Source organism: Ruegeria sp. AD5 (assembly GCF_056542345.1).
In genome coordinates this window covers 1-57,671 of sequence record NZ_JBQFZR010000004.1, presented here as the reverse complement: position 1 = coordinate 57,671, position 57,671 = coordinate 1, and the positions used below count along the sequence as shown (strand labels likewise).

General features: G+C 57.1%; 42 protein-coding genes and 2 pseudogenes (1 of these 44 running past the window's edge). 24 read left to right on the top strand and 20 right to left on the bottom strand.

Annotation, left to right across the window (positions count from 1 at the left end; translation table 11 throughout):
• The 3 genes in view from ACR0JG_RS18110 to hslO are tightly spaced (each overlapping or abutting the next) and all read right to left on the bottom strand, a layout consistent with a single transcriptional unit that may run on beyond the window.
• Positions 1 to 797, bottom strand: the 5' portion of a protein-coding gene (locus ACR0JG_RS18110) for a CCA tRNA nucleotidyltransferase (protein ID WP_480571651.1). 358 nt of this gene lie to the left of the window's left edge; the window shows 797 of its 1,155 coding nt (coding positions 1-797); its start codon is at positions 795 to 797; its stop codon lies beyond the left edge, outside the window.
• Positions 794 to 1,393, bottom strand: a complete 600-nt coding sequence (locus ACR0JG_RS18105; protein ID WP_480571648.1) for a CoA pyrophosphatase — start codon at positions 1,391 to 1,393, stop codon at positions 794 to 796. The genes ACR0JG_RS18110 and ACR0JG_RS18105 overlap by 4 nt, the downstream gene beginning before the upstream one ends.
• On the bottom strand, positions 1,383 to 2,369 hold the full coding sequence (gene hslO, locus ACR0JG_RS18100; RefSeq protein ID WP_170399357.1) for an Hsp33 family molecular chaperone HslO: 987 nt from the start codon (positions 2,367 to 2,369) through the stop codon (positions 1,383 to 1,385). Before hslO ends, ACR0JG_RS18105 begins: the two co-directional genes overlap by 11 nt.
• Positions 2,370 to 2,445: 76 nt before the next feature.
• Here hslO and ACR0JG_RS18095 point away from each other — a divergent pair.
• Positions 2,446 to 2,877: pseudogene (locus ACR0JG_RS18095) on the top strand (NUDIX hydrolase); the annotation flags it as partial.
• 8 nt (positions 2,878 to 2,885) lie between these two features.
• Here ACR0JG_RS18095 and ACR0JG_RS18090 read toward each other — a convergent pair.
• Positions 2,886 to 4,160, bottom strand: a complete 1,275-nt coding sequence (locus ACR0JG_RS18090; RefSeq protein ID WP_480571763.1) for a PP2C family protein-serine/threonine phosphatase — start codon at positions 4,158 to 4,160, stop codon at positions 2,886 to 2,888.
• Positions 4,161 to 4,281: 121 nt separating this feature from the next.
• Here ACR0JG_RS18090 and ACR0JG_RS18085 point away from each other — a divergent pair, with 121 nt between their 5' ends.
• Positions 4,282 to 4,632: an Hpt domain-containing protein gene (locus tag ACR0JG_RS18085; RefSeq protein WP_480571645.1), complete on the top strand. Its 351-nt coding sequence runs from the start codon at positions 4,282 to 4,284 to the stop codon at positions 4,630 to 4,632.
• Here the strand turns inward: ACR0JG_RS18085 and ilvA are convergent.
• Both ilvA and ACR0JG_RS18075 read right to left on the bottom strand, forming a co-directional pair.
• On the bottom strand, positions 4,629 to 5,855 hold the full coding sequence (gene ilvA, locus ACR0JG_RS18080) for a threonine ammonia-lyase IlvA (protein WP_170408790.1): 1,227 nt from the start codon (positions 5,853 to 5,855) through the stop codon (positions 4,629 to 4,631). The two genes, ACR0JG_RS18085 and ilvA, sit on opposite strands and share 4 nt — an antisense overlap.
• Before the next feature lie 57 nt (positions 5,856 to 5,912).
• Positions 5,913 to 6,680 carry a hypothetical protein gene (locus ACR0JG_RS18075; RefSeq protein ID WP_170408791.1) on the bottom strand — a complete coding sequence of 256 codons (768 nt, stop codon included), beginning with the start codon at positions 6,678 to 6,680 and terminating at the stop codon, positions 5,913 to 5,915.
• A gap of 139 nt (positions 6,681 to 6,819) precedes the next feature.
• Between ACR0JG_RS18075 and ACR0JG_RS18070 the strand changes: the two genes are divergently transcribed.
• From ACR0JG_RS18070 to msrA, 3 genes are all read left to right on the top strand, one after another.
• A complete protein-coding gene (locus tag ACR0JG_RS18070; RefSeq protein ID WP_480571641.1) occupies positions 6,820 to 8,046 on the top strand; it encodes an argininosuccinate synthase in 1,227 nt (408 codons plus the stop codon).
• Positions 8,047 to 8,181: 135 nt separating this feature from the next.
• Positions 8,182 to 8,463, top strand: a complete 282-nt coding sequence (locus ACR0JG_RS18065; protein ID WP_170408793.1) for an SCP2 sterol-binding domain-containing protein — start codon at positions 8,182 to 8,184, stop codon at positions 8,461 to 8,463.
• A gap of 91 nt (positions 8,464 to 8,554) precedes the next feature.
• Positions 8,555 to 9,226, top strand: coding sequence for a peptide-methionine (S)-S-oxide reductase MsrA (gene msrA / locus ACR0JG_RS18060; protein ID WP_170399396.1), 672 nt, complete (start codon positions 8,555 to 8,557; stop codon positions 9,224 to 9,226).
• On the opposite strand, the gene ACR0JG_RS18055 is transcribed toward msrA, so the two are convergent.
• Together ACR0JG_RS18055 and ACR0JG_RS18050 are read right to left on the bottom strand one after the other, a co-directional pair.
• A complete protein-coding gene (locus tag ACR0JG_RS18055; RefSeq protein WP_170598499.1) occupies positions 9,223 to 10,095 on the bottom strand; it encodes a ribokinase in 873 nt (290 codons plus the stop codon). The two genes, msrA and ACR0JG_RS18055, sit on opposite strands and share 4 nt — an antisense overlap.
• A gap of 3 nt (positions 10,096 to 10,098) precedes the next feature.
• Positions 10,099 to 12,354, bottom strand: coding sequence for an NADP-dependent malic enzyme (locus tag ACR0JG_RS18050; RefSeq protein ID WP_170466734.1), 2,256 nt, complete (start codon positions 12,352 to 12,354; stop codon positions 10,099 to 10,101).
• Positions 12,355 to 12,515: 161 nt separating this feature from the next.
• Between ACR0JG_RS18050 and mutS the strand changes: the two genes are divergently transcribed.
• Positions 12,516 to 15,128 carry a DNA mismatch repair protein MutS gene (mutS, locus tag ACR0JG_RS18045; RefSeq protein ID WP_480571760.1) on the top strand — a complete coding sequence of 871 codons (2,613 nt, stop codon included), beginning with the start codon at positions 12,516 to 12,518 and terminating at the stop codon, positions 15,126 to 15,128.
• A gap of 31 nt (positions 15,129 to 15,159) precedes the next feature.
• On the opposite strand, the gene ACR0JG_RS18040 is transcribed toward mutS, so the two are convergent.
• Both ACR0JG_RS18040 and hrcA read right to left on the bottom strand, forming a co-directional pair.
• Positions 15,160 to 15,723: a nucleotide exchange factor GrpE gene (locus tag ACR0JG_RS18040; protein WP_170399405.1), complete on the bottom strand. Its 564-nt coding sequence runs from the start codon at positions 15,721 to 15,723 to the stop codon at positions 15,160 to 15,162.
• Between the two features lie 10 nt (positions 15,724 to 15,733).
• On the bottom strand, positions 15,734 to 16,798 hold the full coding sequence (gene hrcA / locus ACR0JG_RS18035; protein ID WP_170399408.1) for a heat-inducible transcriptional repressor HrcA: 1,065 nt from the start codon (positions 16,796 to 16,798) through the stop codon (positions 15,734 to 15,736).
• 112 nt (positions 16,799 to 16,910) lie between these two features.
• Between hrcA and rph the strand changes: the two genes are divergently transcribed.
• From rph to ACR0JG_RS18015, 4 genes are read left to right on the top strand one after another with little or no spacing between them, the layout of a single operon-like run.
• Positions 16,911 to 17,624, top strand: a complete 714-nt coding sequence (gene rph / locus ACR0JG_RS18030; RefSeq protein WP_170399411.1) for a ribonuclease PH — start codon at positions 16,911 to 16,913, stop codon at positions 17,622 to 17,624.
• Positions 17,621 to 18,235 carry an RdgB/HAM1 family non-canonical purine NTP pyrophosphatase gene (rdgB, locus tag ACR0JG_RS18025; RefSeq protein WP_170636838.1) on the top strand — a complete coding sequence of 205 codons (615 nt, stop codon included), beginning with the start codon at positions 17,621 to 17,623 and terminating at the stop codon, positions 18,233 to 18,235. The genes rph and rdgB overlap by 4 nt, the downstream gene beginning before the upstream one ends.
• Positions 18,225 to 19,379, top strand: coding sequence for a radical SAM family heme chaperone HemW (hemW, locus tag ACR0JG_RS18020; RefSeq protein ID WP_480571637.1), 1,155 nt, complete (start codon positions 18,225 to 18,227; stop codon positions 19,377 to 19,379). The genes rdgB and hemW overlap by 11 nt, the downstream gene beginning before the upstream one ends.
• Before the next feature lie 3 nt (positions 19,380 to 19,382).
• The gene (locus ACR0JG_RS18015) at positions 19,383 to 19,736 is read left to right on the top strand and encodes a YbaN family protein (protein WP_170408799.1); all 354 of its coding nucleotides are present in this window, start codon (positions 19,383 to 19,385) and stop codon (positions 19,734 to 19,736) included.
• Here the strand turns inward: ACR0JG_RS18015 and ACR0JG_RS18010 are convergent.
• The 7 genes from ACR0JG_RS18010 to hemJ form a co-directional block, all read right to left on the bottom strand.
• Positions 19,726 to 20,619 carry a ParB/RepB/Spo0J family partition protein gene (locus ACR0JG_RS18010; protein ID WP_170649054.1) on the bottom strand — a complete coding sequence of 298 codons (894 nt, stop codon included), beginning with the start codon at positions 20,617 to 20,619 and terminating at the stop codon, positions 19,726 to 19,728. The genes ACR0JG_RS18015 and ACR0JG_RS18010 overlap by 11 nt on opposite strands.
• A gap of 20 nt (positions 20,620 to 20,639) precedes the next feature.
• A complete protein-coding gene (locus tag ACR0JG_RS18005) occupies positions 20,640 to 21,443 on the bottom strand; it encodes an AAA family ATPase (RefSeq protein WP_170408801.1) in 804 nt (267 codons plus the stop codon).
• Positions 21,436 to 22,059, bottom strand: coding sequence for a 16S rRNA (guanine(527)-N(7))-methyltransferase RsmG (rsmG, locus tag ACR0JG_RS18000; RefSeq protein WP_170649056.1), 624 nt, complete (start codon positions 22,057 to 22,059; stop codon positions 21,436 to 21,438). Before rsmG ends, ACR0JG_RS18005 begins: the two co-directional genes overlap by 8 nt.
• The gene (gene mnmG, locus ACR0JG_RS17995) at positions 22,056 to 23,924 is read right to left on the bottom strand and encodes a tRNA uridine-5-carboxymethylaminomethyl(34) synthesis enzyme MnmG (RefSeq protein WP_480571632.1); all 1,869 of its coding nucleotides are present in this window, start codon (positions 23,922 to 23,924) and stop codon (positions 22,056 to 22,058) included. The genes rsmG and mnmG overlap by 4 nt, the downstream gene beginning before the upstream one ends.
• 12 nt (positions 23,925 to 23,936) lie before the next feature.
• The gene (gene mnmE, locus ACR0JG_RS17990) at positions 23,937 to 25,223 is read right to left on the bottom strand and encodes a tRNA uridine-5-carboxymethylaminomethyl(34) synthesis GTPase MnmE (RefSeq protein ID WP_480571629.1); all 1,287 of its coding nucleotides are present in this window, start codon (positions 25,221 to 25,223) and stop codon (positions 23,937 to 23,939) included.
• A 31-nt stretch (positions 25,224 to 25,254) separates the two neighbouring features.
• Positions 25,255 to 26,526: a transcription termination factor Rho gene (gene rho / locus ACR0JG_RS17985; RefSeq protein ID WP_170399438.1), complete on the bottom strand. Its 1,272-nt coding sequence runs from the start codon at positions 26,524 to 26,526 to the stop codon at positions 25,255 to 25,257.
• A gap of 126 nt (positions 26,527 to 26,652) precedes the next feature.
• Positions 26,653 to 27,102 carry a protoporphyrinogen oxidase HemJ gene (gene hemJ, locus ACR0JG_RS17980; RefSeq protein ID WP_480571626.1) on the bottom strand — a complete coding sequence of 150 codons (450 nt, stop codon included), beginning with the start codon at positions 27,100 to 27,102 and terminating at the stop codon, positions 26,653 to 26,655.
• A gap of 403 nt (positions 27,103 to 27,505) precedes the next feature.
• Here hemJ and ACR0JG_RS17975 point away from each other — a divergent pair, with 403 nt between their 5' ends.
• From ACR0JG_RS17975 to dnaQ, 4 genes are read left to right on the top strand one after another with little or no spacing between them, the layout of a single operon-like run.
• A complete protein-coding gene (locus ACR0JG_RS17975; protein WP_170408806.1) occupies positions 27,506 to 28,105 on the top strand; it encodes a nucleoside triphosphate pyrophosphatase in 600 nt (199 codons plus the stop codon).
• Complete coding sequence (locus ACR0JG_RS17970; protein ID WP_480571623.1) at positions 28,102 to 28,935, top strand: shikimate dehydrogenase; 834 nt, start codon at positions 28,102 to 28,104, stop codon at positions 28,933 to 28,935. The genes ACR0JG_RS17975 and ACR0JG_RS17970 overlap by 4 nt, the downstream gene beginning before the upstream one ends.
• Entirely contained in the window at positions 28,932 to 29,525 is a 594-nt protein-coding gene (coaE, locus tag ACR0JG_RS17965) for a dephospho-CoA kinase (RefSeq protein ID WP_480571620.1), read from the top strand. Before ACR0JG_RS17970 ends, coaE begins: the two co-directional genes overlap by 4 nt.
• A complete protein-coding gene (dnaQ, locus tag ACR0JG_RS17960; protein ID WP_170399452.1) occupies positions 29,518 to 30,240 on the top strand; it encodes a DNA polymerase III subunit epsilon in 723 nt (240 codons plus the stop codon). Before coaE ends, dnaQ begins: the two co-directional genes overlap by 8 nt.
• A 25-nt stretch (positions 30,241 to 30,265) precedes the next feature.
• Here dnaQ and secB read toward each other — a convergent pair whose 3' ends face one another.
• Together secB and ACR0JG_RS17950 are read right to left on the bottom strand one after the other, a co-directional pair.
• On the bottom strand, positions 30,266 to 30,769 hold the full coding sequence (gene secB / locus ACR0JG_RS17955) for a protein-export chaperone SecB (RefSeq protein WP_170399455.1): 504 nt from the start codon (positions 30,767 to 30,769) through the stop codon (positions 30,266 to 30,268).
• A 54-nt stretch (positions 30,770 to 30,823) separates the two neighbouring features.
• Entirely contained in the window at positions 30,824 to 31,324 is a 501-nt protein-coding gene (locus ACR0JG_RS17950; protein ID WP_170399458.1) for an FxsA family protein, read from the bottom strand.
• Between the two features lie 108 nt (positions 31,325 to 31,432).
• Between ACR0JG_RS17950 and ACR0JG_RS17945 the strand changes: the two genes are divergently transcribed.
• From ACR0JG_RS17945 to ACR0JG_RS17920, 6 genes are all read left to right on the top strand, one after another.
• The gene (locus tag ACR0JG_RS17945) at positions 31,433 to 32,092 is read left to right on the top strand and encodes a Tim44/TimA family putative adaptor protein (RefSeq protein ID WP_480571617.1); all 660 of its coding nucleotides are present in this window, start codon (positions 31,433 to 31,435) and stop codon (positions 32,090 to 32,092) included.
• On the top strand, positions 32,089 to 33,129 hold the full coding sequence (gene mltA / locus ACR0JG_RS17940) for a murein transglycosylase A (protein ID WP_480571614.1): 1,041 nt from the start codon (positions 32,089 to 32,091) through the stop codon (positions 33,127 to 33,129). The genes ACR0JG_RS17945 and mltA overlap by 4 nt, the downstream gene beginning before the upstream one ends.
• On the top strand, positions 33,129 to 33,716 hold the full coding sequence (locus tag ACR0JG_RS17935; RefSeq protein ID WP_170567303.1) for a Smr/MutS family protein: 588 nt from the start codon (positions 33,129 to 33,131) through the stop codon (positions 33,714 to 33,716). Before mltA ends, ACR0JG_RS17935 begins: the two co-directional genes overlap by 1 nt.
• A gap of 299 nt (positions 33,717 to 34,015) precedes the next feature.
• Positions 34,016 to 41,983, top strand: coding sequence for a SpvB/TcaC N-terminal domain-containing protein (locus tag ACR0JG_RS17930; protein ID WP_480571611.1), 7,968 nt, complete (start codon positions 34,016 to 34,018; stop codon positions 41,981 to 41,983).
• Positions 41,984 to 42,011: 28 nt separating this feature from the next.
• Positions 42,012 to 48,959, top strand: coding sequence for a neuraminidase-like domain-containing protein (locus ACR0JG_RS17925; protein ID WP_480571609.1), 6,948 nt, complete (start codon positions 42,012 to 42,014; stop codon positions 48,957 to 48,959).
• 19 nt (positions 48,960 to 48,978) lie between these two features.
• Positions 48,979 to 52,338, top strand: a complete 3,360-nt coding sequence (locus ACR0JG_RS17920; RefSeq protein ID WP_480571606.1) for a Tc toxin subunit A-related protein — start codon at positions 48,979 to 48,981, stop codon at positions 52,336 to 52,338.
• Between the two features lie 23 nt (positions 52,339 to 52,361).
• On the opposite strand, the gene ACR0JG_RS17915 is transcribed toward ACR0JG_RS17920, so the two are convergent.
• Entirely contained in the window at positions 52,362 to 53,891 is a 1,530-nt protein-coding gene (locus ACR0JG_RS17915; RefSeq protein ID WP_480571603.1) for a sulfatase-like hydrolase/transferase, read from the bottom strand.
• Between the two features lie 375 nt (positions 53,892 to 54,266).
• Here ACR0JG_RS17915 and ACR0JG_RS17910 point away from each other — a divergent pair, with 375 nt between their 5' ends.
• The 4 genes and pseudogenes from ACR0JG_RS17910 to ACR0JG_RS17895 all read left to right on the top strand — a co-directional run.
• Positions 54,267 to 55,070: an inositol monophosphatase family protein gene (locus ACR0JG_RS17910; RefSeq protein WP_480571600.1), complete on the top strand. Its 804-nt coding sequence runs from the start codon at positions 54,267 to 54,269 to the stop codon at positions 55,068 to 55,070.
• Between the two features lie 4 nt (positions 55,071 to 55,074).
• On the top strand, positions 55,075 to 56,775 hold the full coding sequence (locus tag ACR0JG_RS17905; RefSeq protein WP_480571597.1) for a Na/Pi cotransporter family protein: 1,701 nt from the start codon (positions 55,075 to 55,077) through the stop codon (positions 56,773 to 56,775).
• On the top strand, positions 56,772 to 57,521 hold the full coding sequence (locus tag ACR0JG_RS17900) for an N-formylglutamate amidohydrolase (RefSeq protein ID WP_480571594.1): 750 nt from the start codon (positions 56,772 to 56,774) through the stop codon (positions 57,519 to 57,521). The genes ACR0JG_RS17905 and ACR0JG_RS17900 overlap by 4 nt, the downstream gene beginning before the upstream one ends.
• A pseudogene (locus ACR0JG_RS17895) lies at positions 57,518 to 57,671 on the top strand (glutamine synthetase); the annotation flags it as partial. The gene ACR0JG_RS17900 and the pseudogene ACR0JG_RS17895, both read left to right, overlap by 4 nt.

Sequence of the window (57,671 nt, the reverse complement as noted above, 5' to 3'; positions counted from 1 at the left end):
GCTGCCAAACGACGAATCGCTTCGGGCGCTGCATGGGCGTCTTGTTCCAGCTGAATCAGGATCGGCAGTGCCCGGTCATCAGCCCCGGGTAAGAGCTGCGCCAAAACGCCAGTGACGCGCATGGCGGCAACCGACGGCGCGGGGTCAGGCGCAGCGAGCAGTTTAAGCATCTCTGCCCCGACCCGTTCGCGCGAAAGTGTCTCTAACCCGTCCAAATTTGCAGCTATTGCATCCAGTGCAGCGGGGTTAAAGCCACCATCCACATCCCCGTACCAAGCATGAAACCTGAAATATCTGAGCGACCTTAGGTAGTCTTCTTGGATGCGATCACTGGCCTCCCCGATGAACCGTACGCGACGCGCCTGTAGATCCGGCAAACCGTTCAGCGGATCAAGGATTGTGCCGTCAGGTTTGGCATAAAGCGCGTTCATGGTGAAATCACGGCGCGCAGCGTCTTCTTCGACCTTGCTGGAAAAGGCGACGACAGCACGCCGACCATCCGTTTCGACGTCACGGCGAAACGTCGTGACCTCGTGCGGGATACCTTTGCTGACAATCGTCACGGTGCCATGGTCTATCCCTGTTGGTATCGGCTTCAGCCCAGCTTTCTGCGCCAGTTCCACGACGTGTTCAGGCCTAGCGTCTGTGGCGATATCAATGTCAGAAACCGGCGCCTTCAGCAGAGCATTGCGCACACAACCACCAACGAATAGCGCCTGCGCCCCGCCGTTGGTCAGGGCGGTGCATACATCCTGCGTGGCTTGGTCGGTTAACCAATCTTCTGTGATCCGCTTCATTCACTCATCCGCGCTGCCAATCCCCGCAGCATCCGTGCCGTCGCACCCCAGATATAATAGGGGCCATAGGGCACAGCATAATAATACCGTCTTTGTCCACGCCAACGGCGCGACTCGACGACATAATTCTCTGGGTTCAGGACATGCGCAAGCGGAACGAAGAAGATCTCATCCACCTCGCCCGGTTCGGCGACTGGTTCAAAACTGGCTTCAAGGATCGCAACAACCGGCGTGACCGAAAAGGACGTCACGGTTTCATGAGTCGGCAGATGACCCAGAATACTGGGTAGTTCTGGCGGAAGACCAATTTCTTCCTGTGCTTCGCGCAAAGCTGTCGCAGTAACGTCGATGTCGCCCTCATCCTGTTTTCCACCCGGAAAGGCGATCTGGCCCGGATGGTGTTTCAACGCCGAAGAGCGTTTGGTCAAGATCAATCTGGGTGCGTCTCCCGTCACGGAAACAGGCACTAACACGCCTGCAGGGCGCAGTTTGCGCCCCGCCGGCAGCACCGTTTCCGGGTTCAGATCAAAGTCACTGGACCTGGACCCGTCACGGCTCAGCGCCTCGGTCAGGTCTGTGATCAGATCACGCGCCATCCGGGCCTTCGGCCTCGAAACCGACGGTCGCAGGGTCCAGCACATAGTGCGCACCGCAGAATTGGCAGTCTGCTGTGACGGTGCCTTCGTCCGTGGTCATTGTCGCAATATCCTGCGCCGAATAGATCGACAGGCTTTGGCGCACGCGATCTTCGGAACAAGTGCAACCGAATTTTACCTGCTGTGCATCATAGACGCGAGGCTGTTCCTCGTGAAACAGACGCACCAGAAGGTCGGTTGGCGCAACGGATGGCCCGATCATCTCCAGATCATCCACGGTGTCGAGCAGGATGTTGACGCGATCCCAGTTCTCGCCCTCTTCACCATCCACCAGATCCGAGGCAGACAGGATCTCTCCGCTGCCCTCCCCGGAAGCGGCAAAGGGCGAGGCTTTGGGCATGTGCTGCAGCATGATCCCGCCAGCGCGCCAGTGTTCACCGACACCGGGCTCAGTCGATTTGCCGAAGCTCAACGAAAACCGGGTCGGCAGCTGTTCGGACTGCGCGAAATAGGCTTCCGCACACGCGCTCAGTGATCCCCCGGCCAGTGGGGTGATGCCCTGATAAGGCTGTGTACCTTCACCTTGGTCGATCATGATGGCAAAGTACCCGTCACCCACCTGATCGAAAGGGGCTGCATCGGTCAGCCGGTCGCGGTCAAAGCTCGCATATGCGCGGATCTGCGCGGGTTCGCCCTCGACCTGTGGCGCATAATAATCGGTTGCGATCATCCGCACCGCGCCCTTGGATTGCACCTGCAGAGACAGCTTCCAGCGCAGCGATACCGTTTGCCCTATCAATGCAGTCAGCAGGGCCATCTCGGCCACCAGCGCCTCGACCACCTCCGGGTAGTCGTGCTGTTTCAAGATGCCGCCCAACACGCCGTCCAGCCGGGCCACGCGGCCTCGCATGTCGGGTATATCGAGTTGAAAGGGCAGGACGGTATCGTCCCACGCGATTTTGGTTCCAATAGACATGGGGTTTCCTTAAGCGCCACAGGTTGGCATACCGCCACCATATAGGTTGAACAGTTTGGGTTGAAAGGGGCCTTACATGATCAGACGGTTCGGTGAAAGCCCCGAGGCAGAGCGAAAATACACCCGGCGGGTCGGCGTTTATGCCCTATTGCCACAAGGCAACCGATTGCTGCTGACCTGTCAGCTAGAACCCGGACCCGATCTGCAGCTGCCGGGCGGTGGCATCGATCCGGGGGAATCACCCATTACAGCGCTTCACCGTGAGGTTTACGAAGAAACCGGCTGGCTGATCGCCGCGCCCCGGAGAGTGGGTGCGTTTCGTCGATATACCTACATGCCGGAATATGATCTGTGGGCCGAGAAGGTCTGCCTGATTTACCGCGCCCAGCCGGTCAGACGCCTAGGCCCTCCGACCGAAGACATTCATGAGGCCATTTGGATGGAGACCGCAGATGCCGTTCATCTGTTGGGCAACGAGGGCGACGCCCATTTCGCCCAGCGCCACCTGCATGGGCTTCAAGGTCCGTTATATTCAAAAAACACTGCAGAGACATCATCCGCAATTCCGCTGTCCGGTGACATCACCTGTGTAAGACGCCAGAACATGTCATCCAGGAATTCCGGTCCACCGTGATCGACGGCGCATTCAACAGCCATCGCCTTCAACCCGTCATCATCCAGCAGACTGCCGTCGGCGAGCTGGCATTCGGTGAACCCGTCCGAATGCAAGAGCAGCTTGTCGCCCGGTTGCATATAGGTTTCCGTCTGCTGAAACTGCGCCTCAGGCAGCAATCCAATGGGCAACCCGCCTTCGCCCAGAAACTCGGTTTTACCATCACGGCGCAGCAACAGCGGATGCGGGTGTCCGGCCTGCACCATTTTCAGATGTCCGTTGCGCAGATCGATGATGGCATAGACCATGGTGAAATATTCTTCGATCCCGGCATCGGCGATCAGACGCGAGTTGAGCAACGACGCGACCTCTTCGGGTGGCAGAAGGGCGTAGAATTTATTGAACCGACGCTCCATCGCGATGTTCTGATCGAAATGCGTACTGGACAGATACCCGCCCAGCCGTGCCGTCATCATCGCAGAGGTGATCCCGTGGCCGGAGACATCGATGCTGTAGAACCCCAGCCGATTGACACCGGGCGAGAACATCCCCACCAGATCACCGCCGATATGACCGCAAGGTTTCAGAAGCAGGCTGACCTGTGAGTTGCCAAAGGTTCCCTTCAATTCGGGCACCAGCGAGTCCTGAATCTTTCGGGCCTGCATCAGATCTTTATCGATCGCATCATGGGCAAGCTTCAGTTCGTTCAGCGCTGTTTCGATCAACTGGTTTTTTCGGGACAATTCGCGTTGCATGTCAAGAATACGCGCCCCGGCCGATATGCGAGCACGCAGCTCATCAGCCTCAAGCGGCTTGATCAGAAAATCGTCTGCCCCAGCATCCAGACCGCGCGCGACCTCCTGCTTTTCGCTTTTTGAGGTCAGAAGAATGAAATAGCTGTATTGCTCACTGTCCAGCTCTCGGAAGGCGCGACAGAACTCAAGCCCGCCCATACCTGGCATGACCCAGTCGCTTAGAACAAGATCAGGCGGGTCCGAGGTGCAAAGCTCTATCGCGGCTTCACCACTGTCGGCTTCAACAACCTCGAATCCCCACTTTTTTAGCGAGGCCACCAGAATGCGCCGCTGCAGACGGCTGTCGTCCACAACAAGAACCTTGCGGATCGCGCCAAAATCCAGCTCGACCCGGGCCTCTACTTGACTGGCATCCGGCACCATGAAGTCCCTGTACTTGCTCAACTCTCCAGTTGTCGCAACGCTATGCCTCTCAGCTTAACATCCTATGAAAAACCAAATGGCCGCGATTTAACCCCATCTTTACCCGCGACGGTCTAACAATATGCAACCGCGAGAGGGTGGCATGATTCAGTGGTCCAGAGTCAGACAGTTACGTGATGAAGTCGGCGCAGACGAGTTCACCGAGGTTGTCGAAATCTTTTTGGACGAGGTTCAGGAAGTTATCACTAAGCTACGCGATGACACTACCCGCTCCGAGATCGAACAGAACCTACATTTCCTGAAGGGCAGCGCGCTGAGTCTTGGCTTTGATAGTTTCTCGAAACTGTGCCAGGACGGTGAGCGACGCGCAGCCGCAGGTGAAAGCGCCGCCGTTGATTTGCTGGCGATTATCGCGGCCTACGACGAGTCGAAAATACTGTTTCAGGCCGGTCTGGCCGAAAACCTGCGCTAGATCACAAACTGTGCCAGCGTCTCGTCTTCGGTGATATCCGTATAAGTAAACCCGGCTTCATCCAGATGCGCAAACAGGCGCATGAAATTCTCGGGCTTGCGGGTTTCGATCCCGATTAGCACCGAACCAAAATTGCGCGCCGATTTCTTCATGTATTCGAACCGTGCGATATCGTCTTCGGGCCCCAGAATACCCAGAAATTCTTTCAAAGCGCCAGGACGCTGCGGCAGGCGTAAGATGAAGTATTTCTTGACCCCGGAATAACGCTGCGCGCGCTCTTTGACCTCAGGCAAGCGTTCGAAATCGAAGTTGCCACCCGATGTCACACAGACCACCGTCTTGCCACGCACAAAGCTTTGCACGTCACCCACGGCCTCAACCGCCAATGCACCGGCAGGTTCCAGAACGATGCCCTCGACATTCAGCATTTCGATCATGGTGGTGCAGATGCGGTCTTCGGACAAAGTCAGCACGTCCGACAGATGTCGCGATTTCAGCAATTCAAACGGTTTCTCACCAATCCGGCCTACTGCTGCGCCATCGACAAAGGTATCCACATGATCCAGAGCCACCGGGTGCCCCGCTGCAAGCGCCGCGCGCAAACACGCCCCGCCGGCCGGTTCCACGAACAGGCAATGCGCCCGGTCCCCGAACCAGGTCGCCACCCCCGAAGACATACCGCCGCCGCCAACCGGCAGAATTACATGATCAGGCACTCGGCCCAATTGCTCTTCGATCTCAACCGCCAATGAGGCCTGCCCCTCGATCACATCCGCATCATCGAACGGAGACAGGAAATATCCGCCCTGTTCTGCGCACCAGCTTTGCGCCGCAGCCAGCGTGTCATCGAAATAGTCACCGATCAGGTGAACCTCGATATTGTCGCCGCCGAAAATGCGCGTCTTCTGGATCTTCTGCTGCGGCGTGGTCACCGGCATGAAGATCACACCCCGCACACCCAGATGCTTACACATATAGGCCACGCCCTGCGCATGGTTGCCAGCGCTGGCGCAAACGAAAAGGCCCTGCCCCTGCTGCTTGCGCATCGCATTGAACGCACCACGGATTTTATACGACCGCACCGGGCTGAGGTCTTCGCGCTTGAGCCAGATATCCGCGCCGTAACGGTCGGACAGATGGGCGTTCCGCTGCAACGGAGTTGCCGGAAACACTGAGCGCATTGCCTTTTCGGCAGCGCGGGCGCGGGTCGTGAAATCAGTCATGTTGGATTCCCTGCCCCATCATCGTCGAAAGGGCAAGGAATACATATGTGTACGGGCTTAGGCCAGCTCGCGTTTTTCGATGAACACACCATAGATCGTCGTCAGGATACTGACATTGATCAGTGGGACGATCAGCATGCTCGCAAACAAGACAATCAAGACACCGATGATCGGAACGAAAAGCAGCAAAGACGCCAGTAGCTGAAGCAATATTTGGAAGAGGATGGATAAGACGACCAGAAGTGCGATGGCTCCGCTTGCGCCCGAGGTTGCTTGCCACGCTTCAGACAGCTTTATTGGTTTTCCGATCGCTGCGCCGGGTAAAATCGGGGAGGCCCGATAGAATCCGATCGTGAGAATGATGATCAAACCCAGCCAAACCAGAATTCCCAGCGCCACAGAGGATTGCGCCATCATGCCCATGATCAGCGCTCCCGGTATCATGATGATAAGAGCGATTAGGCCGAGCATCAGAAGGCGTCCGAAATAGGCGAGCACACGGTCGAACCTGAAAGGCGGAACCAAACCGCTTGGATATTCCTCAAGTAGAACAAAACGGTGCCACGACACGACAATCCACAGCATGACCCCAAAGACAACGGCCATAAGGCAGAGCAGAAAACCGGTGAAGGACGCGGCCGTTACGCCTTCAGGGAAGCCATTGGTTTCACTGTTGAATTCTTCGAAAGGGATGCCAAACAGGAAGAACAGGCCGATGGCTAAAAAGCCGCCAATGAGCGCCGGTACGACTGAAATCTGTAGCGCCTGCGTCAGGTTCCTAAGAACCATCCTCACCGAATGCACGAAAATCTCTAATCCCAGCATAAATACCGCCCTCTCAACCAATCCTTGTTCTCTATCCGCCCGTTTCACCCCAATTCCCGGGCTGCGTCAATCCACACAGCTTGCCCCCACGCCCAAAACCCGTTAGGGGCCAGTCGTTCTACGCATAAAGGGAAGTCAGATGTCCGCGCCCAAGAAAGTTGTTCTGGCCTATTCCGGTGGCCTTGATACCTCGATCATTCTGAAATGGCTGCAGACCGAGTATGGTTGTGAGGTCGTGACCTTCACCGCCGATCTGGGTCAGGGCGAGGAGCTGGAGCCCGCCCGCAAGAAAGCCGAGCTGCTGGGGATCAAACCCGAGAACATCTATATCGAAGACATCCGCGAGGAATTCGTCCGCGATTTCGTCTTCCCGATGTTCCGCGCCAATGCACAGTACGAAGGGCTGTATCTGCTGGGCACCTCGATCGCACGGCCTCTGATCTCGAAACGTCTGGTCGAGATCGCCGAAGCGACCGGTGCTGACGCTGTCGCCCATGGCGCAACAGGCAAGGGCAACGATCAGGTGCGGTTCGAACTGGCCGCTTACGCGCTGAACCCCGACATCAAGGTCATTGCTCCGTGGCGTGAGTGGGATCTGACCAGCCGGACCCGTCTGCTGGAATTTGCCGAAGCAAACCAGATCCCGATTGCCAAGGACAAGCGCGGCGAAGCGCCCTTCTCGGTTGACGCCAACCTGCTGCACACCTCGTCCGAGGGTAAGGTTCTGGAAGACCCCGCCGATATGGCACCCGACTATGTCTATCAGCGCACTGTCCACCCCGAGGAGGCGCCGAACGAGCCGGAATTTATCGAGATCGGTTTTAAAAAAGGCGACGCGGTCAGCATCAATGGCGAGGCGATGAGCCCCGCGACCATCCTGACCAAGCTGAACGAATATGGCGGCAAGCACGGCATTGGCCGTCTCGATCTGGTCGAAGGCCGCTTCGTTGGAATGAAATCGCGCGGTATTTACGAAACCCCCGGCGGCACCATCCTGCTGGAAGCGCATCGTGGGATCGAGTCCATCACCATGGACCGGGGCGCGATGCACCTGAAAGACCAATTGATGCCGCAATATGCCGAGCTGATCTATAACGGCTTCTGGTACTCGCCCGAGCGTGAGATGCTGCAGGCGGCCATCGACAAGTCGCAAGAGCATGTCACCGGCACCGTTCGCGTGAAACTGTACAAAGGTCTTGCCTCAACCGTGGGCCGCTGGTCGGATCATTCGCTGTACTCCGAGGCGCACGTGACCTTTGAGGAAGACGCTGGTGCATATGACCAGAAAGATGCGGCAGGCTTCATCCAGTTGAACGCACTGCGCCTGAAGCTTCTGGCCGCGCGTGACAAACGGCTGAGCAAGTAAGCGTTTAGAATTTTAGATCTGGCCCCGGTGTCTGATCAGGCACCGGGGTTTTTCTTTGCCGGGTTTCCGTCGGGTCGGGCTTGCCCGGATCAGGAAATTGTCTTTACGCATACGTCAAACAGGGAAGGACGGATAATGCTGCAAGACATCGCCGACGGAATTCAAAAGGGTTTGAACGGCAAAAGCTTTGACGGATCGCTTAAGTTCGATTGTGGTGATGAGGGTGTGATCGTTTTGGCGGAGAATACTGCCTCAACCCAGGATCGGGACACAGACTGCACCATCCGCATCTCACGCGAGAACCTCTCTAAGTTGCTGACCGGTAAGCTGAACCCAATGACCGGGGTTGCGCTGGGCAAGCTGAAAATCTCGGGCAACATGGGTGTTGCGATGAAGCTGGGGCAGCTGCTGGGCTGATAAACTCGTCTCACCAGCGCGTGACAAATCATGTCAGCGCATTGCAAGCACAAAAATCTGCGGGCAGCTTGGTTTCGGAAGGAGACCTGCCATGACCCGGATCACTTACCTTGATTGCCTGAAACCTTCACTTCTGTTCGTGCTAATCTTGTTGGCAGCAATGCTGCGCGCCTTACCTGCTCCGGCCGCTGGCACTGAAACGCTAACAGTCGCCGGTGGCTGTTTCTGGTGCGTGGAATCCGATTTCGAGTCCGTGCCCGGCGTGATCGGCGCGGTCTCGGGCTATACCGGTGGCAAGACGGATAGTCCCACCTATGATCAGGTCTCGAAAGGCGGAACAGGGCATTACGAGGCGGTCCAGATCACCTTCGATCCCGCCCGCGTTTCCCGTGCAACCTTGCTGAACATGTTCTTCCGCTCAGTCGATCCCACGGATGCGGGTGGCCAGTTCTGCGATCGCGGCGACAGCTATCGCACAGCAATTTTCGTCTCTAACAAAGGGGAAAAGGCGCAGGCACAGCAAGCCAAGACCAGCGCACAAAACGCGCTGGGGCAGACCGTGGTCACGCCGATCCTGCAAGCCGGAACGTTTTATCCAGCCGAGGCGTATCACCAGGATTATTACAAGGGTAGCAAGCTGGTACTGACCCGCTTTGGCCCCAAGCGCCAAAAGAACGCCTATAAGGCCTACCGCGAAGCCTGCGGTCGCGATGCGCGGGTCAAACAATTGTGGGGCAACGAAGCGCCCTTTGCAGGGTCCTAGTCAAACTGCGCTTCGCGCACCTCTTTCAGATCAGGAATGACATCTGCAGTGCCGTGCCGCGTGACCATCAGGGCCGCGGCACGGTTTGCTTGGGCAATCGCCTGCGCCATCGGCATACCCCGGTCCATTCCAGCCAACACATAGCCAGTGAATGTGTCACCTGCCCCGGTGGTATCCACAGCGTTGACCTTATGGGCCTGAAACGCTTGGGGTTGATGATCTTGCTGATAGTAGCGCGCACCTTTTGAGCCAAAGGTGACGATCACATGTTCGACCGGCAGGTCTGAAGGGGCGAGACCCGTTGCATCCTGCAATTGCTCGGCCTCGACTTCGTTGAGGATCAGAAAATCCAAATACGGTAGAACCGCTTGAACTGCGTCTGCCTGAAATGGGGCGGCGGCGTAGCAGACGGTCAGCCCCATTTCACAACCTAGTTTAGCGGCCTCAATCTGCGCATTGGTTTCGTTCTGCATCACCAGCAGATCACCAGAAACAGCCGAAGACAACGCCTGCCCAAGTTGGTCGTTCGAGATGGCATGGTTGGCGCCTTGATACAGAACGATCAGGTTTTCACCCTGCGCATCTACTGCGATGATGGCGTGACCGGTCGGCACATCCACCTCGGCAATATGCCGCGTGTCCACGCCATACTCGGTCAGCCGGTCCCGTGCCCAAAGGCCATCCGAGCCCACCGCGCCGATATGGGATACCCGCGATCCGGCTCGTGCAGACGCCACAGACATGTTGGCGCCCTTGCCACCCAGAAACCTCTGTAGCCCACTGGCCGCCAGTGTCTCACCCGCTTCGGGCAAATGCGGCAGGGCATAGACCATATCCGCGTTGATTGAGCCAAGGTTCCAGATTGTCATGATTTACCCGATATCGCAGGAGGCCAGGATGGCCATGTTCAGAATGTCATTTGCGGTCGAGACCGTCGAACAGATCTGGATTGGCTTGTCGACGCCGGACAGGATCGGGCCGATCACGGTGGCGCCGCCCATTTCCTGCATCAGTTTGGTCGAAATCGAGGCCGAGTGTCGTGCAGGAACAATCAGGATATTGGCTGGTCCGGTCAGTCGTTGGAACGGATAGGCTTCCTGCTGATCAACATTCAGGGCGACATCAACCGTCATCTCGCCTTCGTACTCGAAATCGACGCCGCGCTCGTCCAGCACTGCCGGGGCACGGTGCATCTTCTCAGCACGTTCAGACACCGGGTAACCGAAGGTCGAGAAACTGACAAAGGCCGCCCGGGGCTCTAGCCCCATGTGGCGCGCCACGGCTGCGGCGCGTTCAGCGATATTGGCCAGATCGTTCTCGTCCGGCCATTCATGCACCAGCGTATCACCAATCAAGACAATCCGTCCTTTGTGCAGCAACGCGGTAACCCCAGCCGCGCCATGGGCGGCATCGGCGTCAAACACATGGTTGATACGGTCCAGCACGTGCGCCGACTTGCGTGTGGCCCCGGTCACCAGACCGTCCGCATGACCATGCGCCAGCATCAGAGACGAAAACACATGTCGATCCCGTGCAGCGAGGCGGTGAATATCTTTGTGATCAAAGCCCTTACGCTGCAGGCGCTGATACAGAAAATCCTTATAGGCCTCGAGATGCGCGGTGTTGGCGGCGTTCACCACATCAATTTCACGCACCGCGTCCCCAAGACCAGCGGATTCGAGCTTTTCCTTTACGTCGTCTGGCCGGCCCACAACCAAAGCCTTACCAAAGCCCGAGCGTTGGTACATTACGGCCGCGCGCAATACGCGCGGATCGTCACCCTCGGCAAAGATCATCCGGCTTTGCGCCTGACGCGCCCGCGCGTTCAAGCCGCGCAAGATGCTTGCGGTCGGGTCCATGCGGGATTTCAGGCTCAGCTCATAAGCGTCCATATCGATGATCGGACGTCGCGCCGCGCCGGTATCCATACCAGCCTTGGCAACCGCAGGCGGGATACGGTGGATCAGGCGCGGATCAAAAGGCGTTGGGATGATGTAGTCGCGCCCAAAAGTCAGCGACTTGCCATAGGCCATGGCAACCTCATCCGGAACATCTTCACGCGCCAATCGCGCCAGAGCGTGGGCGCAGGCGATTTTCATCTCGTCATTGATCGCACGGGCATGAATATCCAGCGCACCACGGAACAGGTAGGGAAAACCCAGAACGTTATTCACCTGATTCGGATAATCGCTACGGCCCGTCGCGACGATCGCATCAACGCGCACCTCGTGCGCCTCTTCCGGGGTGATTTCCGGGTCAGGGTTCGCCATGGCGAAAATCACCGGATTGTCAGCCATGCTGGCGACCATGTCTTGTGTCACCGCCCCTTTGACCGACACGCCCAGAAATACATCCGCATCCTTCATGGCCTCTTCCAAAGTGCGAAGATCAGTCGTGATGGCATGGGCCGACTTCCACTGGTTCATGCCCTCGGTCCGGCCCTGATAAATCACGCCCTTGGTGTCGCAGACGATGCAATTCTCATGCCGTGCACCCATGGCCTTGAGCAGTTCGATACAGGCAATTCCTGCAGCGCCTGCCCCGTTCAGGACGATTTTTACGTCTTCGATCTTCTTGCCCGAGATGTGCAATGCGTTTAGCAGACCCGCCGCACAAATCACTGCTGTGCCATGCTGATCATCGTGGAAGACCGGGATATCCATCTCTTCCTTCAAGCGTTGTTCGATGATGAAACATTCGGGTGCTTTGATATCTTCCAGATTGATACCGCCAAAGGTCGGACCCATCAGGCGCACAGCGCGACAGAACTCGTCCGGGTCTTCGGTATCCAGCTCGATATCGATCGAGTTCACATCAGCGAACCGCTTGAACAGGACCGATTTGCCTTCCATCACCGGTTTTGAGCCCAGCGCACCCAGATTTCCAAGGCCCAGAACGGCGGTACCGTTCGAGATCACGGCAACCAGATTGCCTTTGTTTGTATAGTCATACGCCGTCTCTGGTGCTTCAGCGATGGCTTCACAGGGAACCGCAACGCCAGGGCTATAGGCCAGCGAAAGATCGCGCTGCGTGGTCATGGGTACGGTGGCCTGCACCTCCCACTTGCCGGGGGTCGGGTCTAGGTGAAAGGCCAGCGCCTCTTCTTTGGTGATCTTCGCTTTGGGCATCTTACAGGTCGTTTCCATGACTTTGGGGCTTTTGCCTCATAACGCAGGCGGGGCCGCGCCTCAACGAGAATGAGTTTTCACCTTTTACTGAAGATGCGGGATTTGTAAGGTCGCGCCCGGAACACGCCAGAAGGGGGCCGAATTTGTCCACAGTCACGCCGATGATGGCGCAGTACCTTGAGATCAAAGAGGCTCATGCAGATGCCCTGCTGTTTTATCGCATGGGTGACTTCTACGAGATGTTCTTCGAGGATGCGGTGAACGCGGCCGAGGCGTTGGATATCGCGCTGACCAAGCGCGGCAAACACAATGGCGACGATATCCCGATGTGTGGCGTGCCGGTGCATTCTGCCGAGGGCTACTTGCTGACCCTGATCCGAAAAGGGTTCCGCGTCGCGGTCTGCGAGCAGATGGAAAGCCCGGCGGAAGCCAAGAAAAGAGGCTCTAAATCGGTGGTAAAGCGCGGTGTTGTGCGTCTGGTGACGCCCGGCACACTGACCGAAGATGCCCTGCTAGAGGCGCGGCGGCACAACTTTCTGGCCGCCTATGCCGAGGTTCGGGACGAAGCCGCACTGGCCTGGGCCGATATCTCAACCGGTGCGTTTCACGTGATGCCGCTGACGTCAATCCGGTTGAGCCCTGAACTCGCTCGGCTGGCCCCGTCCGAGCTGATCGTGGCCGATGGGTCCGAGGAAAAGCTGCATGAAACCGTCATGGACCTTGGCATATCGCTCACCCCTGTCGGACGCGCCAGTTTTGACAGCGCTGCAGCCGAGAAACGCATCTGCGGGTTGTTTCATGTGGGCGCACTGGATGCATTCGGGAACTTCGGGCGCGCCGAGGTTTCAGCCATGGGCGCGCTGATCGATTATCTGGAGATCACGCAAAAGGGCAAACTGCCACTACTGCAAACTCCCCTGAAGGAATCCGAAGATCGTGTGGTTCAGATCGATGCTGCCACGCGGCGCAATCTGGAACTGACCCGGTCGCTCTCGGGCGGGCGCGCCGGGTCGTTGCTGTCGGTGGTCGATCGCACCGTTACGCCAGGTGGCGCGCGGCTGCTAGAACAGCGTCTATCAAGCCCATCACGCAATCTGGACGTGATCCACGCCCGGCTGGACGCGGTATCTTTCGCAGTCGAAGACAGCCTGATCGCCTCGGACCTGCGCGAAGCTTTGCGCAAAACACCTGATCTGGATCGTGCCCTATCCCGGCTTTCGCTGGACCGGGGCGGCCCGCGTGATCTGGCTGCTATCCGCAATGGATTGGAACAAGCCGCAACAATTGCCGAAACCTGTGCCTCACAGGATCTGCCTGTTCTGCTGGCCACTGCTGTCCAGAACCTTGTCGGACTTGACGATCTGTTGACCTTGCTGGACGAAGCATTGGTTGCCGATCCACCCTTGCTGGCCCGCGATGGCGGCTTTATCGCCCCCGGGTTTGATAGCGAATTGGACGAAGCGCGCACCTTGCGTGACGAAGGCCGTTCGGTCATCGCAGGTTTCCAACAGAAATACGCCGAGCATACCGGCATCACGTCACTGAAGATCAAACACAACAATGTGCTTGGCTACTTCATCGAGACCACGGCAACCCATGCCGAGAAAATGTTGAACCCGCCATTTAGCGAGACTTATATCCACCGCCAAACCACCGCCAATCAGGTGCGCTTCACCACGGTGGAGCTGTCCGAGATCGAAACAAGGATTCTGAATGCCGGAAATCTCGCGCTAGAGATCGAAAAACGGCTCTATCAAAGGCTTTCTGGGGCTGTTCTGGATCTTGCCGCCCGATTGAATCAGGCCGCGCACGGACTGGCTGAGTTGGATTTGACCACTGCACTCGCCGATCTGGCTCGCGGCGAAAGCTGGTGCCGTCCAAAGGTCGACGGGTCACGCGCATTCGACATCAAAGGAGGCCGTCACCCGGTGGTCGAGCATGCCCTGAGGCAGCAAAGCGGCGATGCTTTCATCGCCAACGACTGCGATCTGAGCGCCGATGCAGGCGCTGCAATTTGGTTGCTCACCGGTCCCAACATGGCCGGTAAATCAACCTTCCTGCGCCAGAATGCGCTGATCGCCCTACTGGCGCAGATGGGCAGTTATGTTCCGGCAGAACGGGCGCAAATCGGATTAGTCAGTCAATTGTTCAGCCGCGTCGGAGCGTCAGACGATCTGGCGCGGGGCCGCTCGACCTTTATGGTCGAAATGGTCGAAACCGCAGCCATCCTGAATCAGGCCGACGACCGCGCGCTCGTAATCCTTGATGAGATCGGCCGAGGCACCGCGACCTACGACGGCCTTTCCATTGCCTGGGCCACACTGGAACACCTGCACGCGGCAAACCAATGCCGCGCATTGTTCGCCACCCACTACCACGAATTAACTGCACTCGCTGGAAGTCTGAACGGTGTAGAAAACGCGACCGTTGCAGTCAAAGAATGGGAGGGTGAAGTCATCTTTCTGCATGAGGTACATAAAGGCGCTGCCGATCGGTCCTACGGCGTCCAGGTTGCACAATTGGCTGGCTTGCCCGCCTCGGTTGTGGACCGCGCCCGTATCGTGTTGGATCAATTAGAAAAAACCGAACGTGAAGGCGGTAAGCAGAAAGCACTGATCGACGATCTGCCCCTGTTTTCAGCTGCGCCGCCGCCTCCCCCTGCGCCAAAAACCTCGCCCGTTGCTGATATGCTGGAAACCATCCTTCCAGATGAACTCAGCCCCCGCGAAGCCTTGGACTTGATCTACAAACTGAAAGAGGCGGCCAGATCCTGACCGCCTCGAACCCGGTTGACCCAGGAACTGTTCAGCTTGCGGGCGTTGACGACACCCCAACCTGCGCCGGTCGCAACAACCTGTCGTGCAGCATGAAGCCTTCTGCCGACACCTGAATGATGTCACCGGCCTTGGTTCCGGGCACCGGGGCCTCGAACATCGCCTCATGCACATTCGGGTCGAACCTGTCCCCGACCTGAGGCGTAATCACCTCAATCCCATGCTTCTGGAACACATCCTTCAGCGCGCGCATGGTCAACTCGACACCTTCCAGCAAACCGGCGGCAACCTCTTTCTGCTCATCCGTTGCGGCCTCAAGCGCGCGTTTCATATTGTCGTAAACCGGAAGCATATCGCGGGCCAGTTTTGATCCGCCATACTGTTCCGCATCCCGACGCGCCTTGTCGCCACGCTTGCGCGCATTTTCGGCATCGGCCAGCGCACGCATGAACTTGTCTTTGTAATCATCGCGCTCAGCACGCAGTTGATCGACCTCAAGCGCCTCATCGCTGATCTCAGCAAAATCTTCGGCAAACTCTTCCGCCTCGGCGGACATGATGTCGTCCAGAAAATCTTCGTTCTTGGGCTCTGCCATCTCTTACCCTCTAGCTCCGGTCGGAAATCAGCTTGCCGACCAGTTGCGCCGTATAATCCACGATTGGTACGATTCGCCCGTAATTCAGACGTGTGGGTCCAATGACCCCAACCGCACCGATTATCTTACGATCAGCGTTCATATATGGAGACACCACCAAAGAGGAACCCGAAAGTGAGAAAAGTTTGTTCTCAGAGCCAATAAAAATGCGCACACCTTCGCCTTCTTCGGTCAATTCAAGGAATTCGGCGATATCGCGTTTGCGTTCAAGGTCGTCAAACAGGGTGCGGATTCGATCAAGTTCTTCTGCCTGACCCGGCTCATTTAACAGATTCGCCCGCCCGCGCACGATCAGCCGGGCCGAGTCGCCGCCGTCCCCGTCCCAAGCGGCAATGCCGCTCTCGACCATCTCACGCGCCAGAACATCGATTTCCTGTTTCCGCGCGTCGATCTGCGACAGCATCTGCCGCCGCACTTCGCCAAGCGTACGTCCTTCGATCAGTGCATTCAGGAAATTTGCGGCCTCGCGCATCGAGCTTGGCGTCTGCCCAGGCGGAGGTGTAAACAGCCGGTTTTCTACCTGCCCGTCCGAAAACACCAAAACCACCAAGGCCCGGTCATGACCAAGCGAGACGAACTCGATATGCTTGATCTCGGCCTCATGCTTTGGCGTCAGAACCAGCGAAGCCCCTTGTGTCACGTGTGATAGCGCCGCGCCGACGCGATCGAGCATACCACCCACATCGCCTGCGTTAGAGCCTAGTGTTTCGTCCAGCTTTTGCCGATCATCCGCACCCAGATCGCCCATTTCTAGCAATCCGTCCACGAACATGCGCAGCCCCTGCTGTGTTGGAATTCGACCAGCGCTGACATGCGGACTGTCGAGCAAACCCAGAAATTCAAGATCCTGCATCACATTGCGTACGGTCGCAGCACTGACTTTCTCGGACAATGTGCGCGTCAGAGTCCGGCTGCCCACGGGTTCACCGCTTTCCAGATAGCTTTCGACAATCAACCGGAACACCTCGCGCGACCGGTCATTCATCTCATCCAGAATTTTGCTTGCTTCGCTCATCGGCGGCCCTCTGCTGGATCGTCATTAAATCGCAGGCAAATGAAAGGTCAATCGGGCTTGCATCGTAACGCCGCAGGACGGTATCCCCAACCCAGCAGATAAAGGATTTCTCATGCGACCCTCAGGACGTGATCTAAACGAAATGCGCGCCGTTTCAATTGAAACGGGGTTCACCAAACATGCCGAAGGCTCTTGCCTGATCAAGATGGGCGACACCCATGTGCTATGCACCGCCACAATCGAGGATCGCGTGCCACCGTTCATCAAAGGCTCGGGCCTGGGCTGGGTCACCGCTGAATATGGCATGCTGCCCCGCGCGACCAATACGCGCATGCGGCGCGAGGCTGCCAGCGGCAAGCAAGGTGGCCGCACGGTTGAGATTCAACGCCTGATCGGCCGCGCCCTCCGCGCCGGTGTGGATCGGGTTGCGTTGGGTGAGCGTCAGATCACCGTCGACTGCGATGTCATTCAAGCCGACGGCGGCACCCGCTGTGCCTCGATCACTGGCGGTTGGGTAGCGCTACGTCTGGCCGTGAACAAGCTGATGAAAACAGGCGATGTGATCTCTGACCCTTTATTAGACCCTGTTGCCGCCGTTTCATGCGGAATTTATGCCGGTCAGCCCGTGCTAGATCTGGACTATCCCGAAGATAGCGAAGCTGGCGTTGACGGCAATTTCATCATGACCGGCTCGGGTAAGCTGATCGAAGTGCAGATGAGCGCCGAAGGATCCGTTTTCAGCCGCGCGCAAATGGATCAACTGATGGATCTGGCCGAGAAAGGCGTGGGTGAACTTGCTGCTGCCCAGAAAGCTGCAACCGCATGACTCGCAGGTTCGAAGGTGATCGACTGCTGGTCGCCACCCACAACAAAGGCAAGCTCGAGGAGATGGCGCATCTGCTTGAGCCCTTTGGCGTAACGGTTGTCGGCGCGGGCGAAATGAACCTGCCAGAACCGGAAGAGACCGAGGACACTTTCGTCGGTAACGCCCGGATCAAGGCCCACGCAGCTGCAAAGGCGACCGGCCTACCTGCCCTGTCGGACGATTCCGGGATCACCATCGATGCATTGGATGGCGCACCCGGTGTTTACACCGCCGATTGGGCCGAAACCGGCAGTGGCCGCGATTTCCTGATGGCGATGACTCGCGCCCATAATGAGCTAGAGGCGAAAAACGCCCCCCACCCGCGTATGGCCCAGTTTCGCTGCACTCTGGTTCTGGCCTGGCCCGACGGGCATGACGAAGTGTTCGAGGGCATCGCGCCCGGTCACCTGACTTGGCCGATCCGTGGCAAGGACGGGTTCGGCTATGACCCGATGTTTGTCCCTGAGGGGCACGACATTACCTTTGCCGAAATGGATCGCTGGGAAAAGAACAAGATCAGCCATCGCGGGCGCGCGGTGGAGATGTTCGTGAAAGGCTGCTTTGGCGGATGATTGGCGAAACGGTGGCTTTGGCCTTTATGTGCATTGGCCCTTTTGCGAGGCCAAGTGCCCCTATTGCGATTTCAACAGCCACGTTTCCAAGAATATTAATCAAAAACAATGGCTTGAGTGTTATCTCAGTGAACTGAGCCGCTCGGCCATCGAAACTCCTGACCGGGTTTTGAACACAATCTTCTTTGGCGGCGGAACTCCATCACTGATGGCGCCTGAGACCGTCGCCACCATCATCGACAAGGCCCGCGCCCTTTGGCGATCGGCCAACGATATGGAAATCACGCTTGAGGCCAATCCAGGCTCGGTCGAGGCCGGGCGGTTCGCGGCCTATCATGATGCGGGCGTGAACCGCATCTCGATGGGTGTTCAGGCGTTGAACGACGATGACCTACGTCGTCTGGGGCGCATTCACACGGTTGCCGAGGCTCGCGCGGCCTTCGATATCGCGCGCTCTTGCTTTGACCGTGTGAGCTTTGATCTGATCTATGCCCGCCAGCATCAAACTCTGGACGCCTGGCGTGCTGAGCTGACCGAGGCGCTATCGATGGCAGTTGATCACCTGTCGCTATACCAACTGACCATTGAGGAAGGCACAGCCTTTGGTGATCGCTATGCCCTGGGCAAGCTGCGCGGTCTGCCCGAGGATGACAACGCCGCGGATATGTATCTGGCGACGCAGGAAATCTGCGAAGCGCATGGGCTGCCTGCCTATGAGATTTCAAACCACGCCCGGCCCGGAGCGGAATCACGGCATAACCTCATCTATTGGCGCTATGGTGATTACATCGGTATTGGACCCGGCGCACATGGTCGGATCACCCTGGATCGCCGGAAATTCGCGACGGAAACTCATCTTTCACCAAACAAATGGCTGACGGCTGCCTCCAATGGGCACGGCGAAAGCAATCGGTTCGAGCTTAGCCAACGTGAACAAGCCTCAGAATACCTTATGATGTGTCTGCGTTTGGTCGAGGGCCTTAATATAGACAGATACACTCTGCTTGCAGGTGAAGAACTTTCGCATGACAAACTTGATTCGCTGATCGATCTGGGCATGCTAACCCTTGATCGCAATCAATTGCGCGCCACTTCAAACGGGCGCGCCGTGCTCAACGCGGTAATCCGAGAGCTGTTGGAGTAACAGATGCAATTTCTCTGGGCCGGATTGGGGTTACTATGCGTTGCGCTTGCCATGATCGGAGTCGCTCTACCGCTGCTGCCGACGGTACCATTTCTTCTGTTGGCCGCGTTCTTTTTTGCCCGCTCATCGTCACGGCTGCATAACTGGTTGCTGAGCCATCGAACCTTTGGCCCTATGATCGTCGATTGGCAAAGCTCTGGCGCGATCAGACCCGGCGCAAAAAAGGCGGCCACCCTTTCGGTTGCCGCCGTATTTGGTTTATCGGTTCTACTGTCGGTTCCTTCTCACGTCCTGATCATTCAGGCCATTGTGCTCAGCGCTGTGATGCTCTTTATCTGGACCCGACCTAACGGCTGAGCTTCGCGCACAGATCATCCAACTGATCCAGGTTCTCATAAGCCAACACAACCTGCCCGGATTCAGATCCGGCCTTATGGTTGATCGTCACCTTCATCGCCAGAATCGCAGACAAATCCTTTTCAAGCGCTCGGGTGTCTGCGTCCTTCCCAGCATTCAGGTTTCTGGATTTCGGAGCCGGCTTATCCGCTCCACCTTGCTGCTTTTTCACTAATGCCTCGGTCGCACGCACCGAAAGGCCCTCACCAACCACCTGTTTCGCCAGCTCCGATGGGTTTTCTGCCGTGATCAATGCCCTTGCATGACCGGCGGATAATTTTCCTTCTATTACAAGGGATTGTACATCCAATGGGAGTGACAAAAGACGCAGCAGATTAGCGATATGGCTTCTGCTTTTACCAAGCGCTTCGGCCAGCTTTTCTTGCGTGTGACCAAAGCGATCCATCAATTGCTTAAAGCCTGCCGCCTCTTCCACCGCGTTCAGATCTGCGCGCTGAATGTTCTCGATAATCGCGACCTCAAGCACTTCGGTGTCATCAAATTCGCGAACAATAACTGGGATATCATGCAGTTGCGCCATCTGCGCAGCACGCCAGCGCCGTTCACCCGCAACGATTTCGTATTGGCCACCATCGATGCTGCGGACAATCAGCGGCTGGATAATACCCTTTTCCTTGACCGAGGCCGCAAGCTCATCCAATTGCTCTTGCGCGAAACGGCGGCGCGGCTGATCTGGGTTCGCCTGCAGTTTTTCGATCGGTACCGTGAGATCCGGACGGCGGGGTTCAGATACAATCCGACCGTCAGCTTCTGGTGCGACATCAGCCATCAACGCAGATAGCCCGCGACCTAATCCTCGGGGTTTTCCTTTCCTGGCATTCATGTTGCCCTCCTCACGGCCACTTAAATGGCTACCTTGTTGTTCTTGTGCATAACCTCTCGGGCGAGATACCGGTACGCCATCGCCCCGAGCGAACCCGAATCATATTGCAGCACAGGAAGCGCGTAAGATGGTGCTTCGCTGACCCGCACATTTCTGGGTATCTTGGTTTTAAATACCATCTCACCCAGATTGTCACGCGCATCCTTTTCGACCTGACGGGACAAGTTGTTGCGGTTGTCATACATCGTTAACACAACACCTTCGATTCTGAGGTCAGGATTGGCGGTCTGACGAACCTCGCGAATGGTCAACATCAATTGTGACAGGCCTTCCAGCGCAAAGAACTCACTTTGCAATGGTACAAGGACGGAATGCGCTGCTACCATTGCGTTTACGGTGAGCAGGTTCAAGGACGGCGGACAATCAATCAGCACAAAGTCCAGATCGAAAGCATCAATTGCAGTCTGTCGAAGCGCGTCATGCAGCAAATAACTGCGCTTTTCATTCGAGATCAGCTCAATATCTGCCGAGCTGAGATCTACGGTCGCCGGAACCACAAAAAGATTACCGATCTCGGTCTCCTGCACCACAGCTTCCAATGGTGCATCGTCGAGAAGAAGATCATATGTCGTCCAGTCGCGATCTTCGACCCCTAGACCCGTAGAGGCATTTCCCTGAGGATCGAGATCGACCACAAGAACCTTGCATCCGGCCTCGGCCAATCCGGCTGCCAGATTGATCGCTGTAGTGGTTTTCCCGACCCCGCCCTTTTGATTAGCAACCGCGATAATCCGAGGCCCAGCAGGACGAGACAGATCAACCACGTGCAACTCCTTTGATTTTCAGGATAACGGCTTGGGGTTCTGTTGAACTCTTAATGGGTTCAGCCTCGAATTTCCATTCTTTGCGCGCATCTTCCAGCTCTTTTTTCCAGGTTGCGCCTTTTGGCAACAACGCTGTACCGTTTTTACTTAAATGCCTGTCACAAAATGACATTAGAGTGGTCAGATCAGCCAGAGCCCGAGCTGAAAGCACGTCCGCATGCAAGGGATCAATGGCTTCAATTCGACGAGAGATCACGGAACAATTGGCGCCACTCTCTCTGGTCACACTTCGAAGAAATGCGGATTTACGTTGGTCGCTTTCGACTAATGTGAAACGCGTTTCAGGCGCAGATTCAATTGCCATGATGGCGCAGACCATGCCAGGAAAGCCGCCTCCGCTGCCTAAATCCACCCAATGATCTACCCGATCTGCGTTCTGAAAAACTTGAATGGAGTCTTTGATATGGCGAATCCAAATCTCTTCAAGACTATTTCTTGAAACCAGATTGATTTTTGGGTTCCATTTTTCAAGCAGAGATACATAGATCACCAGGCGTTCGAATGTTTCACGTGAAACATCCAGAGCCTCCGCAGAAGCGACGTTCTGATAAATCATGCTTTTCTGGCTTTCACATCGCGCCTGAGCTTCGCCAGGACGAGAGTTAAAGCCGCAGGCGTGACACCTTCTACCCGACTCGCCTGCGCAATATTCGCAGGCTTCGCCTGCGATAGCTTTTGCTTCATTTCATTCGACAGACCATCAAGCGCAAAATAATTGAAATCCCGAGGAATTTCATGCGCCTCATCGCGCTTCATTGCTTCGACATCCCGTTGTTGGCGCGCAATATAGTTTGCATACAACGCATCGCGCTCGACCTGACGGCGAATTTCATCGTCTGTATTCTGTAGATCGGGTTCGAGCAAAACCATGTCTTCAAACGATACTTCTGGAAAAGCAAGAACCGCCATTCCATCACGCCGGTTTCCGTCTTGATTTATGCTGATACCAGCTTCGCGAATTTGCTTTGGCGTATATGTGGTCTCTGTCAGTTTATTCTTTGCTTTTTCAAGCTTTTCTGATTTCTCAGCAAAAACCTTGCGGCGGAGTTCACCCACACAGCCCAGCTGCTCGCCAATCGGAGTCAGTCTTTGATCTGCGTTGTCAGCACGAAGTGATAGGCGAAACTCTGCACGGGATGTGAACATCCGATAAGGCTCGGCAACGCCTCGTGTTGTCAAATCGTCAATCATTACACCAATATAGCTGTCTGAGCGTGTAAAATTTATTGGCGCACGCCCCTGTGTTTCCAGAGCTGCATTCAAACCTGCAACGAGGCCTTGCGCGGCCGCTTCCTCATATCCTGTAGTCCCATTGATCTGTCCTGCAAGATATAGACCAGGAACATCGGGCACAGACAAAGACGCAGATAGAACGCGCGGGTCAACGTAGTCGTATTCAATCGCGTATCCGGGTTGTAGGATTACCGCGCTTTCCAATCCTACGATGGATTGGACATATTCGACTTGTACATCTTCGGGCAAAGAAGTTGAAATCCCGTTTGGGTACACCGTATGATCCCGCACGCCTTCTGGTTCCAGAAATATCTGGTGTGACTCCTTTTCCGCAAATCTGACGATTTTGTCTTCGATTGAAGGGCAATATCTGGGACCAACACCATCAATATGACCTCCATACATTGCTGATCGCGATAGATTTTTCTCGATTATTCCGTGCGTCTCAGCATTGGTATGAGTTATTCCACAGGCGATTTGCGGCGCCGTCACCGCTTGGGACATGAATGAAAACAGTGTTGGCTCTGCATCGCCATCCTGTCGTTCAAGTATATCCCAATTTATGGTTCGTCCGTCCAACCTCGGTGGCGTACCTGTTTTCAGCCGTGCCGTCGGTAATTCAAAAGCGTCAAGGCGCTCAGCCAACCTAACCGATGGACGATCCCCCATGCGTCCACCTGGCCTTGTAACGTCTCCTATGTGAATTACACCGCGCAGAAATGTACCCGACGTCAGAACAACTGTCTGAGCTGGGACCTCGGAACCGTCGGCTAGTTTGACACCGATTACGCAGTCACCATCCATTAGGAAATCGACCACTTCCCCAGTGATCACCGACAAATTGTCTTGTTTTTTCGTTTCTTCCTTCATCGCGGTCCGATAAAGCGCACGGTCCGCTTGCGCCCTTGGGCCTTGAACAGCTGGTCCTTTACGTCGGTTCAATAGACGAAACTGAATGCCGGCACGATCCGCCACACGACCCATGACCCCGTCCATTGCATCGATTTCACGGACCAGATGACCTTTCCCTAGCCCTCCGATCGCAGGATTGCAGGACATGACACCGATGTCCTGTTCGGACAAAGTAACCAGCGCCGTGTTCGCACCCATCCGTGCTGCCGCATGGGCAGCCTCGGTACCGGCATGTCCAGCGCCAATGACTACAACATCAAATCTCGAATGTTTCACGTGAAACACTCCCTATTTTCCCAGACAGAAACTTGCGAAGATTTCATCCAAAAGGGTTTCGACATCAATCCTGCCAACCAAAGATTCAAGCGACCGAATTGCCGTTCTCAACTCTTCAGCAGCTATATCATACATGTCCGGACCTGATTCCAGAACATCTCGCGCAGCCGCAAGTGCGTCCGATGCTTTAGTCATCGCAATACGGTGACGTTCCCGCGTTGCAATACCATGGCTAGCTGTTCGAACAGTCAGTACACGCGATATGTTGTCTATCAACTGGTCAATCCCGTGCCCGGTTTTCCCCGATATACCACCGGAAAAGGGCTCACGCAGGTCAGATTTTGGCAGAACATGAATGTCATCTGCCTGCATCGGTACACCTAGCTGATCAGGCTCATCCGACAGAAACACTCGTAGATCGGCCGCCTCTGCCCGTTTGCGCGCCAATTCAATTCCCAGGTTTTCAACGTGATCATCGGTTTGCCTCAAACCGGCCGTGTCCAGCAGCGTGACAGGCAATCCGTCCAAGTCCATACGAACTTCAATCACATCACGGGTTGTCCCGGCATATTCCGAGGTAATAGCGGCTTCCCGACCTGCCAACGCGTTCAGCAAGGTCGATTTCCCTGCGTTCGGAAGGCCAACAATGGCGACCTCAAAGCCGGTGCGAATGCGTTCTGCGATCCGAACGCCTTTCGCTTCTTGCCTCAGCTCCTCCATAACACCAGAGATTAACGTTCGAACCTCAGGGGTAACGTCGATCGGCACCTCTTCATCAGCAAAATCAATCACGGCTTCCAACAGGGAAGCCGCGCGGATCAGATCACGCCGCCAACTTTCTGCCAATGTGCCCAAAGCACCAGCCAAAATCTTCTGCGCTTGTTTCCGTTGTGCTTCGGTTTCTGCATCAATCAGATCAGCAAGTCCTTCGACCTGCGCCAGATCCATCTTGCCGTTTTCCAGTGCACGACGCGTGAACTCACCAGGTTCGGCCAGCCGAAGATCGTCCATATCCGAAAGAGAGATCAGCACAGCGTTGACTGACGCCATACTTCCGTGAATCTGAAGCTCGGCCACGTCTTCGCCGGTAAAGCTGGACGGGGCCTGAAACGTCAGAACCAAGCCCTCATCCAACCGCGATCCATCCGACGCGCTGAGTGTTCGTACTCTCATTCCACGCCTTGGCAGGCCCCCGCCAGACAACTCATTGGCGGAGGCATATGCCTGCGGACCAGAAAGCCTGATCACAGCCACGCCTGCTTTGCCCTGGGCGCTGGCCAGGGCGAATATCGTATCCATTGATAGCCCCCGCGTCAGTGCCAGAACCTTGTCAGGTGTTCATTGAATCGAAGAACTCGCCGTTCGTCTTGGTTTGTTTCAACTTCGACAACAGGAACTCGATTGCATCTGTTGTGCCCATCGGATTGAGGATGCGGCGCAGAACGAATGTCTTGGCCAAATCGCCCTTGTCGACCAGCAGATCCTCTTTCCGGGTGCCGGATTTGAGGATGTCGATTGCCGGGAACACGCGTTTGTCTGCGATCTTACGATCCAGAACGATTTCCGAGTTACCGGTGCCTTTGAATTCTTCGAAGATCACTTCGTCCATCCGGCTGCCGGTGTCGATCAGGGCGGTGGCGATGATGGTCAGCGAACCACCTTCTTCGATGTTCCGCGCAGCACCAAAGAAGCGCTTAGGCCGTTGCAGGGCATTTGCATCCACACCACCGGTCAGAACTTTACCCGAGGATGGCACCACGGTGTTAAACGCCCTACCAAGTCTTGTGATTGAGTCGAGAAGAATAACAACATCTCTTTTATGCTCAACCAAACGCTTGGCTTTTTCGATCACCATCTCGGATACGGCCACGTGGCGGGTCGCGGGCTCATCGAAGGTTGAAGACACAACTTCACCCTTCACCGAGCGTTGCATGTCGGTCACCTCTTCCGGGCGTTCGTCGATCAGCAGGACGATCAGATAACATTCCGGGTGGTTCTGCTCGATGGAATGCGCGATGTTCTGCAGGATCACCGTCTTACCAGTCCGCGGAGGCGCCACGATCAGCGATCGCTGACCTTTACCAATCGGCGAAACCAAATCGATCACGCGAGCAGACTTGTCCTTGATGGTCGGATCTTCGATTTCCATCTTCAGACGCTCATCCGGATACAGAGGCGTCAGGTTGTCGAACAGAATCTTGTGTTTGGCCTTGTCCGGATTTTCAAAGTTGATCTTGGTGACATTTGTCAGCGCAAAATAACGTTCATTCTCGTCAGGCGCTTTGATCTCACCTTCAACCGTATCTCCGGTGCGCAGCGAATGCTTGCGGATCATGTCAGGCGAAACATAGATGTCATCCGGTCCGGGTAGATAGTTTGCCTCGGGCGAACGCAGAAACCCGAACCCGTCTTGCAAAACCTCCAGCACGCCGTCGCCACCGATGGTCCAGCCCTCATCCGCACGTTCGCGCAGAATCTGAAACATCATCTCGCCCTTGCGCATGGTTGAGGCGTTTTCGACCTCAAGCTCCTCGGCCATGGCCAGAAGGTCTTTGGGGCTTTTGGCCTTCAGATCGGCCAGATTCAGGGATTCAGTTGTCATGATGATACGAACCTCGGCCGCTTGGATCGCGGCACCAGAGTGGAATTTCAGAACGGAAGATACCTCGCCCGGACGGGCGCGTTACGCTTTAGATAAGCGCTTACCTCAAAAGAGTCAAACAGGCCCTCAGAACTTCACAACGACCGCTAGAACGATAACAACCATTAGAACGGTCGGAACCTCATTCATCATGCGGTACTGCCGCCCAGTCAGCTTATTTCGCCCCTCAGCAAAGTCCTTGCGCCGAGCCATAAGCCAATGGTGAAACCATGTCATACCAATCACTGCTGCGCCTTTGACCCAGGGCCAGTTCCAGTCCCATCCAACGATACCAGGCGTGAACACCATGATCAGCCCGCAGACCCAGGCCACGACCATTGCGGGGCGCATGATCACACGCAGCAGCTTTTCTTCCATTTCAAAGAAAATCTGTTGCGCACCCTCTACGGCTTGCGCCTTTTCAACGTGATACACGAACAATCTGGGCAGATAGAATAAACCAGCCATCCATGAAATCACGGCCATGATGTGCAGCGATTTCACCCAAGGGTATATTGCGAAAAGAATATCGGTCATTGGGTATTCCGGGCTTACCTGAAACCCTCCTAATAAAAAAAATAAGAAAGAAAAAGGATGATGGTTTTGTAGGGAGGTCAAATTCGGTGGATTACTTTTTTGTCCTGCCTTTTTCCCCAGGTGGAAAAAGTGAAGCACATCGGCGCAGAATCTGTTGATCAAGAAAAAAAATGATTAATAACAATAAATTATGAGATAAAAGCTCGGGCTGAATTGTGGATAACCATTGGAACAATCCGGGACGGGATGCTTATCCGAGTATTCCAACTTATCCTTGTCCCGTCTGGACAGGATCCGGGCGACTCGGGGAAGTCTTGCGCCAAATTCCCGGGGTTGCGTGTCAACCGGAAAGCCATACAAACCATTCGAGACTACTCATTGATTTGCACACGGGGTTTTCCACATGACTGTCCCCATAGTCCTTGCCTCAGGGTCCGTGATCCGCGCGCAGTTGCTCAGAAACGCAGGCGTCCCGTTTTCGGTTCAGATCGCGCGGGTGGATGAAGACACAGCCAAACGCGCCCTGATGGCTGAGGGAGCTCCGCCCCGTGATGTTGCCGATGCGCTTGCCGAAATGAAAGCACGTAAGATCAGTGACAAAGTGCCCGGCACTATGGTTCTGGGTTGCGATCAGGTTCTGGATTTCGAAGGTCAGATGCTGTCGAAGCCGGAAACGCCGGAAGAAGCACTGGCGCAGCTTAAAGCAATGCGCGGCAAGCGACATATGTTGCTGTCGGCGGCGGTGATCTATCAGGATGGTGAGCCCATCTGGCGGCATGTAGGTCAGGTGCGTTTGCGGATGCGGGCCAGCTCGGATGCTTATTTACGTGATTACGTGGCGCGGAACTGGGACAGTATTCGGCACGCAGTGGGGGCTTATAAACTGGAAGAAGAAGGCGTGCGCCTGTTTGCCACCATTGACGGCGACTACTTTAACGTCTTGGGTATGCCCCTGTTAGAGCTGCTCAATTTTCTGGCCGTGAAGGGAGTGATCGATCAATGACGGAGCATCGCGTTCCTCTGGCCGGCGTGATTGGGCAACCCATTGCACATTCCCGCTCGCCAAAACTGCACGGGCATTGGCTGAAAACCTATGGATTGGTGGGGCACTACATCCCAATGGATGTCGCCCCGGCCGATCTGGAAACCGTTCTGCGGACACTACCCAAGGCTGGGTTTGTTGGGGCCAACGTGACCGTACCGCATAAAGAGGCTGCTTTGCGGTTGGCGGATCATGTCTCGGACCGTGCCTCAGTCATCGGGGCGGCAAATACGCTTGTATTCCGCGAGGATGGTTCAATTCAAGCGGATAATACGGATGGCTACGGGTTCATGGCCAATCTTCGCAGCGGTGCGCCCGATTGGAACCCGCAGGATGGGCCTGCGGTTGTATTTGGTGCTGGCGGTGCTGCGCGGGCGGTGCTTCAAGCGCTGGCAGAAGCCGGAGTGCCTGAAATCCTGCTGACCAATCGCACCCGCACCCGTGCGGATCATTTGAAAGAAGAGTTCGGCCAACGGATTACGGTCGTCGACTGGGTGCAGGCGGGAAATGTGATCGAAGACGCAGAACTGGTCGTGAATACTACGTCTTTGGGTATGCAAGGGCAGCCAGTGTTACGCGTTCCACTGGATGGATTGCAACCCGGCGCTGTTGTCACCGATCTGGTATACGCGCCGCTTCAAACGCATCTGTTACAACAGGCGGAAGAGGTTGGATGTACAACGGTCGACGGGCTGGGAATGTTGCTGCATCAAGCTGTTCCCGGGTTTGAACGCTGGTTCGGTGTTCGCCCAGAAGTGGATGCGGAAACCCGCGCGGCGGCCTTGGCATGAGTTTTGCGCTGGGGCTCACCGGATCAATCGGAATGGGAAAAAGCACGACCGCTCAGATGTTTGCAGATGAAGGCTGTGCGCTTTGGGATGCGGATGCTGCGGTGCATCGGCTCTATGCAAAGGGCGGCGCTGCGGTTGAGCCCATGCGGATTACGTTTCCTACCGCCATTGCCGAGGATGCGGTCAGCCGGGATGCGTTGAAGCAAATCATTGCGAATGATCCTGACGCGCTAAAAACAATAGAAAAAATCGTACACCCTCTGGTAGCGGCGGATCGCGCCTCATTTCGATCTTCGTCGTCCGCCGATATCTTGGTATTCGACATTCCGCTGTTGTTTGAAACCGGTGGTGATGCGGCGATGGATGCTGTTGCTTGTGTTTCAATCTCTGCTGAAGAACAAAAAAGACGGGTCATGGCGCGCGGCACGATGAATGAGGCGCAGTTTGAGCAGATTCGCTCCAAGCAAATGCCAAACGAAGAGAAATGCGGGCGGTCGGATTTCGTGATTGTCACGGATACTCTGGACCATGCTCGCGCGCAGGTGCAGGATATCGTCAGGCAGATACGGGCAGGGTTGGCAGATGCGTGAGATTGTACTCGATACCGAGACCACAGGGTTTGATCCCGAAAGCGGCGACCGGATCGTCGAGATCGGCGCGGTTGAGCTGTGGAACCACGTTGCCACAGGAGAAACTTATCACGTCTACATCAACCCCGAGCGTTCTATGCCGGAAGAGGCATTTGGTGTGCATGGCATCGGCCCCGACCTGCTGGAAAACCCGCGCCCGCCGGAAAAGGGCGAAGTGACGCTGAAGGACAAACCTGTCTTTGCCAAGGTTGGGCAAGGGTTTCGTGAATTCGTGGGTGACGCCAAGCTGGTGATCCACAACGCTTCGTTCGACATGAAGTTTCTGAACGCCGAACTGGGCTGGATGGGGGTGTCGCTGATCCCGATGGATCAGGCAATCGACACGCTGGCCATTGCCCGCAAACGGTTTCCGGGGTCACCCGCTTCGTTGGATGCGTTGTGCCGCCGGTTTGGCATCGATAACTCAAACAGGGTGCTGCACGGCGCGCTGCTTGACTCGGAAATTCTGGCCGAAGTGTATCTGGAGCTGATCGGAGGCCGTCAGCCCGACTTTGGATTGTCAACGTCGGCAAGTGCAGCGTCTGGCGGTGGTGAGGAATGGCGCCCGACAGCGCGACCCGATGCCCTGCCATCCCGGATCACCGAGGATGAACGCGCAGCACATCAGAAATTTGTTGAAAAGCTGGGCGAGAACGCTCTGTGGACCCGCGCCTGACCCGAACCAGACGCGGACCAAAACCTTAGGCGTCGGTTTTTTGCTCTTGTGCGGCGGCCTGACGGCGCGCCAGTTCGTTGCGATAGAGCGCCACGAAATCAATGTTATCCAGGTTGACCGGCGGGTAGCCACCGTCGCGTGTGATGTCGCTGACGATGCGGCGCAGGAACGGGAACAGCATGCGCGGGCATTCGATCATCAGGAACGGATGCATTTGATCTTCGGGCACACCTTCCACGTGGAACAGGCCGCAATAGTCGATTTCGCACAGGAACAGGACGTCTTCCAGGCCCTTGGCCTTGGATGTCAGTTTTAGCTTGATCGAGACTTCATACTGGTGCTCGGTCGTGCGTTTCTTTGCGTCCAGATTGACCTGAACTGAAATCTCGGGCTGTACGTCGCCTGAGACGCCTTTTTGCGCCATGACGTTTTCAAAGGACATGTCGCGAATGAACTGTCCCAGAACGCGCATCTGGATCTGAGGGGCTGCCTGTGCGGCGGTGTTTTCTGCAGGGCTTTCGTCAGCCATGAAACTTCTCCGGAATTGAAATTCGGCACTGCTTAGCAATTTGGGCCGGATAGCTCAATGCTGGTGCGGGCCTTCCACCCACTTCGACGGCTTTCCGGAGTTCTGGCGAGGGCGAACCTCGGTGAATTCGCCATCTATCACATCGTCCTGATCAAACGGGTTTGGCCCCGACCTGAATTGTGCGCCGGTGCCCATTTGAAAATGCGTGATGGTCGCCTTGGACTTGAGATAGCGGAACACTGCGACCCGGATGCCGGGAACAAGCAGCGCAAAACCAATGGCATCGGTGAAAAACCCTGGTGTCAGCAGCAAAACACCGGACAGCAAGATCATCGCCCCATGGGCCAGCGGTTCGGTTGGGTCGTCCAATTCGGCAAAGGATCGCTGCAAATTCGCCAGCGCCATGCGACCTTGTGTCCGCACCAGAACCGTGCCCAGAACGGCGGTCAGAACCACGATTGCAAGCGTCGGCCAAAGCCCGATCAGACCGCCAACCTGTATGAACAAGGCGATCTCGATGATCGGAACCAATAAAAAAGCCAAGAACAAGTACATTTGCGGTATCCTTTAGCATGGTCCGGGCTGTGGACTTGGCCCCGACTGTCACCTACATAGTGGCAGAGGGCAGCGTATACAAAGCCCGGGTTCTGAAAAGAGGACGAAATGAACTCACCCCTGATCCAGCTTCTGGTGCTGGCCGGAATTGCCATTTTCCTGATCCTGCGCTTGAAAAGCGTGTTGGGTACACGCGAAGGTTTTGAGAAACCGCCCCTTCAGCAACAGCCTGATACCAATGGCGCGCGCCGTGATTTCGAAGTGATTGAAGGCGGGCCAGATCACGACATCACCGACCATGTGGCCGAAGACAGTGAACAGGCGCAAACATTGGCCGCAATGAAGCGGGTCGAACCCAGTTTTTCTGTCAGCGAATTTGTACAGGGCGCGCGCGGCGCCTATGAGATGATCGTGATGGGCTTTGAAAAGGGCAATCTGGACGAAATCCAGCCATTCCTGTCAGAAGAAGTATTCGACAGTTTTGTATCAGTTGTTGCGGATCGCGAAGATAAAGGTCTGACCATCGAAGCCGAATTCATCGGGGTGCGTGAAACCACTCTGGTCGATGCGACCTTCGACAAGGACAGCAATCAGGCCGAGATCACGATGCGCTTTATCGGTGAGCTGACCTCGGTCGTGCGCGATCGTGGCGGGGATATCATCGAAGGCAATCCGAACACCGTCAAACGTCAAAAGGACAGCTGGACCTTTGCCCGCGTCATGGGCTCGGATGATCCAAACTGGCTGCTTGTCGCCACGGACGCATGATTGCAACGCTCCGGTCGCTTTTTCTGGGGGTCGCCATGACCACTGCCAGCGCCGCCGGAGCCGAGGCGACGCGATCCATCCTGTCATTCGATGACCTCGATGGCTGGGCCGCCGACGATCACGGGGCGGCCCTTTCGGTTTTTCTGAACACCTGTGGTGATCTGGACGATCCTGATTGGCAGGCGCTGTGTGGCGTGGCTCAGAGTTATGAACCTGGCGCGGCGCGGGCTTTTTTCGAGCTGTTCTTTCGTCCTGTTCTGGTCGAAGACGGCGATGACGCACTGTTCACCGGATATTTTGAACCTGAACTGGATGGCTCGAAAACCCCAACTGATAAATACCGTTATCCACTCTACCGGATGCCGCCCGAGGCGCGAGAGGCGGGCAAGTGGCTCAGTCGCCGTGACCTGCTGACCGGTGACGCCCTGACAGGTCGGGGCCTTGAGATAGCGTGGGTCGATGACCCTGTTGAGTTGTTCTTTCTGCAAATTCAAGGCTCGGGCCGGATACGTCTGCCCGATGGCGGTGCATTGCGGGTTGGATATGGCGGTGCGAATGGGCATCCCTATCGCTCGATCGGCGCGGAACTGGTCCGACGGGGTGCGCTGGGCGCGCACCAGGTCAGCGCGCAGATGATCCGGACCTGGGTACGCAAAAACCCTGAAGCCGGGGCTGAGCTGTTACTACACAACCCTTCTTATGTTTTCTTCCGAGAGGTGACGCGTGTTGCGCCCGAGTTCGGACCGTTAGGCGCCATGAACCGCTCAGTGACCACGATGCGCAGTATCGCGGCAGATCCGGCTTATACACCTTTGGGCGCGCCAGTTTGGGTAGAAAAGGATGGTAAAAACCCGCTGCGCCGATTGATGATCGCACAAGACACCGGATCGGCGATCAAGGGTGCGCAACGTGCCGACATTTTCTTTGGCACAGGGGATGATGCCGGGCAGGCCGCCGGTCGCTTGAAGGATCCCGGCCGTATGGTTGTGATGTTGCCGATCCAGAGGGCCTACGCCCTGTTACCGGATGAGTTCTGATGACCCGGCGCAAACTGACTGCGGATGAGATCGATTTGTGGCGCAAGGTCGCCAAACAGGCTGAGCGTTTGCACCCCGAACTGCCTCAGACTGTGCACCCCACTACCTTGCCCAAGCCCAAACCGACCAAAACGCCCAAGGCGCGGATAGAAGCCTTTGAACTGGGTCAGACTGCGCCGACCAAACCGTCACGGAATAACCTGAAGCCATCGATCACCGAAGGTTTACGGACAAATCCGGTGCAGATGGACACCAAGTCTTTTGGTCGCATGAAACGCGGCAAGCTCAAGCCCGAAGGCAAGCTGGACCTGCACGGGATGCGCATGAGCGCAGCCCATCCCGCATTGGTTCGGTTCATCCTGACCGCACAGGCACAGCGCAAACGGCTGGTGTTGGTCATAACCGGCAAGGGCAAGGACCGGGACGAACCGGGACCCATTCCAACGCCGCGTGGGGTCTTGCGCAATCAGGTGCCCCACTGGTTGTCTATTCCGCCACTTGCACAAGCGGTGCTGCAGGTAACACCCGCACATATCAGCCATGGCGGCGATGGCGCCTATTACGTTTACCTCAGGCGCGTCCGTTAGTCGGATCGCTGATTCTAGCTGGTCCGCATGAACCGGATTCGCACGCGAACCCTGCCCTTACCCCTACTGATTTATTGTTTCTGCAGGTCCCGCAACCCCGGTGATAAGCTGCCGGCGCAATGAAACTTCGTAGCCTTGTCCAAGGCTTGCGAGGTTGTGCTTAACAACACAACCAGAACGGTACGGCAGACAATCGCCGATCCCATCTGATTGCATTGACCCAGCGGTTTCCGATTGCTTACCCTACGTAAAGCACCCCTGTGGCGCTGATATTTTTATGACGAATTTATGGTGGCCGAATGTTAGGCTCCACTGCCATTTCCCGACCTCAAAGGTCGGAAGCATCCGCCATTTCAGGTGACAATGGCGCCAACAAAGATGTGCTGTCGCTTAATCTGCCGAAAGGCGGTGGCGCGATTTCTGGTATTGGTGAAAAGATTACCTCGAACCCGGTGACCGGGTCTGCGTCCTTGACGATTCCGGTTCCTGTCAGCCCTGGGCGTGGTGGTTTCACACCAGAGCTGCAACTGAGCTATGAGGCTGGCACCAGCAGCGGCATTTTCGGCTTTGGATGGTCACTTTCGCTGCCCGAGATCACGCGCAAAACGGAAAAAGGCCTGCCCCAATACGACGATGCCGCCGGATCTGATGTCTTCCAGATTTCGGGGTCTGAAGATCTGGTGCCGCTGCTCGATTCTCAGGGGGCACAATGGGAAGATCGCGCGCGGTTTCCAGGTGTGACCATCCACAGGTTCCACCCACGGATCGAAAGCACTTTTGCCCGCATTGAGCGGTGGACAGACGAGGCGACGGGTATCGCGCATTGGCGTGTCACGTCGCGCGAAAACGTCACTTCGATCTATGGCGCGTCAGGCCTATCAAGGGTGGCAGACCCGAACGACCCCGCCCGTGTATTTCGCTGGTTGTTGTCCGAGACCTTCGACGACAAAGGCAACGCCATCCGATACGAGCATGTCGCCGAAGACGCAGTTGGCATCGATCAGGCGCAGGCGCACGAAGCCAATCGGTCCCGCACAGCCGAGCGGTACCTGAAACGCATCCGCTATGGTAATCGGGTCTCTCGTTCGGTTGATCCGGATGTGAATGCAGCTGGATGGCTGTTCACGGTCGTATTCGATTATGGCGAAGACCACCTGATGCCAATCGCACCTGATCCCAACGTGGCGGCGGACGCGCAGAATGAGTTTGTCCATGCATCCGCTGATCCCGGCCGAAATTGGCAAGTGCGCCCGGACCCCACATCAAGCTACCGCGCGGGCTTTGAGGTTCGGCGCTATCGCCGCTGCCATCGAATTCTGACCTTTCATGATATCCCCGACTTGCCGACGGGCGAACCGGGCTATCGCGGTCTCGTGAAGGCAACTGAGTTTTCCTATGACGATTTCACCCCTCCCGGTGCTGACACTGATGACGAGCGTCAGCACCCCGGCAGTACGCGCTATGGCTCATTCCTCATGGCGGTCGCGCAGTCGGGCTTCGCTCCGGACGATACTGTTGCACCGCGCGATGTGAACGGAGCCACGTTCCTTGCCTATCGGCGTCAGGCGATTCCGCCCGTGGAATTCACATATAGCCGGGCCGAGGTGAACGATATTGTGCACCGCCTTGACCGCGGGCAGACCGAAGGTGCTCCGGCCGGACTTACCGATCCGGCAAACTGGGTTGATTTGGACGGTGACGGTGTTGGTGGAATTCTGACCTCGACCCCGGGTGCCTGGCATTACACTCGCAACCTTGGGCCAATGAACGGCACGGCGCGCTTTGCGGCCCCCGTGCTGGTTGCCGAGCGGCCTGCATTTGCTGAGTCAGGCCAATGGATGGACCTTGCTGGGGATGGTCGCCCGGATCTGGTGGTAATGGACCGGACAACCCCGGGGTTCCATGAGCGCGACGCGCAATCAGGTTGGTCCGACTTCCGCGCGTTTGAATATTGGCCACATATAGATGCGTCCAATGACAGCATGAAGATGGTTGACCTGACTGGCGATGGCCTTGCTGACATTCTTCTGACCGAGGACACCGCTTTTGTCTGGCACCCCTCTGAAGGCGAGGCCGGGTTTGGCCCCGCGCGCAGGCAAGCGCAGCCATGGAACGACACTGACGGACCCCGACTTGTGTTTTCCGATCCGGAGGCTGCAATATTTCTGGCGGATATGTCCGGCGACGGATTGTCTGATCTGGTTCGTATCCGCTGTGGTGAAGTCTCCTATTGGCCCAATTGCGGATATGGGCGTTTCGGCACCAAAGTGGCGATGGACGACGCGCCACAATTTGATCGCCCCGAAATGTTCGACCGCAGCCGCCTGCGCCTGACGGATATCGACGGCTCGGGCACCACCGACATTGTCTATCTGGGTGCAGAAGGTATCGACCTCTATTTCAACATGTCTGGCAACCGGCTTGCACCGCGTCGACGCCTAGGGAATGTGCCGCCGCTTGATACCGAAACTTCGGTTGATCTGCTCGATCTATTTGGAACGGGCACCGCCTGTTTTGTGTGGTCCTCTACTTTGTCCCGCAACGCAGGTCAGCCACTGCGTTACGTCGATCTGATGGGCGGACAAAAACCGCATCTTATGACCCGATATGTCAACAATTTCGGTGGCGAGACCGAGTTGCACTATGCCTCGTCGTCGCGGTTTTACCTGCAAGACCTTTATGAAGGACGCCCTTGGGCCACGCGCCTGCCGTTCCCGGTGCAGGTGGTTGATCGCATCGTTACACATGATCGTGTGGCGCAAACCCGGTTCGTATCTCGCTTTGCCTTTCACCATGGTCATTTCGACGGGGTCGAGCGCGAGTTTCGCGGGTTCGGCATGGTCGAACAATGGGACACCGAGGAATTCGCAGCGCTCTCGTCAGATGCGCTGGGGCCACTGGCATCAAACGAAGACCCGGCATCTCATGTACCGCCCGTCCTGACCAGAACATGGTTTCATACCGGCGTGTATCTCGACCAAGGTAGTCTGCCCGATGTCTTGGCTGGTCTGCTTGATGGGCAGGATCGTGGGGAATACTGGCGCGCACCCGCTTGGCGTGACGACGATGTTGAAGCGCGGCGGCGGCTTTTGCCCGACACGGTGTTGCCACCCGGATTGACAACCGAAGAAACACGCGAGGCTGCGCGCGCGCTTCGCGGCACGGTGCTGCGGCGTGAAACCTATGCGCTCGATGGCAGGGCGGAGCCCGGCTATCCCAATGGTCACCCCTATCAGGTGGTCGAGCAAACGCAGACTGTGCATTTGCTGCAGTCCCGTGGACTCAACCGTCATGCCGTGTTTCTGACCCATGCCCGGGAAAGTCTAACCGCGCATTATGAGCGGATCCCCCATGACCCGCGCCTTCAGCATCAGGTCATACTGGAGGTTGACCCGTTTGGGACTGAACTGCGCCGCGTCGATGTCATGTATGGCCGGCAAACACCAGATCCGACGCTGACGCCTGAAGATCAGGCGCGTCAGGCGCAGTTACATGCGGTATTACACACGCGGCGCGTCACGGACCTGATCGCGACAGATCAAACCTACCGCGCCCCGGTGTCATGTGAAGAACAAAGCTTTGAGCTTACCGGCTTAAGCCCAGCGCCGGGTACGCGTTTGTCCTTTGATGAGATCGAGACAGAGGCGAACGCTGCAGCCGATCTTGCTTATGAAGCGACCCAAACCGCGGGTCAGGTGCAGCGTCGTCTGATCGAACACCGCCGTCAGTACTTCAGGGATGATACGCTGACCGGCCCACTGCCGCTTGGCCAGATGGGCAGTTTGGGGCTTCTCCATCAAAGCTTCCAACTGGCCTTCACGCCGGGTCTTGTCACGCAGGTTTATGGAGGCCGCGTTGGTGCGGCCGAGATGGCGCAGGCGGGATACACCGAGATTGACGGCGACGGCCAGTGGTGGCGCCCATCGGACCGTCAGCTTTTGTCGCCCTCAAGCGGTGATACGCCCGCGCAAGAGCTGGCATTTGCACGACAGCATTTCTTTCGACCACATCGCCTGCAGGACCCGTTCCATCAGCCTGCGACACATACGGAAACAACAGCCCGCTATGACGCTTTCGACCTGCTGATCGAGGAAACGCAGGACGCATTGGGCAATCGCATGTCGGCAGGGGTACGCTCGACCGGTCCAGCTGGCGCAATCACCGAACGCCGACAGGATTATCGCGTTTTGCAAGCCTCGGTATTGACCGATGAGAACGGCAATCGCAGCGAGGTGGTCTTTGACGCCTATGGCCGCGTGACCGGCATGGCCCGAATGGGCAAGGTCGATGGGCCCGACGAAGGTGACAGGCTGGATGGCTTTGATCCGACACTGGTGCCTGCAGCACGCACCCAAGTGCTGAACGATCCGCGTGGACCTGAAGCTCTGGCAGCACTTGGACGCGCGACAATGCGTTATGTTTATGATCCCTGGGCCTATTATCACTCTCGTGGGGATCCTGTCCCATCACCCGTCATCGGTCTTTCCCTGCATCGAGAGGTTCACGACAGTGATCTTTTGCCGGGTCAAACCACCCCGTTCCTGGCCGAACTTACCTTTACAGATGGGATGGGGCAGGAAATTCAACGCAAGATTCAGGCCGAAGACGGTCCGGTCCCAACGCGTGATGGCTCGGGGAACATCCTGCTGGGACCTGATGGTCGGCCGGTTATGTCCGCATCGCCGTCGCCACGCTGGGTTGGTACCGGCTGGCAAGTGCGTAACAACAAGGGCAATATTGTTCGACAGTTCGAACCGTTCTTCACAGATCGCCCGACCTATGAGTCCGACATCCGCATCGGTGTAAGCCCAATTTTCTTCTACGACGCATTGGGGCGTGAGATCGGGATTCTGAACCCCGATCATACATGGAGCAAACACCGGTTTTCTGTTTGGGACCAGACGACATGGGACCCGGGCGATACTGTACTGATTTCGGATCCCGCCCAAGACCCCGATCTTGGCGACCACTTCCGCAGGTTGCCGCAGGCTGCCTATTTACCCACTTGGCACGCGCTGCGAACCGATCCGGCGCAAGCGCAGGCGTTGGCGACCCGTTTCCCCGATCCCGAAGACCGGCAGCGCGCCACTGAGGCTGCATCGAAATCGGCGCTTTATCATGACACACCGATGCGGGCTTTGGCAGACACCCGTGGTGCGCTGATCGCGCGCCTCACTCCGAACCGCACGCTCTACAGCACCACGGCCCCGGGCACCCTACCGACCGAGACATTCCACCGCGTTGCGACCGAAATCGATATCGAAGGCAATACGCGCCGAACCTGGGATGAGCTTGGGCGCGAGGCTCAGCGTACCGCTTTCGACATGCTCAGCACCGCCATTCGGACCGACAGTATGGAGGGCGGTACCCGTTGGCGGCTAACGGATGTAAGTGGCGAAACGGCGTTTACGTGGGATGCGCGCGACCACCGGCTACGCCACGAATTCGATGTATTGCGCCGACCCATCGCCACTCATCTAAGCATCAATGCGGGTCCTGAGCTGCGGATCGATGAAACGATCTACGGAGAATCGCTGACGACACCCGAAGCCCTGAACCGCCGCAAACGCATTGCGATCAGCCGCGACCAATCCGGCACGATGGAAATTCTGGCCCATGATTTCAAAGGCAACCCAATCCGCAGCCAGCGGCAACTGGCGCAGGAGTTTCGCACCACGCTCGATTGGGCCGCACCCGTGGCGACTGAGCCCGAGATTTTCGCAGGGCAAACCCGCTTTGACGCGCTGGATCGTCCGGTCCAACTGGTGCCGCTGCAACCGCAAGGGCCGGGCGCGCGCATCCAGGTTGTGCAGTACCGCTATAACCCGTCCTCGCGGCTTGATCGGGTGGACACCTGGCACGCACGACCCGCGGCACCTGACACTTTATTGGATCCCGCCACTGCGGATCATGCCGTGGTCACAGGCATTGCATACAACCCTTGGGGCGACCGCGAACGCATCACCTATGGCAACGCGGTTGAAACAGAAATCCTGCATGATCCGTTGACCCGTCTCACCGAACGCATCATCACCCGGCGAGCGGCAACGGGTTTTGGCTCGGACTGTCCGACACCGCCAGTTGCAGGCTGGCCAGGATGCCACTTGCAGGCGCAGCACATGATCTACGATGTGTCTGGCCACGTGACCCACATCCGCGACAGCGCGCAACAGCAGATCTTTTTCCGCAATCGCCGTGTTGATGCCTCTAACGACTATACGTTTGATGCCCTGCATCGTTTGATCGAGGCGACGGGCCGCGAACATCTGGGCCAGCAAGGCGGCGCACCCGGCGCCCACAGCTATAACGATGCCGCGCGAGCTCGGCTGCCACACCGCAGTGATGGTTTCGCCCTTGGCCGGTATCTTGAGCGTTTTCACTATGACATTGCGGGCAACTTGATTGAGATGCGCCACCGGGGCTCTGATCCCGTGGCGCCCGGTTGGACGCGGACCTACACCTATGGCGAGGACAGCGATCTGGCCGCGGGGGTATCCTCGAACCGCTTAAGTCAAACATCGGTCGGTGCCTTGAATGATATCATCAGTCAGGGCGGCGATGGCTATGACGCGATGGGCAACATGCTGCGCCTTTCCCATCTCGATCAGATCGCATGGGACCACGACAACCAACTGCGCATGTGCCGCCGTCAGGCAGTTGGACCTGATGATGCGGACGGCCTGGCGCACCAAGGGGACCGCACATTCTTTGTTTACGCCTCTGACGGGACTCGCATCCGAAAAGTGATAGAAACCTCTGCAGGAGCCATTCGGCGCGAAACGATCTCGCTGGGCGGGTTCGACATTATCCGCGAACCGGGTGCAAACCCGCGGACCCGAGAGACCCTGCATGTGGGGGACGAAGCTGGCCGTATCGCATTGGTTGAGGCGACGATCGCCGGTGGTGCGGTCAGCCGCGTCATTCGTTATCAGCACAGTAACCATGTGGGCAGTGTGGGGATCGAACTGGACGAGAACGGCAATGTTCTGTCTTACGAGGAATACAGCCCCTTCGGCAGCACCACTTACCAAGGCGTTGCAACAGCAGGTCTGGGGCCGAAACGTTTTCGATATACCGCGATGGAGCGGGATGCCGAAACCGGGCTTAACCATCATGGTGCCCGCTATGCCGCCCCTTGGCTCGGCCGATGGATCAGCGCCGATCCCATCGGAATTGAAGGTGGGCTGAACCTTTATGCTTATGCCTATAACAACCCGGTAACGCTCAACGATCCCGAGGGCACTGCGCCGCCCACTGTGCCCAACGGAGGCCTTGAAGTTGCATCGTTGCAGAAGGGTCTTGAGACGCTTGATGCGCTGGCGACTCAGGTCAGGAACACCGAAGGCAGCGTGCAGGAGTTTGCCCTTATCAAAGAGAACAACACGTTCAAGATATTGAAGGGCACGGCCACCAAGCCCGAGGTCTCGATTCCAAAGGGAACGACGGCTATCGCACACACGCACCCGCCCACTGCCATGGTTTCCTTTGCAGACGTCAACACCACCCATGCCCAGGGTGTGAAGGTCGCCGGAGTCCGTTCTCACCTGGTGGCGCATGGCAACGGCAATTGGACGCTGATCGAGATCCCGAAACAGGGAAACGGAATGTTGACCTCATTCGACACCAATACCGGCATGATAAAGGGCACCGTGCAAGTCTACCGCCCGGGCGCTGCGCCTGACACTGCGTCGATGGTGCAAAAAGTCGACACCATGAACATGGTGAACAAGCAAGGCAAAATCACCTCAATTTCCAAGCTTGCCAAAGCAATGCGGGGCAGCAGGGCAGTGTCGCAGACCCTGTCCGGGGGCCGCGCCATCCTAGGGGTCATGGGCCGTGGGCTCATGGTGATCGGTATGGCGGCCAGCGGCATTCAGGTTGGCACAGGGATCACGCAAATCGCCGAAGGCGAGACCGGCGTGGGCACCGCAAATGTGGTCGAGGGCACAGCCTCGGGCACTCTCAACGTGGTCTCGGTGTCGGGCAAGCTCGTCACGGGTGGTGGTGCCGGATCGGTCTTTGCCGCCGGGCTCGCAGCTTTCGGCTCAATTGCACTGGCCGGAACCGAAGCTCGCTCCGCAATCAAAGGCGAAAAAACCGCCGCGCGCGAAGCGGCCGATTTTTGGGTGGACGAAATCGACGCAGGCCATCGTCAGGGCGGCGTTGGCGGCTTCTTCCGACGGTCCGCTGGTTACCTTGGCCTGGGCGCGGCAGGCACGATGTCGATCCTGCAAGGCCAGGGCATCAAAGGCCATTTGAAATGGTGAACGCAGTTGTCAGAAAGGGTACCTCCTCATGACCAAAGTTACGCATCCGCTAAAGCCCAGAATGCGCCGCGCTACGGTGGGCGATCTGCAATCCGCTTTGCTGGCACTGCTGCGTGAAGGCTTGCTGCTGGCCAATGATATCAGCGCGCGCCGAGCGCTGGCCGATATCGTGTCGCGCGAAAAGGATGGCCGCACACCGACCTACGGAAAAGGCACCACTGAAGCCGTTCGCCTGGTTCAGAAAGAGGCCGATCTGTCCCCGACCGGCAGAGTCGATAAAAGAACGGCAGCTGTGATTAACGATCTGGTCGCTCGACTGGACACACCGACGGATTTTGGCACCTACCGTGTCAGCGGTCGCGTCATAAGTGCGCAAAGTGCGGCTGTTGATGGCCTTGCTGTTGTTGTTGTCGACAAAGGTGTCGGCGGCGACGTTGAACTGGGGAAGGCTACAACCGGTAAACGCGGTGCCTTCGAGATTGTGTTTACCGGAGATCAGATAACCAAGCGCGGCAAGGATGCACCAGACCTTCAGGTGCAGGTGCGTTTGAATGACGATGTGGTTGCCGCTTCGGCGGTGGAATATGACGCCGGACCGGATTCCGAGCTTTCCGTGGTTCTGCCTGCTGAAAGTGCCGCAAAACTGTCTTCAGAACACGCCACACTGACCAAGGCGCTCTCTGGTCAGTTCAACGGTGCCTTGTCGAAACTTGAAGAAAGCGACACCCGTCAGGACATCACATATCTGGCCAATAAAACAGGTTGGGACGCGCGCGCCGTGGCACTGGCGTCGCTATCCCAGCAGTTGTCTGACAAGACCGCTGGACGGCGTGGTCAACGCATCGACTCTGGCCTGTTCTATGCGCTTTTACGTGCAGGTGTTTCCGCCGATGACACCGCGGTTTTCCGCACGCCCCCTGCTAAAGTGGCGCAAATCTGGAAATCCGCGCTGGATGAAGGATTGATCGACGCCAAACTGGCGGATCAGACAGATGCCTCCCTTGCCCGATTTACCGAAGTTTCCGCGCGCGTGCGGCTGGATACGCCCCCTCCCGGGGCTTTGGCCGGAATGCAGCCTTTGCTTGCACTTTCGCTGACGCGGGATGACGAGCGTGAAACTTTTGCCGCGCTCCATGCGGCGCATGGTGATGATCTCAATACATTCTGGACCGAGGTAGAGGGTAAGTTGGGTCAGGACAAAGCCACCCGTTTGCAGACCGATGGCAAGCTTGCCTATCTGACGCTCAACAACTCCAAGCTGGTCGAACGCTTGCACCGTGACACCGATGGCGATGCGGACGGTACGTTGGGAGGCCTAGTGAAGGCGGGTTTTCATAAAGCCGATGCCTGGGCCGCGATCATGGATGATACCGACCCCGTGCCAGAGGCAGTTCAGGGCCGGGATGCCGCCGAAAGACGCGCCAACTATGCAGAATTCATGGCCGCTCAGGTGCGGCTGTCTTTCCCGACTGCGGTTGTTGCGGAAATGGTCCGGGCGCAGGAGACGCCATTGGTCGATACCGGGTTGTCGAATAACGTGCATGGTTTCCTCGCAAAACATGCCGATACCTTCCAGATAGGTCAGCAGCCCGTTGCGAGCTTTATTGCAAAAAATGCGCTGGACGAACCGCCAGAAGTGGTGCGCGAAATCTCACGCATTCAGCGGGTCTATCAGATCTCGCCCGACGACAGCAGTATGAATGCCATGCTGGCTGCAGGGTTGGATTCGGCCTATGCGGTCGTGGCGCTGCCACAAGATGAGTTCCTGCGCGCCCACAAGGCCGTTCTGAACGAGGCCGTCGCGATGCAGATCTACCGCAAGGCCGAACAGGTCCATGGTGCGGTTCTGAATCTGGCCACCGCTTATATGACTCACCGGATGATGCCAGCGATCGGCCCCAGCGTGGGCGCTGCTGACGGGTTTTTGAACCCTACCCCGGGCGGGTCGGACAATTTTGGCGATGTGCTCGCATACTCCACATTAGAAGAGCTATTTGGTTCGATGGATTATTGCGGATGCGAGCATTGCCGGTCAGTCCTCAGCCCCGCAGCCTATCTTGTCGATCTTCTGCTGTTTCTCGATCGCCCCGCGACCGAGATTCCGAACGGCTTCACCAATCCACTTGATGTGTTGCTTGATCGGCGGCCTGATATTCAACACCTGCCTCTGACTTGCGAAAACACTCTGACGCCTGTGCCATACATCGACTTGGTGAACGAGGTGCTTGAGCATTTCGTTGTCAATGGCATGTCTTTGGGTGGATATCAGGGTCATTCGACCGATGGTCAAACACCGCCTGAAGAGTTGCTGGCCAGTCCACAATTTGTGCGCGATGCCGCCTATGCCACGCTGGCCACCGCCCAATTCCCTGCCCCCCTGCCGTTTGACCGTTCGTTGGAGGCACTGAAGGCCCTGTTCAATCGTTTCGACGCGCCTTTACATCGGGTTATGGCCGACTTGCGTTCGTCAGACGCGCTGGACGATGCACCGTACGGATGGCGCGACATCTGGCTGCAGCGCTTGAACATCTCGCACGGTCTCAACGCCGTCCTGACCGAAAGCGTGGCGGTTGCCGGGTCAGCGCGACCCGATCTGACAGTGCGTTCGCTTTATGGTTTTGATGCGGGTGCCAGCGCAGCCGAAGTGCGTGATGGTTTGGAAAGCGTGCGCGACCTATGCCGCCGTACCGAGATCACGCCGGTTGATCTCGTGAACATCCTAAAGACTGAGTTCGTGAACCCCGGAGCCGCGCTGATCCCGAAGCTTGAGCATCTTGGCCTGGGCTTCGACGATATCCGGGCCTTCCGGGACGGCGCGATCAACTCCGCAGAACTACAAAGCCGGATGGCGGCAGGGGTCGAGCCTGAACGCTTTGGCGGTGATGTCGAGGCATGGTTGCTTGATGACACTACTTTCGACCGGATCATGGGTCTGATCGTGCTTACAAATCCGCAAGACCCGTCGGATATGTGCGACCTAAGCGCGCTTGAACTGCGTCACCCAGACCCTGATCCGTTGTCCAACCGCCTTGAATGGAATGACTTTATCCGGATTAACCGGTTCATCCGTCTGTGGCGTGTTCTGGAACTTAGCATTGCCGACACGGATGCTATCATCTCGGCGCTTTATCCGACGAACCAGATGCCGGACGGCGCCGACGCGCAGGTAGACCTGGCTCGCATGGACGCCGGCTTTGCCGAGCTCCTGCCACAGTTGGGCATCGCCATGTCGGCCCTTGATGCGCTGGAGCTAAGGCCCGAGGACGCGCTGCGCCCGATCCTGGCCCTCTTTGGACCAATCAGCACCAATGGAACCGCCGCGCTATTCCGTGAAATGTTCCAGCGGCCTGCTCGCGAAAACCCCGCCTTTGCCGAAGATGGTTTTGGCGGCGTGCTTACAGACCCTGCGGCCCTGTTGCTGCCCGAGGTTGAAACATTGCGCGCGGCCTTTTCATTGACGGGTCCGGAATTTAACCGGATCGTTGCTGTTTTGGGGTTCGATGACACGACACCCCTGACCATCGAGACGGTCAGCGCAATCTACCGTCGCGGCTGGTTGGCGCGCGCGCTTGAGCAAAGCGTGCCGGGATTGGAGCGTTTGCTGCAAGCCACCGGTCTTGACCCCTATGGCCCGCAAGACGCCACTGCACCCGCTCTGCTGACGGTTATCGATCTGGTGCATCGCCTGTCCGAGCTAGGCCTGTCGCTGGAAACAGCGCTGGCGCTGCTGTTGAACCATGACCCAAGTGGCCAGACGACACCGCCCGCAGAAAACATCACGACCCTGGCACGCGATCTGCGTGCAGGGTTTGCGGCGATCACCAATGACTTTGTTCTGGTGGACGATCCCGATGGCGGTATTGCCCGGTCCCACATGGCTCTGGTCTATGGGGCCGAAGCGACCGAGCAGTTCTTCGGATATCTGGAGGCCACATCCTCGGCCGAGGTTACCTATGACCATTCTGCCCCTGCGCTAGAGCCGGCGATCCTGGCCGAGGCGCCCGATCAAATCGCTTATGACGATTTCCGCAAGGTTCTGGTTTTCAACGGGCTGATGTCGACCCCTGTCAGAGATGCCCTGCAGGCCGTCGCCGGGACACCTGCTGCCTTCACGCCAGCAATTGACGCTTTGTTCAACGCAAGCGAGGCACAATCACAGCCATTCTTCACCCGCTTCCCCGAGCTGCTCCCGCTTCACGACGCATACCGCAGCTCAACCGCGTCAAAGGCCGAGGCCTATCGTGCCCTGCTTGAAGGAATCCTGCCGCAGCTGATCTCAAGACGGAAACGCCAGGTGGCGCTGCAGCTTCTGGGTACCGCGATCGAGGTTGAGGCTGATCTGGCAGCTGTCCTGTTCGAAAAGGCCGAGGTTCTGCATGCGGCGACTGATCCGGCCAGCTCCGCGCTTGAGGATGCCCTGATGCTCGAATCCGGGGGTCTGAGTGCTGAAATCAGCGATGGTCCGGCCCACACTGCACCGCCTGCGCGGGTCGAAACTTTATCTGGCGCGATTGATTTTGCCTCCACTGGAACAGTGCTGCCAGACAATCAAACCACACCAGGTTCTTCGATTTCGATCCGGTTACGGGGATATCTGGAAGCGCCTGAAAACGGGTTCTTCAACATTGCTGTCGAAGCTGATGCGGGCGCGATCGTGACACTCAGCATCGCAGGCGAACCTGTTCCTCTGACCGAGGCGGGCGGCATATGGTCAAACACCAACGCGATCGAGCTTCGCGCAGGCACTTTGGTCGAAATCGCGCTGGGCGTGGCCAATGTGACCGACCGTCTGGCGTTGCGTTGGAGTGCACCGGGCCGAGGAACTGAGGTCATCGACGCTTCGCATCTCTACCCGGCTGATCCGGTATCGCATCTGGGCGCGGCCTACCTGCGCACGCGCCGCATTGCCAGGTTGTCCGAAACGCTGAAACTTGACGTCGCTGAGGTCTTGCACCTGACGACACATGGCGATTTGCAGATTGCGGGAGCGGCCTGGCCAAACAGCCTGCCCGTCACCGGCACACCTGATGATCCGACCTCCGCCGCGCTGATGGGGGTGCTAACGGCACACCTGCGCATGGCGCGATTAAAGGCGGCTTATGCCCCTGAAAATGCCCGGCTGGTCTCGATAGCCGAGAATCCAGCATTCGCCATAGCCGACGCCGAGGCTGAGTTGTTCCAAGTCACGCGCTGGGATCCCGTGGATATCTCCGCCCTGTTGGTACATTTCGGACTCACCCCAGCCGATATTGGCGATCTGGCCGTTCTGGAGCGGCTTCATGACATCGCCGAATGGCTGACGGCACTTGGGATTCCGGCGACAGCGCTTATCGCTGCCGCAACACCCGCCCCAACCGGACCCATTGTGCGGAATTTCCGCGCCGCCCTTCGCGCGCGCTACAGCCCGGATGACTGGCTGAAGATTCTACAGCCGATCAATGACCGCCTGCGCAAGCGCCAGCGCGACGCGTTGGTGGCGCATATCTTGCACGATCTGCGCGGGCGTCCGGATGCGGCGCATATCAACACGCCCGAAAAGCTGTTCGAATACTTCCTGATGGACGTGCAGATGGAGCCCTGCATGCTCACCTCGCGGGTTCGTCACGCATTGTCCTCGGTCCAGATCTTTACCGAGCGCTGTCTGATGAATCTTGAACCGCGTGTAGCTGCATCCAGCCTCCGGTCCAAACACTGGGAATGGATGAAACGCTACAGGGTGTGGGAGGCTAACCGCAAAATCTTCCTTTACCCTGAAAACTGGATGGAGCCGGAATTGCGCGACGACCAGTCGCCCTTCTTCCGGGAAGCGATGAGTGAATTGCTGCAGGGTGACATCACCGAGGAACGCGCAGCCACCTCGCTGATCGGGTATCTGCAGAAACTGGAAGAGGTGGCCAAGCTGGAAGTATGCGGCCTCTACCAGATCGAAGGTGACCCGGGTGCGGCGGACGATGTGCTGCACGTCATCGGACGCACCGCCGGGGCCAAGCGCAGCTATTACCACCGTACCCGCGCCTACGGGTCCTGGAGCGCGTGGGAGAAAATCCCGCTGGATATCGAAGACAATCCGGTCATGCCGCTAGTCTGGAACAATCGTCTGTTCCTGTTCTGGATCAAGATGATGCCTGAAAACACGGCGCGGGGAACACCCAATGCCGGATCAGGCCCGCTGGCCGAGGTGGAGGCGTCATCGCTGATGGATGTTGATGAGCCCACTTTCGACGTCAAGGTCATGCTGAACTGGACCGAACGGGTGGATGGCGTGTGGCAACCGCCACGCAGCTCGGACCCGGATGAGCCCCTGTTGCTGCGCGAAAACGTTCCGGCCCGAGAGATGCGCAATTTCCGCAAGGGTATCCGCCTGTCTTCGTTCCCATGGACCAACGGGATGCGGATATCGATCTCGTACAAGGATTGGCTGGGCGTTTCGTTCTTCATGTACAACACGTTCAGTACTCCCGATACGCGTTCGCCCAAAAAGGCGCCACATTTCATGCCAAAACGGATCACGTCAACTGGGTCCAACCGCCTTGCCGCGCTCTATTCCCATGACGGTATCACGCATCGGTTGCTGTCGAACAAAGCGCCTGATCAGGCCACGCAGCCACATCACCCGACCAATGGCGAAGCCTGGGAGTCGCCGTTCTTTTATGCCGACCCGCGGCATGTGTTCTACGTGTCCACGAAACAGAAGATCGTCGAAGTTGTGACCTGGCTTGATTTTGGCCGCGTGGCCGAAGTCGATCCCACGATCGACACCATGGTGCTGGCGTTCGAGCCGTTTGCCGAGCAGCCCGACCGGATCGAACCGGTGACCGCCATCCCCGGCTTCGGCAGTGCCGACCTGAGCACCCTTCGTGCCTTCGTGACGGAAGATGCCTTTGTCCACACAGCGCTGGGCACCGGTGGCACGGTCCGCTTCGGCGACCGCGACATCGGCCCGATGGGCAGCACCGTCCGCATGCGGCGCACTTGAACCGGAAAGGACTTTGATCATGGATACCAGCAAGATCAGCACTTACGGCTATCATCACCTGCTTGATCAGGACATTTTCGGCCCCCAGAAGATCAAGCTTATCAGTTATGAAAAACACTGGGATTATACGTTCGAGAACTTCTTCCACCCCTTCGTGTCGGAGTTGATCGAACGGTTGAACACGCAAGGTGTGCCCGGGATGCTATCGCCGGAGTTTCACAAAAGCCTGCGCAAGTCGTTCTTCAATTCGCTCTATTCCCCGCAGGAAACCGACAAGATCGACATCCATTCGTTTCCAAAGGAAATCGACACGCGGATGGGTGGGCCCTATGCCAACTACAATTGGGAACTTATGTTCCATGTGCCGCTAACCATCGCGGTGCACCTGTCCAAGACCCAACGTTTCGCCGAAGCGCAGCGCTGGTTCCATCTGATTTTCGATCCGACCGAGAATGACCCAAACGTGCCGGTGCCAACACGCTATTGGCGTTTCCTCGCGTTTCGCGAAGGCGAAGCCCAGTCGATCGATACGCTGTTGACCCTGCTTAGCAAACCAAACGACGAATGCACCGACGCGGAACTGGCCGAGAAAGAAGCCATCCTCAATGGATATGAAGCGGTGCGAAACACCCCGTTTCAGCCCTTTGCAGTCGCGCGCACCCGGACCATTTCGTTCATGATGCATGTGGTGATGAAGTACCTGGACAACCTGATTGCCTGGGGCGACAACCTGTTTCAGCAATTCACCCGCGAAGCCATCATGGAAGCGCTGCAGATCTATGTGCTCGCCTCGAACCTGCTGGGCGACAAGCCGCAGCGGTCACCTGCGGGCGGAACCACGACACCGCGGACCTTTGCGCAGCTTCGGGCGCAGGGGCTTGATCCGATGGGCAATGCATTGGTCGAGCTTGAAGGCGCGTTCCCCTTCAACTTCACAACGCCAACGGGTGCGGGCACCAACGACAGTGCTGCGCCGTTATTCGGTATGGCCCGCACGCTGTATTTCTGCATCCCGCACAACGAAAAGCTGTTGGGCTATTGGGATACGGTTGCGGACCGTTTGTTCAAAATCCGCAATTGTATGGATATCGAAGGACAGGTTCGTCCGCTTGCCCTGTTCGACCCGCCGATCGATCCCGGAATGCTGGTCAAGGCGGCGGCGGCTGGGCTGGATATCGGATCTGTCGTTTCGGGTTTGAATCAACCGGTCAGCCCCGTCCGCTCGCGCGTGTTGATCGAGAAGGCGGCGGAATTGGCTGGTGAGGTCCGAAATATCGGGTCGGCGTTGCTGACCGCCTTGGAAAAACGCGACGCCGAGGCACTGGCCCTGTTGCGGCAAGGTCACGAAGTCAGCTTGCAGAAACTGCAGGTCGATCTTCGTTACCTTCAATGGAAAAACACCGAGGCAGCGACGCAAGCGCTGATAGGCAGTCGTGGCGCGGCGCTTGAGCGATTGAACTATTACAAGCGCCTGCTGGGTCAGGAAGCTGATCCAAATGCGCCCGAGACCCTTGAGTTGACCCGTCAGACCCTGACAAAGGCCAATTTCGACGAAGCCTACGAAGCACTTGTTGCGCAATATGACGTCCCGGTTCAGCGGCTGGAGTTTCCCGATCTTGAGCGTCCGGGCGATGGCGATGGCGCGCAGACGTCAGGCCAAACCGGGGACGGAGACCTTCACCTGTCGAAAAAAGAGAATGAAGAACTTAACATCCTGCTGCCAATAGCCCGGGACACAACGTTGGCCAAATCGGTGTTCCACTCGATCTCGGCAACGCTTACCCCGATCCCCGACCCGAAACTGGACCTGCATTATTGGGGCCTCGGTGGCACCATCGACTTTAAGGTGGGAACCGTGCTGTCCTCGGTCATGCGGATCGCGGGGGATGTATCCGGGATGATCGCGGATTGGAACCGTGATCAGGCCGGGATGGCGGCTCGCGCTGCCGCCTATGAACGCCGCGCCGACGAATGGATATTGCAGCACAATCTGGCGGCCCATGATGTGATGCAGATCGGGCGTCAGATTCTGACATCGTTGATCGCGGAACAGGCGCAGCATCGCGAATATCTGAACGTCAAAAAGGCAATCCGTCTGACCGAACAGACCCGCGATTTCCTGCAGGATAAGTATACCAACGAAGAACTTTACGGCTGGCTGCAGGGCGAGCTGTCAAAGCTGTATTACGAGTATTACCGCTTTGCCTTCGATACCGCACGGCGTGCCGAGCAGACCATGAAAGCCGAACTGATGCGGCCCGAGCTGGATCAGAAAACTCTGGTGCAGTTCAACTATTGGGATGGCGGTCGCAAGGGGCTTCTTTCAGGCGAAGCGCTGCTGCTGGACGTCAAGCGGATGGAGCTTGCGTATCATGAACACAACCGCAACGAATACGAGCTGACCAAACATGTCAGCCTGCTGCAAATCAATCCGTTGGCCCTGGTCAATCTACGAAGAACAGGTCGGTGTACCTTCAAAATCCCCGAGGCGCAGTTCGATCTGGATGGGCCGGGCCACTACTTCCGCCGGATCAAGAGTGTTGCGCTCAGCCTGCCCTGTGTTTCCGGGCCCTATATCGGGACCCATGCGAAACTTGTGCATCTCAAAAGCAGCATCCGGCAGCGACCGGACATCGGGGATGGCTACGTTCGCACGGGACCCGAAGACAACCGCTTTGCCGATAACCACAGTGCGGAAAGCAATGTGTTCAGTGCGGCACAGATGGAAACCGGTCAGTTCGAGGGCATGCCTGATGATCGCTATTTACCATTCGAGAATGTGGGCGCAGTCAGCGAATGGCGGCTAGAGCTGCCGGCGGACCCAACGCAGGGCGATCCGCAACAGTTCGACTATGACACGATCTCGGACGTCGTCTTGCACCTGCGCTACACTGCGCGGGATGGCGGTGGACCCGTGCGCAATGCGGCGGTTGATCATCTGAAAGCCGATATCGCGGCAGACGGGACTGTGGGCAATGTGCGGCTATTCTCACTGCGGCACGAGTTCCCGACAGAATGGGCACGCTTCCGCCGCGAAACACCCGCTGCGGGTGGGCGTCACGAGCTGCGGCTGACACTCCGACCCGAGCACTATCCCTATTGGTCGGCTGGTCGCCTCACGACGCTCAAACGGTGCGATCTTTTTGCTGAAAGCAGTCTGGATGCTGCTCCTGCAACAATCACGGTGTCTGATCGTTCTGATACCAGCGACGGAGGTGTGGTTCAGGACACATTGACCCGCCGTCCGGAACTGGGCGATCTGGCGGTTGGTCAGTTGGCGACGGTTCCGTTACCCGCAGGCCCAACGGGTGAGATCGTGCTGTTTTTCGACACCGCAGAGTTCGAGGATATGCTGATGACTGTAACCTGGGGTGGTTGACGATCCTTAGCCATATAGGAACGTCACGGATGGCGCGGACCATCCGGGGTGATCATCCAGTTTGACAGGGTCTTGTCCATTTTCCGCATCCGGTGACGCAACATGTCGCGTGTCATGCGCGCCAATGTGGCGGCGTGTTCAGGATGTTCTGCTACGTTCTCCATCTCACCCTGCCCTTCACTGTCAAACAGCATGGGCGGCAGGTCGGCTGCGAACTCGATCAGAGTAAATCGGTCGTCGCGCAGGATGCTTAGGCAGCTTTCCTCCAGCCCCGTTTCCAGATCACGTTGCCAGCGGGTTGGGTTCAGCGGATCAGCGAAGTCCAGCTCCGAGAATGAATAGCGGCGCCAGTCAACCGGAGTTGAGGATTCACTCTGAAGGAAGGGCATCAGCGATTGCCCATTCATGGAATCCGGTATTGCCTGTCCGACCCAATCGAGAATTGTTGGAACGATATCAATCGATTCCGTTGGTGCCTCGACCCGTTTTCCACGGGCTCCATCGGGCACGCGAACGATCAACGGTGTATGATAGGCCGCATCATAAACCGACATCTTACCCCAACTGTGTCGATCCCCCAGCATCTCGCCATGATCTGCGGTGACCACCAGCAACGTGTTGTCGTACTGCCCTGTCTCTTTCAAAAACGAAACCACGCGGCCGATATGATGATCTACCTCCGTGGCAAGACCCAGATAGATCGAACGCAGCGTCTGCACTACCTCGTCCGTCGGTTCAAGATCCGGGAAGCCTTCAACAAATCCGGCAACCGTGCTGTTGGCCCGTGCCGGGGCGAAAAACGGATGCAACGCCTCTTCAGCCTCGGCGCTCGGCAGTCGCGATGGCAATGGTAGCGAGGCAGCGTCATACATCCGGTTATATGGTGCCGGGGCAACTAGCGGTGGGTGTGGGCGAATGTAGGTCAGATGCGCAAACCATCCCCGGTCATCATCCGCATATGCCGGCATGGTTTCCAGAAACCGATCGGTTAGAAAGGCGGTATCGCTATCCTCGGCCGCGTAGAAGGCCGGGTCATTCAGCGCAGGCTGACCGCCATCGGGTGCGACCGGTTTGAACACATCAATATAGTTTTCGAACTCATATCCACGGTTTTTCAGATGAGAACGCCATGGGAATGACATCTCCAACCGCATTTCCAGCATTTCCTGAAAACCGGCCATGTGGAATTCATATGACCTGAGCGCCGGGTCTTTTGCATCAAACACGCGCGGGTCCTGTGATGTGTCGGTATATCCAAACAGCATCGGCAGATACCCTGCCTTGCGCATCTCGCTGGCGATGGTCGGTGCATCGTGGCGCAGGGGCGTGCCGTTTCGTACCGACCGGTGGTTCATCGCGTATTGCCCGGTCAGCAATGAGGCGCGCGATGGCCCGCAGGGGTTGGTAACGGAAAAGTGCCGCGTGAAAGAAACACTGTCCTCCATCAATGCGCGCATGTGAGGCAGGTCAACATGGGCCTCCAATGCCCCAAACAAACAATCCGCCCGCATCTGGTCGGTAATGATAAACAGGACGTTGTGTTTGTCTGTCATATCCCGGTGCTCCTGATCGCTGAACCGAATCTTTGGCCCTGCGCGTGTATTCCTGCCAAAACTACGCGGCGGTATTGCCTGCTTTGCCTCGGAATGGCGATACCCACCGCTCAAAAATCCACAAACGAAACCGCTAATCAACCAAAAACGGAATAATTTGGTTGAATAAGTTGTTTTTTGTGGGTTAATGTTGCTGTGCTGTGTGGGGTTTTGTGACGTTGATGCTTAAAAGATGTTGGGTAATGCAGCATCGCAGAGTGACGATACAACCGGAACACCCATGTGCAATGGCGATCCGTTAGTCATCCAGTTTACCTGTACCATGACGGCGTCTCTGAATACTGCTTAAGGCATTGCAATGAGGGACAAAAACAGATGCTAACCCCACCAAATACCGTTGCAACGCCCGAAGGTACGTCAGATATCGCGATTCACGCCGCCGAAATCGCCAATATCGCCGCGCAGGCTGCGCGCGGGTACTTTCGGGGACGTTTGGGGGTTGAGTTCAAGGCGGACGAAAGCCCGGTCACACAGGCGGACAAGGGTGTCGAGGCCGTGGTGCGACAATATTTGGCCGAGAACTTTCCAGATGACGGTATCTTTGGCGAAGAACAGGGGTTCGAAGGTCAGGATCGGCAGAATGTCTGGGTTGTAGATCCCATTGACGGCACCCGGTCATTCCTGTCGGGGCATCCGTTGTTTGGGTTCCTGTTGGGATATCTCACGAATGGTGTGCCCCGATTGGGGGTCATCGGCATGCCTGCCCTGAACGAATTTCTGATCGGCATGAAAGGTCAAGGGGCCACACTGAATGGCAAGCCTGTCTCGGTCAGCGTTACACGCCAATTGAGCGACGCAGTTTTTTTCGTCAACGAAGGCGACAAGATCTACCGGGATCATCCGGCCCTGTTTGATCGGTTGATGAATTCCGGACAGACCCGACGCTTTGCCTATGACTGCTACCCGCATGCACTGCTTGCGATGGGCCATGTGGATGCGGTCATCGATTATGATCTGCAGCCTTATGACTATCTGCCGGTTTCCGCCGTAGTTGAAGCTGCGGGCGGGATCATGAGCGATTGGGAGGGTAAGCCGCTAGGTCTGAATTCCGACGGCCGAGTCATATCGGCGGCCACGCCGCAACTGCATTCCGAGCTGCTTGATCTGGTGAACGGATAACGGAATGGCGATTGTCAGTTTCCTCATAAGTCTGGCTGGTGCAACGATGCTGCTGCTCTACGCTGTGCGCATGGTGCGCACGGGCATCGAGCGTAGCTATGGTGCATCGTTTCAGCGGGTGATGACGGGGCAGCGCAGCTATGTGCAGGCCTCGATGGTAGGGCTTACAATGGCCGTCGTCTTGCAAAGCTCGGCCGCGGTTGCATTGCTGACCTCCGGATTTGCGGCGGGCGGGATGTTGGCCTTTCCGACCGGGCTCGCGATGGTTCTGGGTGGCGATCTCGGCTCGGCGCTGATCATTCAGGTTCTGTCCTTCAAACTGGATTGGTTGGTGCCGCTACTGCTTGCGGTCGGCGGCTATCTGTTCGTCAAGACAGAGGCCAAGAAACCGCGCCAGTTGGGCCGTATTCTGATGGGTGTCGCATTCATCCTGATCTCACTGCGTTTTCTCCGCGAGGCGATGGACCCAATCCGTGACAGCGCCTTTCTACCCGCCATCGCCGAGTATCTTGCGCGTGATTACATCACAGCGTTCCTAGTCGGTGGAGCGCTGGCCTTTGTCATGCATTCTTCGGTCGCTGCGATCTTGATGTGTGTGACCCTGGTGCAAATCGGGGCGATCCCGTTTGCCGCCGGGCTCTCACTGGTGTTGGGTGCTAATTTCGGGTCCGCCTTCATCCCGGTTTGGCTGACACGCGGCATGGCCCTGTCTGCAAGGCGCATTCCCTTCGCTAATCTGGCGCTGCGGGGCAGTTGGTCAATTGTCTCGCTGTTTGCTGCCAACCTGGCGCTGCGAACCGGAGTATTGGGCGATCTGCAAGGCGGGCAGATGCTGGTGAATGCACATCTGATTTTCAACGCCTCGCTTCTGGTTCTGGCACTGCCGTTCTGCGGCATGCTGCGCGCGCCATTCGAAAAACTGCTGCCCGATCCGAAAAGTCCTGAAAGCAGCGCGCAGCCCGGGCAACCGATCAGCGCACTTGATCTCGACTCCCTCAGCAGACCCAATCAGGCCCTGTCTAACCTCAAGCGCGAGCTTCTGCGGATGAGCGACATGGTTGGCTCGATGTTCCGGCCTGCGCTGGAGCTTTATCGCAGCGGCGACAAGGAGCAGATCCGGGCCATTCGGGACATGGATACTGATGTGAACGATTGCCTTTCTGGTATCCGGCAATATGTGGCGGCTATCCCCGCTGATGCGTTCGGCAAGGAAAATGCCAAGATTGCGCGGGACCTAATGGAATATGCCATTCGCCTGGAAACCGCGGGCGACGTGGTGGCCAAACGCCTGACGGCATTGGCGGATGACATGCGCAAAAAGGGGGCCGCGTTCTCGAAAGAAGGTTGGTCAGAGCTGGTCGAAATGCACGAGGGGATTGTGGCCAACCTGAAACTGGCCTCGAACGTGCTGATCTCGGACGATCTGGAAAGCGCGCGACTGCTGAGCCTGGAAAAAACCGAAATCAAGCGGGCCGAGCGTGACAGTCGCAAACGCCACCTTAAACGCTTGCAACATGGCAGCGCAGAAAGCTTTGAAACCAGCGACATCCACCTAGAAACGCTGCGCGCCTTTCGCGAATTCAACAGTCACATCGCGGCCGTCGCCTATCCGATCCTGTATCGCAACGGGCAGTTGCTTGAAACCCGCCTGATCGAAGAATTCCCACAGATGGAACAGGACGCTGATACTGAGGTCAAAGGGTGACGGGATCAGTCGAAATCCTGAACGAGACGGGCATTGGGCGTGTGGTTCTGCTGTGTGAACATGCAAGCAACCGCATTCCGGCAGAGTTTGATGATTTGGGATTGTCCGCATCCGCGCGCGTCAGCCATGCCGCTTGGGATCCGGGCGCAATGGCGCTGACACGGGCGCTGTCGACAGCGCTCGATGCTCCAGTCGTGGCCTCGACCGTCTCGCGATTGGTCTATGATTGCAACCGTCCGCCCGAGGCGGCAAGCGCAATGCCCGAGAAATCAGAACTGATCGAAGTGCCGGGCAATGTGGGCCTCGATCAATCGCAACGCGATGCACGCATCCAGGCAGTGTATGCCCCGTTCTGTCAGGCAGTTGCACAGGTTCTGGATGCGCGCGGTCCGGATACAGTCGTTGTGACTATTCACTCCTTCACGCCAGTCTATTTTGGGCAGCCGCGCGCGGTTGAACTTGGACTTCTCCATGACGAGGACAGTCGTCTGGTCGATGCCATGCTGGATCACATGGATCAGATCCCGCATCGCCGCACGGAACGCAATCAGCCCTATGGCCCCGCTGACGGTGTAACGCATTCGCTCCGTCTCCATGCGCTGAGCCGGGGGCTGGCCAATGTGATGATCGAAGTACGCAATGATCTTTTGGGCAATGAAATACAGGTTGCCAACATGTCCCGGGACATACTGGCGCTGCTTGAACCGGCGCTGAACGATATCACGATCAGGGAGGACGCATCGTGAGCGCGACGCTGACATTTGAGCATTTGAAGGCTGAGGTTTCGTCTGGCGAGATTGATACGGTATTGGTTTGTCTGGTTGACATGCAGGGCCGTTTGATGGGGAAGCGGTTTCATGCGGGTCATTTTGTTGCGGGGGCGTGGGAAGAGACGC

What these genes read in the sequence shown, in the direction of transcription:
- rph (WP_170399411.1), top strand. Translation starts at nt 16,911, where the DNA reads ATGCGACCCTCAGGACGTGATCTAAACGAAATGCGCGCCGTTTCAATT.
- ACR0JG_RS18010 (WP_170649054.1), bottom strand. Translation starts at nt 20,619, where the DNA reads ATGAATGCCAGGAAAGGAAAACCCCGAGGATTAGGTCGCGGGCTATCT.
- mnmE (WP_480571629.1), bottom strand. Translation starts at nt 25,223, where the DNA reads ATGGATACGATATTCGCCCTGGCCAGCGCCCAGGGCAAAGCAGGCGTG.
- ACR0JG_RS17950 (WP_170399458.1), bottom strand. Translation starts at nt 31,324, where the DNA reads ATGTACTTGTTCTTGGCTTTTTTATTGGTTCCGATCATCGAGATCGCC.
- ACR0JG_RS18090 (WP_480571763.1), bottom strand. Translation starts at nt 4,160, where the DNA reads ATGGTGCCGGATGCCAGTCAAGTAGAGGCCCGGGTCGAGCTGGATTTT.
- ACR0JG_RS18105 (WP_480571648.1), bottom strand. Translation starts at nt 1,393, where the DNA reads ATGGCGCGTGATCTGATCACAGACCTGACCGAGGCGCTGAGCCGTGAC.
- ACR0JG_RS18040 (WP_170399405.1), bottom strand. Translation starts at nt 15,723, where the DNA reads ATGGCAGAGCCCAAGAACGAAGATTTTCTGGACGACATCATGTCCGCC.
- hrcA (WP_170399408.1), bottom strand. Translation starts at nt 16,798, where the DNA reads ATGAGCGAAGCAAGCAAAATTCTGGATGAGATGAATGACCGGTCGCGC.
- mltA (WP_480571614.1), top strand. Translation starts at nt 32,089, where the DNA reads ATGATTGCAACGCTCCGGTCGCTTTTTCTGGGGGTCGCCATGACCACT.
- ACR0JG_RS17930 (WP_480571611.1), top strand. Translation starts at nt 34,016, where the DNA reads ATGTTAGGCTCCACTGCCATTTCCCGACCTCAAAGGTCGGAAGCATCC.
- ACR0JG_RS17970 (WP_480571623.1), top strand. Translation starts at nt 28,102, where the DNA reads ATGACGGAGCATCGCGTTCCTCTGGCCGGCGTGATTGGGCAACCCATT.
- ACR0JG_RS18055 (WP_170598499.1), bottom strand. Translation starts at nt 10,095, where the DNA reads ATGACAATCTGGAACCTTGGCTCAATCAACGCGGATATGGTCTATGCC.
- secB (WP_170399455.1), bottom strand. Translation starts at nt 30,769, where the DNA reads ATGGCTGACGAAAGCCCTGCAGAAAACACCGCCGCACAGGCAGCCCCT.
- hslO (WP_170399357.1), bottom strand. Translation starts at nt 2,369, where the DNA reads ATGTCTATTGGAACCAAAATCGCGTGGGACGATACCGTCCTGCCCTTT.
- ACR0JG_RS18070 (WP_480571641.1), top strand. Translation starts at nt 6,820, where the DNA reads ATGTCCGCGCCCAAGAAAGTTGTTCTGGCCTATTCCGGTGGCCTTGAT.
- ACR0JG_RS17910 (WP_480571600.1), top strand. Translation starts at nt 54,267, where the DNA reads ATGCTAACCCCACCAAATACCGTTGCAACGCCCGAAGGTACGTCAGAT.
- ACR0JG_RS17935 (WP_170567303.1), top strand. Translation starts at nt 33,129, where the DNA reads ATGACCCGGCGCAAACTGACTGCGGATGAGATCGATTTGTGGCGCAAG.
- ACR0JG_RS17905 (WP_480571597.1), top strand. Translation starts at nt 55,075, where the DNA reads ATGGCGATTGTCAGTTTCCTCATAAGTCTGGCTGGTGCAACGATGCTG.
- hemJ (WP_480571626.1), bottom strand. Translation starts at nt 27,102, where the DNA reads ATGACCGATATTCTTTTCGCAATATACCCTTGGGTGAAATCGCTGCAC.
- ACR0JG_RS18050 (WP_170466734.1), bottom strand. Translation starts at nt 12,354, where the DNA reads ATGCCCAAAGCGAAGATCACCAAAGAAGAGGCGCTGGCCTTTCACCTA.
- ACR0JG_RS17920 (WP_480571606.1), top strand. Translation starts at nt 48,979, where the DNA reads ATGGATACCAGCAAGATCAGCACTTACGGCTATCATCACCTGCTTGAT.
- ACR0JG_RS18015 (WP_170408799.1), top strand. Translation starts at nt 19,383, where the DNA reads ATGCAATTTCTCTGGGCCGGATTGGGGTTACTATGCGTTGCGCTTGCC.
- rdgB (WP_170636838.1), top strand. Translation starts at nt 17,621, where the DNA reads ATGACTCGCAGGTTCGAAGGTGATCGACTGCTGGTCGCCACCCACAAC.
- ACR0JG_RS17925 (WP_480571609.1), top strand. Translation starts at nt 42,012, where the DNA reads ATGACCAAAGTTACGCATCCGCTAAAGCCCAGAATGCGCCGCGCTACG.
- ACR0JG_RS17975 (WP_170408806.1), top strand. Translation starts at nt 27,506, where the DNA reads ATGACTGTCCCCATAGTCCTTGCCTCAGGGTCCGTGATCCGCGCGCAG.
- coaE (WP_480571620.1), top strand. Translation starts at nt 28,932, where the DNA reads ATGAGTTTTGCGCTGGGGCTCACCGGATCAATCGGAATGGGAAAAAGC.
- dnaQ (WP_170399452.1), top strand. Translation starts at nt 29,518, where the DNA reads ATGCGTGAGATTGTACTCGATACCGAGACCACAGGGTTTGATCCCGAA.
- ACR0JG_RS18085 (WP_480571645.1), top strand. Translation starts at nt 4,282, where the DNA reads ATGCAACCGCGAGAGGGTGGCATGATTCAGTGGTCCAGAGTCAGACAG.
- msrA (WP_170399396.1), top strand. Translation starts at nt 8,555, where the DNA reads ATGACCCGGATCACTTACCTTGATTGCCTGAAACCTTCACTTCTGTTC.
- ilvA (WP_170408790.1), bottom strand. Translation starts at nt 5,855, where the DNA reads ATGACTGATTTCACGACCCGCGCCCGCGCTGCCGAAAAGGCAATGCGC.
- ACR0JG_RS17915 (WP_480571603.1), bottom strand. Translation starts at nt 53,891, where the DNA reads ATGACAGACAAACACAACGTCCTGTTTATCATTACCGACCAGATGCGG.
- ACR0JG_RS18075 (WP_170408791.1), bottom strand. Translation starts at nt 6,680, where the DNA reads ATGCTGGGATTAGAGATTTTCGTGCATTCGGTGAGGATGGTTCTTAGG.
- ACR0JG_RS18065 (WP_170408793.1), top strand. Translation starts at nt 8,182, where the DNA reads ATGCTGCAAGACATCGCCGACGGAATTCAAAAGGGTTTGAACGGCAAA.
- rsmG (WP_170649056.1), bottom strand. Translation starts at nt 22,059, where the DNA reads ATGATTTATCAGAACGTCGCTTCTGCGGAGGCTCTGGATGTTTCACGT.
- ACR0JG_RS17945 (WP_480571617.1), top strand. Translation starts at nt 31,433, where the DNA reads ATGAACTCACCCCTGATCCAGCTTCTGGTGCTGGCCGGAATTGCCATT.
- rho (WP_170399438.1), bottom strand. Translation starts at nt 26,526, where the DNA reads ATGACAACTGAATCCCTGAATCTGGCCGATCTGAAGGCCAAAAGCCCC.
- mutS (WP_480571760.1), top strand. Translation starts at nt 12,516, where the DNA reads ATGATGGCGCAGTACCTTGAGATCAAAGAGGCTCATGCAGATGCCCTG.